37 protein-coding genes (1 of these 37 only partly in view) are annotated in these 45,341 nt (G+C 46.6%); 17 read left to right on the top strand and 20 right to left on the bottom strand.

What is annotated here, in order from left to right; all coding sequences use genetic code 11:
- The first annotated feature begins 129 nt into the window (after window positions 1-129).
- Entirely contained in the window at window positions 130-2,157 is a 2,028-nt protein-coding gene (locus L976_RS15110) for a S9 family peptidase (RefSeq protein WP_047538014.1), read from the top strand.
- A 109-nt stretch (window positions 2,158-2,266) separates the two neighbouring features.
- Here the strand turns inward: L976_RS15110 and L976_RS15105 are convergent, their stop codons facing one another.
- The 4 genes from L976_RS15105 to L976_RS23775 all read right to left on the bottom strand — a co-directional run bounded on the left by L976_RS15105 (window position 2,267) and on the right by L976_RS23775 (window position 11,732).
- Window positions 2,267-3,745 carry a M16 family metallopeptidase gene (locus tag L976_RS15105; RefSeq protein WP_047538011.1) on the bottom strand — a complete coding sequence of 493 codons (1,479 nt, stop codon included), beginning with the start codon at window positions 3,743-3,745 and terminating at the stop codon, window positions 2,267-2,269.
- Window positions 3,742-5,073 (bottom strand): M16 family metallopeptidase, encoded by a 1,332-nt coding sequence (locus tag L976_RS15100; protein WP_047538008.1) that lies wholly within the window; start codon window positions 5,071-5,073, stop codon window positions 3,742-3,744. Before L976_RS15100 ends, L976_RS15105 begins: the two co-directional genes overlap by 4 nt.
- Before the next feature lie 136 nt (window positions 5,074-5,209).
- Window positions 5,210-6,622: an amidohydrolase gene (locus L976_RS15095; protein ID WP_047538005.1), complete on the bottom strand. Its 1,413-nt coding sequence runs from the start codon at window positions 6,620-6,622 to the stop codon at window positions 5,210-5,212.
- Window positions 6,623-6,827: 205 nt separating this feature from the next.
- Window positions 6,828-11,732 (bottom strand): S8 family serine peptidase, encoded by a 4,905-nt coding sequence (locus L976_RS23775; RefSeq protein WP_047538002.1) that lies wholly within the window; start codon window positions 11,730-11,732, stop codon window positions 6,828-6,830.
- Between the two features lie 281 nt (window positions 11,733-12,013).
- Between L976_RS23775 and L976_RS15085 the strand changes: the two genes are divergently transcribed.
- Both L976_RS15085 and L976_RS15080 read left to right on the top strand, forming a co-directional pair.
- Window positions 12,014-12,904: a LysR family transcriptional regulator gene (locus L976_RS15085; RefSeq protein WP_050991407.1), complete on the top strand. Its 891-nt coding sequence runs from the start codon at window positions 12,014-12,016 to the stop codon at window positions 12,902-12,904.
- Between the two features lie 231 nt (window positions 12,905-13,135).
- Entirely contained in the window at window positions 13,136-14,062 is a 927-nt protein-coding gene (locus L976_RS15080; protein ID WP_156143190.1) for an alpha/beta hydrolase-fold protein, read from the top strand.
- 161 nt (window positions 14,063-14,223) lie between these two features.
- Here the strand turns inward: L976_RS15080 and L976_RS15075 are convergent, their stop codons facing one another.
- Window positions 14,224-14,790: an AbiU2 domain-containing protein gene (locus L976_RS15075; protein ID WP_047537999.1), complete on the bottom strand. Its 567-nt coding sequence runs from the start codon at window positions 14,788-14,790 to the stop codon at window positions 14,224-14,226.
- Between the two features lie 610 nt (window positions 14,791-15,400).
- On the opposite strand from L976_RS15075, the gene L976_RS15070 reads away from it, so the two are divergent.
- Together L976_RS15070 and ftsZ are read left to right on the top strand one after the other, a co-directional pair.
- Window positions 15,401-16,405, top strand: a complete 1,005-nt coding sequence (locus L976_RS15070) for a helix-turn-helix transcriptional regulator (protein WP_047537995.1) — start codon at window positions 15,401-15,403, stop codon at window positions 16,403-16,405.
- A gap of 109 nt (window positions 16,406-16,514) precedes the next feature.
- Complete coding sequence (ftsZ, locus tag L976_RS15065) at window positions 16,515-17,615, top strand: cell division protein FtsZ (protein ID WP_231570502.1); 1,101 nt, start codon at window positions 16,515-16,517, stop codon at window positions 17,613-17,615.
- Here the strand turns inward: ftsZ and L976_RS15060 are convergent.
- Together L976_RS15060 and L976_RS15055 are read right to left on the bottom strand one after the other, a co-directional pair.
- Entirely contained in the window at window positions 17,612-18,250 is a 639-nt protein-coding gene (locus L976_RS15060) for a class I SAM-dependent methyltransferase (RefSeq protein ID WP_047537990.1), read from the bottom strand. The two genes, ftsZ and L976_RS15060, sit on opposite strands and share 4 nt — an antisense overlap.
- A 66-nt stretch (window positions 18,251-18,316) precedes the next feature.
- Window positions 18,317-18,670, bottom strand: a complete 354-nt coding sequence (locus tag L976_RS15055; RefSeq protein ID WP_037426688.1) for a hypothetical protein — start codon at window positions 18,668-18,670, stop codon at window positions 18,317-18,319.
- Between the two features lie 282 nt (window positions 18,671-18,952).
- Between L976_RS15055 and pdgA the strand changes: the two genes are divergently transcribed.
- Window positions 18,953-21,070, top strand: a complete 2,118-nt coding sequence (gene pdgA / locus L976_RS15050; RefSeq protein WP_047537986.1) for a diguanylate cyclase PdgA — start codon at window positions 18,953-18,955, stop codon at window positions 21,068-21,070.
- A 299-nt stretch (window positions 21,071-21,369) separates the two neighbouring features.
- Here the strand turns inward: pdgA and L976_RS15045 are convergent, their stop codons facing one another.
- Window positions 21,370-21,963, bottom strand: coding sequence for a tRNA-uridine aminocarboxypropyltransferase (locus tag L976_RS15045; RefSeq protein WP_047537983.1), 594 nt, complete (start codon window positions 21,961-21,963; stop codon window positions 21,370-21,372).
- A gap of 125 nt (window positions 21,964-22,088) precedes the next feature.
- Window positions 22,089-23,297, bottom strand: coding sequence for a multidrug effflux MFS transporter (locus L976_RS15040; protein ID WP_037423563.1), 1,209 nt, complete (start codon window positions 23,295-23,297; stop codon window positions 22,089-22,091).
- Window positions 23,298-23,412: 115 nt separating this feature from the next.
- On the opposite strand from L976_RS15040, the gene L976_RS15035 reads away from it, so the two are divergent.
- The gene (locus L976_RS15035; protein ID WP_047537980.1) at window positions 23,413-24,378 is read left to right on the top strand and encodes a LysR family transcriptional regulator; all 966 of its coding nucleotides are present in this window, start codon (window positions 23,413-23,415) and stop codon (window positions 24,376-24,378) included.
- Between the two features lie 62 nt (window positions 24,379-24,440).
- Here the strand turns inward: L976_RS15035 and L976_RS15030 are convergent, their stop codons facing one another.
- On the bottom strand, window positions 24,441-26,312 hold the full coding sequence (locus tag L976_RS15030; protein WP_047537977.1) for a methyl-accepting chemotaxis protein: 1,872 nt from the start codon (window positions 26,310-26,312) through the stop codon (window positions 24,441-24,443).
- A gap of 443 nt (window positions 26,313-26,755) precedes the next feature.
- Between L976_RS15030 and L976_RS15025 the strand changes: the two genes are divergently transcribed.
- On the top strand, window positions 26,756-27,106 hold the full coding sequence (locus L976_RS15025) for a hypothetical protein (RefSeq protein WP_037426678.1): 351 nt from the start codon (window positions 26,756-26,758) through the stop codon (window positions 27,104-27,106).
- Window positions 27,107-27,108: 2 nt separating this feature from the next.
- On the opposite strand, the gene L976_RS15020 is transcribed toward L976_RS15025, so the two are convergent.
- Together L976_RS15020 and L976_RS15015 are read right to left on the bottom strand one after the other, a co-directional pair.
- The gene (locus L976_RS15020) at window positions 27,109-28,563 is read right to left on the bottom strand and encodes a DUF4145 domain-containing protein (protein WP_047537974.1); all 1,455 of its coding nucleotides are present in this window, start codon (window positions 28,561-28,563) and stop codon (window positions 27,109-27,111) included.
- Between the two features lie 36 nt (window positions 28,564-28,599).
- Complete coding sequence (locus tag L976_RS15015) at window positions 28,600-29,307, bottom strand: hypothetical protein (RefSeq protein WP_037423577.1); 708 nt, start codon at window positions 29,305-29,307, stop codon at window positions 28,600-28,602.
- A gap of 190 nt (window positions 29,308-29,497) precedes the next feature.
- On the opposite strand from L976_RS15015, the gene L976_RS15010 reads away from it, so the two are divergent.
- Together L976_RS15010 and L976_RS15005 are read left to right on the top strand one after the other, a co-directional pair.
- On the top strand, window positions 29,498-30,025 hold the full coding sequence (locus L976_RS15010; protein ID WP_047537971.1) for a DUF2780 domain-containing protein: 528 nt from the start codon (window positions 29,498-29,500) through the stop codon (window positions 30,023-30,025).
- Window positions 30,026-30,119: 94 nt separating this feature from the next.
- Complete coding sequence (locus L976_RS15005) at window positions 30,120-30,578, top strand: tellurite resistance TerB family protein (RefSeq protein WP_037423583.1); 459 nt, start codon at window positions 30,120-30,122, stop codon at window positions 30,576-30,578.
- Window positions 30,579-30,667: 89 nt separating this feature from the next.
- Here the strand turns inward: L976_RS15005 and L976_RS15000 are convergent, their stop codons facing one another.
- Window positions 30,668-31,492 (bottom strand): HDOD domain-containing protein, encoded by an 825-nt coding sequence (locus L976_RS15000; RefSeq protein ID WP_037423586.1) that lies wholly within the window; start codon window positions 31,490-31,492, stop codon window positions 30,668-30,670.
- A gap of 317 nt (window positions 31,493-31,809) precedes the next feature.
- Here L976_RS15000 and L976_RS14995 point away from each other — a divergent pair, with 317 nt between their 5' ends.
- Entirely contained in the window at window positions 31,810-32,421 is a 612-nt protein-coding gene (locus L976_RS14995) for an energy transducer TonB (RefSeq protein WP_047537969.1), read from the top strand.
- A gap of 65 nt (window positions 32,422-32,486) precedes the next feature.
- On the opposite strand, the gene yjeH is transcribed toward L976_RS14995, so the two are convergent.
- Window positions 32,487-33,755 carry an L-methionine/branched-chain amino acid transporter gene (gene yjeH, locus L976_RS14990; protein WP_047537966.1) on the bottom strand — a complete coding sequence of 423 codons (1,269 nt, stop codon included), beginning with the start codon at window positions 33,753-33,755 and terminating at the stop codon, window positions 32,487-32,489.
- A gap of 211 nt (window positions 33,756-33,966) precedes the next feature.
- Between yjeH and L976_RS14985 the strand changes: the two genes are divergently transcribed.
- Window positions 33,967-34,398 carry an Lrp/AsnC family transcriptional regulator gene (locus L976_RS14985; protein WP_037423593.1) on the top strand — a complete coding sequence of 144 codons (432 nt, stop codon included), beginning with the start codon at window positions 33,967-33,969 and terminating at the stop codon, window positions 34,396-34,398.
- Window positions 34,399-34,666: 268 nt separating this feature from the next.
- On the opposite strand, the gene nrfD is transcribed toward L976_RS14985, so the two are convergent.
- The 4 genes from nrfD to L976_RS14965 all read right to left on the bottom strand — a co-directional run bounded on the left by nrfD (window position 34,667) and on the right by L976_RS14965 (window position 37,314).
- Window positions 34,667-35,608: a cytochrome c nitrite reductase subunit NrfD gene (nrfD, locus tag L976_RS14980; RefSeq protein WP_047537963.1), complete on the bottom strand. Its 942-nt coding sequence runs from the start codon at window positions 35,606-35,608 to the stop codon at window positions 34,667-34,669.
- Window positions 35,605-36,291, bottom strand: a complete 687-nt coding sequence (locus tag L976_RS14975; protein WP_047537960.1) for a 4Fe-4S dicluster domain-containing protein — start codon at window positions 36,289-36,291, stop codon at window positions 35,605-35,607. The genes nrfD and L976_RS14975 overlap by 4 nt, the downstream gene beginning before the upstream one ends.
- A gap of 4 nt (window positions 36,292-36,295) precedes the next feature.
- Entirely contained in the window at window positions 36,296-36,760 is a 465-nt protein-coding gene (locus L976_RS14970; RefSeq protein WP_037423605.1) for a nitrite reductase, read from the bottom strand.
- A 77-nt stretch (window positions 36,761-36,837) separates the two neighbouring features.
- Window positions 36,838-37,314 carry a DUF2726 domain-containing protein gene (locus L976_RS14965; RefSeq protein WP_037423607.1) on the bottom strand — a complete coding sequence of 159 codons (477 nt, stop codon included), beginning with the start codon at window positions 37,312-37,314 and terminating at the stop codon, window positions 36,838-36,840.
- Between the two features lie 411 nt (window positions 37,315-37,725).
- On the opposite strand from L976_RS14965, the gene L976_RS14960 reads away from it, so the two are divergent.
- The 5 genes from L976_RS14960 (at window position 37,726) to menE (ending at window position 44,034) form a co-directional block, all read left to right on the top strand.
- Window positions 37,726-38,694, top strand: coding sequence for a LysR family transcriptional regulator (locus tag L976_RS14960; protein ID WP_037423608.1), 969 nt, complete (start codon window positions 37,726-37,728; stop codon window positions 38,692-38,694).
- A gap of 176 nt (window positions 38,695-38,870) precedes the next feature.
- On the top strand, window positions 38,871-40,592 hold the full coding sequence (menD, locus tag L976_RS14955) for a 2-succinyl-5-enolpyruvyl-6-hydroxy-3-cyclohexene-1-carboxylic-acid synthase (RefSeq protein ID WP_047537955.1): 1,722 nt from the start codon (window positions 38,871-38,873) through the stop codon (window positions 40,590-40,592).
- Entirely contained in the window at window positions 40,592-41,392 is an 801-nt protein-coding gene (gene menH, locus L976_RS14950; RefSeq protein ID WP_047537952.1) for a 2-succinyl-6-hydroxy-2,4-cyclohexadiene-1-carboxylate synthase, read from the top strand. The genes menD and menH overlap by 1 nt, the downstream gene beginning before the upstream one ends.
- A gap of 50 nt (window positions 41,393-41,442) precedes the next feature.
- Window positions 41,443-42,537 carry an o-succinylbenzoate synthase gene (gene menC / locus L976_RS14945; RefSeq protein WP_047537949.1) on the top strand — a complete coding sequence of 365 codons (1,095 nt, stop codon included), beginning with the start codon at window positions 41,443-41,445 and terminating at the stop codon, window positions 42,535-42,537.
- 6 nt (window positions 42,538-42,543) lie between these two features.
- Window positions 42,544-44,034, top strand: coding sequence for an o-succinylbenzoate--CoA ligase (gene menE, locus L976_RS14940; RefSeq protein WP_047537946.1), 1,491 nt, complete (start codon window positions 42,544-42,546; stop codon window positions 44,032-44,034).
- A gap of 68 nt (window positions 44,035-44,102) precedes the next feature.
- On the opposite strand, the gene rpoH is transcribed toward menE, so the two are convergent.
- Together rpoH and ftsX are read right to left on the bottom strand one after the other, a co-directional pair.
- Window positions 44,103-44,960 carry an RNA polymerase sigma factor RpoH gene (rpoH, locus tag L976_RS14935; protein WP_047537943.1) on the bottom strand — a complete coding sequence of 286 codons (858 nt, stop codon included), beginning with the start codon at window positions 44,958-44,960 and terminating at the stop codon, window positions 44,103-44,105.
- A 230-nt stretch (window positions 44,961-45,190) separates the two neighbouring features.
- Window positions 45,191-45,341 carry the 3' end of a permease-like cell division protein FtsX gene (gene ftsX, locus L976_RS14930; RefSeq protein WP_047537939.1) on the bottom strand. It continues 815 nt past the right edge of the window, so the window shows 151 of its 966 coding nt (coding positions 816-966); the start codon falls outside the window, past its right edge — the gene reads right to left on this strand; its stop codon occupies window positions 45,191-45,193.

Raw genomic sequence — 45,341 nt, 5'->3', positions numbered from 1 at the left:
GTTACAGTTACTTACATAAAAGTCACTCTTGCCACCGATAGACTCAGTTTGATTTCATGCTCAGTTTCTATACTGTGATGTTTTACGGGAAAAATAACGATAACACTCTGAATGATAAGGAGACATCTAGTGAAGAAGGCAGGCATTTTACTGCTTAGCTTACTCATGCCTTTCAGCACGGCATTTGCAGAAGCAAGCAAACCACTCTCAGTCGAATTACTTTGGCAACTCAAACGCATAGGTAGCCCAGTGGTGTCATCCACGGGCGAGCATATTATTGCGCCTGTGACTGAGTACGACCTTAAGGAAGACAAGGGTTCAACCCAACTGTGGCGCTTCGACAGTGAAGGTAAAAATAACCGTGCGATTACCGCCAAAGGCTTAAAAGTCAGCGAGCCGGTGTTTTCGCCAGATGGTAAAACCTTGGCTTTTATCAGCGAACGTAACGATGATGACGCGGGCCAAATTTACCTGTTACCTATGGATGGCCCCGGTGAAGCCAGCAAACTCACGGATATCCCCACCGGCGTCAATGGCATCAAGTGGGTTGGCAAGCATTTGTATTTTATTAGCAATATCTTTCCTGAACAGAATTGGGAGCAAATGAAAGCCCAGCTCAAGACAGATAAAGATAATAAAGTCTCCGCCCGCCAGTGGAATGCACTGCCCTATTCGCAGTTCGATCATTGGTTAGATGAGCGCCGTCAGGCCCATGTATTTAGGATCCCAGCCACAGGCGGCGCGGTTGAAGCCGTGACTCAGCCTTTAGGTCATGAATTGCCACGCTCAAGCCAAAGCAGTTCAAGCTATGATATATCTCCCGATGAGAGCTTAATCGCCTTTAGCGCCTATGGTTCTGATAATCGGGTTGATCCTAAGTTAGATTTGTTCCTCGCCACCATCGGTAGCAACAAGGCTGAAAACATCACTCCAGAAAACCCCGCGCCGGATCTCAATCCATCCTTTAGTCCTAACGGTAAAACCTTGGCCTTTACTCGCCAAAAAATTCCCGGATTTTATGCCGATACGGCAAGGCTAATGCTGCTGGATGTAAGCAGTCGCAAACTCACCACGCTCACCGCGGATTGGGATCGCTCAGTTTCTGACTTCAACTGGACACCCGACAGCAAGGGGTTCTATGCCAGCATTGATGATGCCGCTACTAACCGTATTTACCATATCGATGCCAAGAGCGGTAAGGCCAAGGCCATCACCCAAGCTACCGACTTTAGCCAACCTGCTATCGCTAAAGATGGCCAGTTGATTGCGACCAATCAAAGCTTTTTGTACCCCGCGCGTTTAGTCAGCATCAATCCTCGCAATGGTAAAACCGAGCGTTTAGAACAGTTTAACGACGATATTTTAAAGGATGTCGATTTAGGCACCTATGAGTCGGTCACCTACAAAGGTTACCAAGGCCAAGACATTCAAATGTGGGTGCACTATCCTCCCGGGTTCGACCGCAGCAAAAAGTATCCGCTGTTTATGTTAATCCACGGCGGCCCACACAATGCCATTAGCGATGGTTTCCATTACCGCTGGAATGCGCAAACCTTCGCCTCTTGGGGTTATGTAACCGCGTGGCCAAACTTCCACGGCTCTAGCGGCTTTGGACAAGAGTTTGCCGATGCTATTAACCCAGATTGGAAAAACAAATCCCTCGAAGACGTGCTCAAAGCCGCAGACTGGTTTAAGCAGCAAAGTTGGATCGATAGCGATCGTATGGTCGCCGGCGGCGCCAGCTATGGGGGCTACTTAACCTCGATTATTTTAGGCCAGCCGCATCCCTTCAAGGCGCTGCTGATCCATGCAGCGGTGTACGACATGTACGCACAAATGTCGGCCGACTTTGCCGTCCACAGCACTCGCTTTGGTAACTACTGGGATAATCCTGAGCTGTATAAAGCCATTTCGCCCCATTACTTTGCCGCCAACTTTAACACCCCAACCTTAGTCAGCCATGGTCAGCTCGATTACCGTGTGCCTGTCGGCCAAGGTTTTGAGCTATTCCGTACTCTACAAACCCGTAATGTTGAATCGCGGATGATTTATTTCCCCGATGAAAACCATTGGATTATGAAGCCTAACAACTCCATCTATTGGTATAACCAAGTGAAAGATTGGATGGCTCACTACGCTAAGCCAGGTGCGCAATAACGCCTAGAACCTAGAACCTAGAACCTAGAACCTAGAACCTAGAACAGAAAAACAAAAGGTCTGCACTATGCAGACCTTTTTATTGGGCGAAATAGACTAACGCCAGTGGTTATTGACCAAAACCCACCGCATTAATATCAACGGTTTGCACTTGGCCATACTTGGCCGCGATAGGCGCAATCTTGCTGGCGTTGCCGATCAGCACAAACTGTAAGTCCTTTTGCGGGAAGTAAGTTTTCACTAACCTTTGAGTCTCTTCTAAGGTTAAACCGTCCACTTTGGCTTGGAACTCGTTGATAAACTTATCATCGAAGCCGTACAGATACATGCCAGATAAGAGTCCTGCCAATTGGCCCGAGGTTTCGAACTTAGGCGGGAACTGACCTTTAACATAGGCCTTAGCCGAATCCAGAGTCGCTTGATCGACACCTTTCTCCCATAAACGAGCATAGGTTTTCAGGGCTAAATCAATCGCTTCTTGAGTGGTTTCTGTCTTAGTGAAGGTGCTAATGGTAAACACGCCAGAGTCGGTATAAGGACTAAAACCGGAGCGCGCGCCATAGGTTAGCCCCGCATTCACCCGCAGCTCATCGTTCAGCCAAGAGGTAAAGCGGCCACCTAAAATAGTATTCACTACCGTTAGCCCCACATAGTCTGGGTTATCACGGCTAATGCCTAAACCGCCGATAACAAAAGTGGTTTCCATTGCATCGGGCTTATCCACCAGCAGCACTTTGGCCTCAGTTAACTTAGGTAAACCTTGGTTTAAGTCGGGCTGAACGAGTTTTTCGCTGCCTTTCCACTGGCCAAAAGTCTGGGTTAGCTTGGCCTTCATCGCCGCCACATCAAAATCCCCCACCACTGTTAATGCGGTATTTGCGGGTTGATAGTAGCTTTTATGGAAGGCGCGCAACTGCGACACTGTGACTTGCTCAAGTGACTCACGATTACCCGATGAGGCATTACCGTAAGGATGAGCACCGAACACCAGTTTATCGAAGTAGCGACCAATCACGGCGCGCGGGCTTTCTTTATCCTGCTGCAAACCCGCAATGGCGCGCTGCTTAAGCTTGTCAAACTCGGCCGAATCAAAATCGGGGCTTAATAACGCGGCGCTGAATAGGCCAAGCATGACATCGGTATCTTTCGCCATAAAATCGGCGGCCAGATAACTGCCTTCTTTATCGGCTTCTGCCCCTAAGCTAGCGCCGAGAAAATCCACTTGCTGCTCAATCTCGGCCTTGGATTTACCCGCCGCACCAAGGAGTAAACCTTGGGCGGTCATTTGAGCGATACCCGCTGTGGTGTCGTTTACCGCCCCAGCACGCACGACCGCGTTTAGGGTGATCAACGGCACTTCGCGCTGTGGCATTAAATACACGGTAAGGCCGTTATCTAGCACTAACTTATCGTAACTTGGCATGGCAAAGCTGCCGGTATCGACGCGTTTGGATGCCGTGGTGGAGGCGCAGCCGGATAAGGCTAAGCTAGTGCCTAGGGCCAATGCGACCACTAACGTAGTCGGTTGCCAAGATGATTTGACAAAGGATGATTTTACCAAGGAGAGTTTCATTGCCATCGATTTCATTGAGAGTTCTCCTCGTTTGCCGCCAATACCGCGACCGTGCGATTCGATTTGCGTAAATAGGTTTGGGCAACACGTTGGATATCCGCAGGCGTTACCTTGTTATAGGCCTCTGGCGCATTAAATAACTTGTCGTAACTGCCAAAATACATTTCATAGGTGCCGATAGTGTTGGCCTTACCATTAATGGTTTCCATCGCGCGGTAAAAATCCATCAACTTGATATTTTTAACTTTATCTAGCTCTTGCTGGCTAACGCCATGGGTCGCAATGGCATCGATTTGTTCAATCAGCGCCCGCTCTAGCGTCGATGCTTTCACCTCTGGCGTAGCTACACCCATGACGTAAAAGAGATTGGGATCGACCGACATCGGCATATAGGTTTGCGCTTCTAAGGCCACTTGTTTATCTACCAGCGCTTGATATAAACGCGAGCTATTGCCTTGGCTTAAAATCGAACTTAATAAATCCAGCGCATAAAAATCTGCGTGAGTCGCTGCCGGAATATGGTAAGCCAGCATCACATTAGGCGTACTGACCGAGGCTTTTTGAACAAAGGTACGGCGCTCACCCTTTTGCTCAGGCTCCACGGTACGCACGGCCTTTGGCGGTGTTTGCGCAGGAATAGGCGCAAAGTACTTGTCGGCCAAGGCTTTTACTTGGGCAAGCTTCACATCACCCGCAATCACCACGACCGCATTGTTTGGCGCATAGTAGGTTTTATGGTATTGCACTAAATCTTCTAGGGTCCACGCGGCAATATCCGACTCATGGCCAATCACAGACCAAGAATAAGGGTGCGCTAAAAACGCTACGCCTTTAATTTCGCCTTCGAGGGTATTCCAGTTGGAGTTTTCAAGCCCAGTTGAACGCTCCGACTGCACTACGCCACGCTCGCTTTCCACCATTTCTGGATTGATATCCAAGTTGGCGATACGATCGGCCTCGAGGTCGAACATAGTTTCTAGCGCATTGGCTGGGAACCAGTCGGTGTAAACCGTCATATCCTCTGTGGTATAGGCATTGTTAGCCCCGCCCGCAGCTTCCATCGTACGGTCGAACATCTTAGGGCCATATTTTTTCGAGCCGTTAAACATCATATGCTCGAAAAAATGTGAGATACCAGTAATGCCCGGGACTTCGTTACGGGAACCGACTTTCCAAAATAGATACATGTTGGCATTGGGAATAGAAGAGTCCTCTAGCACCATGATTTTCATGCCGTTATCTAGCGTGAAACTCTTAATGTCTTCTGCCGTGGTGGCCTGAGCTTGGCTCAAGGGATTAAAGAGTCCCATCGCCAATACCAGCGCCGATAGCGTGCGCTTCATCTTGTTCGCTCCTTGCTGTAAAAATTCACATAAGAGGGCATATTGATTAACAAATCAAGGGCGAAAAGATCTTCCCGCCCAATTTTTTGTAAGCTCAAGTTATACCGAAAAGCTGACGGAATAAGGCTTAAGCGGTTTATTGCGCCTTAAGTGCCGTAAGCGCAACCTTAGTCATGGCCTCAACACCAACTTTTAACGCGCTTTCATCCACATAAAATGCTGGCGAATGGTTACTGGCCGCCGTTTCAGGATCGGTGCCCTTTGGCGTCACCCCGAGGAAGAAAAACATCCCAGGAGACTCCAAAGCATAGAAGGAAAAGTCCTCGGCACCTGTGATTAATCCCGGCTCAATCAGCATTTTATCGCCGACCACGCTGGCAAGCGCGGGGCGCATATTGGCGACTAACTCAGGATTGTTTACCACCACGGGATAACCTTGATGGATTTCGGTTGTCGCGGTGGCGCCTAAGGTTTTTGCCGATAACTCAGCGATTTCGGCCAAGCGCACCTTAATATCGGCACGCATAGGCTGATCAAAGGTGCGGATGGTGCCAATCAGCTCCACTTCATCGGGAATAATATTTGAGCGAATACCGCCATTGACTGCGCCAAAACTCACCACCGCGGGCGCTTTGGTTATATCCACTTGGCGACTGACAATGGTTTGCACATTGGTAATAATTTGCGCCGCGGCAACAATTGGGTCGACCCCATTCCAGGGGCGCGAGCCATGGGTTTGGCGACCTTTCACTTTGATCGTAAAGGAATCTTCACTCGCCATAGCTGGGCCGCTGCGCACCCCAATCATGCCGCTTGGCATACTCGAGGTCACATGCATGCCAAACACTTGGTCGGGTTTTCGCTTGGCAAATAGCCCTTGTTTTAGCATGAGTTCAGCGCCGCCCTCTTCACCATCGGGCGCACCTTCTTCAGCAGGCTGGAAGATAAACATCACATCGCCGGCAAGGCTATCCTTCACTTTCACTAAATTCTCGGCCACACCCATCAACATAGCCACATGGGTATCGTGACCGCAGGCATGCATCACCCCTACGGTTTGACCGCGATAGGTATCCGTCGCTTTGGAGGCAAAGGGCAGATCGACGACTTCGGTCACGGGCAAAGCATCCATATCCGCGCGGATCGCAATCAAGGGGCCGGGTTTACCGCCCTTTAACTTTCCGCCTTTCAAGATAGCAACAACGCCTGTATGGGCGATGCCCGTCTGTACTTCTAATCCGAGGGATTTCAGATGCTTTTCGATAATCTTGCTGGTGCGAAACTCACGATTAGATAACTCAGGATGCTGATGTAAATCGCGGCGCCAGTCGATCACCTTTTGCTCCACCCCCGCCGCCAACTTGGCCGCATCGGGCTGCGCCGCATAGGCAAAACTTACCCCTTCACCCATTAAACTCAAGGTGACGATGGAAGCCAGTAAGCTCTTGGTCAGTTTTGATGTACTCATACCGAATGAACTCGCATAAGGTGCAAAGGATGTGGCTACAGAGGATGTAGATAAAGCGTGCGATACCGAGGATACAGTCATAACGATAACCTATTGTTGTTTTTATAAGCTATCTAAACTACACCCACATCACAGAATTGTTAATAGATTTAATCGTCAGGCTTGTAACGAAGAATTATTGTGGAATAAACACATCATTTATGGCCGATGGCAATCCACACTTGGACGCATAAAAAAGGGCCTTCGTTAGAAGGCCCAAAGACAAGGTACTACTTAAAGGTGAAGTTTACTTATTAACATTCCATTTTTGACGTGATACAGCCATCAATCCAAGCATCAGGACAGCAAGCCAGCCCAAGCTACCGCCACTGCTATCTTTAGTCTCTTCCACCGGAGGCGTTGGAGGCGTAGGTGGGGTCGGCGGCGTTGGCTCAACACCATCAGAGTTCACGACTAAGTTGAAGCTCGTTTGCACCATGTCATTTTGATAAACCTTATCAAAGGCTTTCACTGTGACAGTGGTTGTACCGTGCCAATCTTTTTCGGGTGTGATGGTGACTTTGTTGCCATTAACGACTGACGTGATATGCGCGCCTGTCACTTGGATACCATTAGCGGTATTTTCTTTATCTTGCACTAGCACCTCAAAACTGATGCTGGTGTTTTCAGCAACGGACATATTGCCAAGGGCACCTATCGCCAGGTTTGAAGGTATTTTGAGGCTTCCGCTAGAGGTCACACTATTGCTGCCGGTGTAATCACTTTTAGCAATAATCTGCAGATCTTGACCTACAGCTTTAGCACCAACACGGGCTGAGAATGATACTTCAATTGCCGTCGCTTCAGGTCCAGTGTAGTTAGCACAGACCACTAAGCCTTCTGCAATTTTCTTATCCAGATCGTTAAAGGCAAAACCATCGCCAATATAACCATATGCAGGGCCAAAGGTGCCACGTGGTCCATGGTAACCATGTAAACCAATTGAACCTAAATGCGCTTTATTACCGGTTAATTTGTCATAGGCAAAAATAAACTCATGTTCACCTGGGGTAAAATTAAGCTGTGTTGAGGCTAATAGCTCAAAGCTGTAACGCGCATCGTAGTCAGGATCATGGTTAATACCAAAGGCAAACTCCTGACGCATATTGTCCCATTCAACAATCAGGTAGCGGCGGTCGTTTGTCACGGCAAGAGATACACCGTCAAAGCTTTCGCTATCCATATTATATTCTGGGATGGTCATACCATCTCCGCGCCATAATGGAGCAATCACTGTATCAGGGAAATATTGCTCTTCCATTGGGTAGTGAGCAGCCCAGAACAGTGGTAGTTGATCGAGCTGAATAAAGCCACCAGGAGAAATACTTAAGGTATCTTTGTGTGAGTATTCTTCTGGGTTGTTATACAGCGGGATACGATCAATACCAAATGCACTTAATGGCACAGTTACCGTCTCATTCACCCGACCAGCAATCGCTGTTTCAGACTGAATGCCAGCCTCGGTAAATAAATCCAAATAATAAGGATTTGAACCGATAGGAATTCGACAGCTCTCGTCGGTCTCGCTGGTGGTAAAGGTGTATTGACGTTTTTGCGCATTACTCGCTTGTTGCATCGCTTTCAGAGTAATTTGCTGCGCAGCAACAGTGAGGCCAGCTTTAAGATCTTGGTTATTGCTGTTCGCTTTTAGCGTGTCAGGCAATAATTGCAAACCTTCAGGCAGTGTTAAGGCAATATTCACATCGCGCTCTAATCCGAGTAGGTTTGGTGCCATCACCATCTTAACCTCAACAACATCGCCTTCTTTGGCCTGTTGTTGGCTGGTCGTGATGCTGACATCATCGCCCTCATGTACTAAATGCACGGCCATCTTGCCAATGCTACCTACGTTTTGCGCGCCGTTACCGACTTCAACCAAACCGTATAAGCGATCACCCGCTTTACTGCCTGTGGCAGACCAGTTCATTTGTAATTGGTAGGGATCGATACCATTGGTACTGGCAGGCCCAGTCACATTAAGTTGCTTAGTATCGGTGTCGGAGATAATCGCAAGACTCGCTTTAATGTTGTCTTTGGTATCAATTTCGTCTCCCCATGGGCGCTTAAAGTTGCCTAACATCACCCAATAACGACCAGGCGTTGGATCATTAATCGCGCAATAGTCGGTAACATCGGTATAAGAGTAACAAATCGCCTCGTCATACCATTCCACTTTGCCGTTATTATTGAGATCCATACCAATATCTAACGACGTCGATGCCGATTTATCAGCTGATACCTCTTCCCACACAATGCGGCGAGTCCCTTCTGGCACATCAAAGAACTGCAATGCAACCCCAGGGCTATTGGCCAAGGTTTCTGGATCGCGGAACTTCACATAGGCAGCGCTAAGCTTGTGCTCAGTGACTTTACCAGCCGTTAAGCCGCTCACTTTGACATTAAGCTCGCTGATTTCTTTGGTCATTAACTCAGGTGTCAGCATGGTGCCGGTATCGCGGTGGATTTTACCCGAGACAATTTCTGGCAAGCTAGAGCCGGTAAAACGTGCCATGACGGGTAAGTATTGAGCTGGCAAACTGGCATCCGTTGGTTTCAGGTCAATTTTACCAAACACTTCGTTTGAGGAAGAGTTAGCGTTGACTGAGGTCACATCGAGGATTTTCGCCGTCACCATAATACTTTGCTGCTCACCCGCTTTTAACTTAATCGTTTGCGGATAAACACTTAGCTCAAGGAAAGGCGCGCCTTCTGTGGTGATTTCGGTCGCACTCACGTTCCACTCACCGTCAGTCGTAGCAGTAAAGGTACGCATCCAAGTGCAGCTACTTTTACATTCCGCATTGACTAAATAAGGCACGTTTAACGCGGTCACATCGCCACCTTCCATCGGGTTGGCAGCGCGATAATTATCACCGTTTTCATCCATCACCAGACCCGCTTTTACGGCTCTGGCAACGTTAATCACCCCGCTACCCATATCGTAGAAAGTCGCATCCACTAATTTTGGCGGATTCTCGTAGGTTGGGGCTTTACCTAACACGGCGGTGGTCATCAGTGCTGACTGGATCATCGCAGGCGTCCACTGTGGGTGCGCTTGGGTTAATAACGCTAAAGCGCCCGCCACATGTGGACCTGCCATAGAAGTACCACTAATGGCTTCATAATCACTCGGTGAGGGATACAAGCTAAAAGGCATTTCGTCAGAATAAGCAGCAAACACGTCCACCCCGGGGGCTGACACGTTTGGCACCATTACATTGGGGTTAGTGCTACTTGGACCACGGGAGGAGAAGTCAGCTAACACATCGGCTTCGCGCTCAGTGGTGATAATCTTACCCGCAGTGATGGTGACTTTAGGCTCTGTGGTGTTGGCAATCCATTCAACAAGCTGATTGCCTGATGCCGCGTCGATGTGCATTCCAGGGATAGGGAAAGGGTTTAAATTTAGGCTATTCGCGCCAGTACCATCGTCCCAAGATACGGCGTTATATAAAATAATCCCACCTGCACCGCCCGCAGCAACGTTAACACCTTTCTGTACGCGAGCATTTTCACCGCGCTTACATAACACGATATCATCGCTATTGAATGTGCCAGCAGGGAAAGGAGCCAAGCACAGTGGATCACTATAGGTTGCGGCATCAACTAAACGGCCAGTGATATCTCCCGTTACGGCATAACCTGCCATTTTATTAGGTGCGTTTTCACCTGCAAAAGTGAGCGAGCCTTCAACAGGTTCAATTTGGCGACCATGGGTACTGGCGGCAACGGATGTTAACCAAGGTGAGACATGGTCGATATAGCCTGGGCCATAGCGCCCCCAGTTACCCGCCGAAGCGGCAACAGAGATCCCCGATTCACGCGCAGCTAAAAACGCCATTTCAACGGCATCGTACCAAGGCAGACTTTCAAGTCCACCGATAGAGAAGTTAATCACATCGACGCCGTCGATAATGGCATCTTCAATAGCAGCGACTAATGCATCGCCAGGACAACCACCGTAGTTTTCGCCATACGAACCACCACCGGGATAACACACTTGGTAGGCAATAATGTTGGCTCTTGGGGCAACGCCTGAAATTTCGGGAAAGACTAAAGAGGTATCAAAACCATCTGATTTTTCATCCGTTCCACTCAGTTTAAAGGGCACATTGTAGAGCACGTTACCCGCAACGGTACTGGCAGTATGTGAACCATGGCCGTTGTAATCTTCACCATTGGGTGGGCGTTTATAATCCACTTCCCACGGTGGCAGATCGGGTTGGAAAATCGGATCTTTATAGGTATCGGTAATCATATCGTAGGAACGAACACCGATAAGCTTACTGTTACACATCAAAGGATATTCTTGGCAGTCGCCCAGATAATTGCCTTCGCCTAATGGGTTGACGTGCTTATAACCGTCTGCCGAAACTGCGGCAAAAGACGGGTGATCTGAGTTAATCCCAGTGTCGATAATACCGGCAATAATGCCCTCACCACGCATCGCAACGCTGTCGGGAGTGCTCGTGCCCTGCCAAATCATATCAGCGCCAATATGCTTAGGGCCGACATCGGTGAATAATTGATATTCCTTCGCCCGAGTCACCGCTTTAACATTGGGCAGCTTAGCTACTTCAGCGGCTTGCTCCTGAGTTAACACCATGGTCATACCGTTTAGTGCCACATTAAAGCGACGCTTTATTTCAGCATCTGGTGCAACACGCTTGATTTGGCTAGCGGTTTCATTCTGAGAGCGCGTTAAAAAAGCTTGGTAGTTTTTAACGGTTTTGCTCTTTAAATCGATTGTCCCAAAACGCTCATTAGAACGTATTGCGGGCTGATTGCTACGAGGCGATGTGGCGGCAAACTCAGGTCTATCACCCTGATAAAGTGAAACAGGAGCATCCATTAATTGAATAATATAGGTATGCGTTCCATCAATGTCCTTTTCCCATGCAAATGGCGCCTTATTGCTACTCCCATTTACAGCGCGATGGACGTTCATACCAATTTGACCCGGTCTATTAGCGCGATTCAAAGCCGGATGGGTTGGTTTATTTTTATTGGCTAATATTTGTTCGGGTGCCAGCTTGATACCAATAAGTTTTTGCTCGGCTTGGTTCCTATCTAAAGGATTGGCAACTAACGTCCCTATTCCGGTCGCATATAGCGCCGCAAAGGTCATTATGCTGATCTTCTTCAATTTCATTACTCATTCCTTGTTAGATTTATGCTGCAAATTTGTTATTTGCAGAATGAATAGTTACCGTCAGCAATACTTTAAAGCCAATGCATTTTACGTATCAGTTGATGACAAAAAACTATACGAGAACAGCGCCAAATAATTAAAAAAATCAAAACAAACACTTACTCATAATTGTTAATTATTCATATGAAGATAAAGATACAAATTGTCACCAACGTCTACTTGTCGATACTGAGCCACAAGGGTATGTTGCACACATGTTGTAATTACTTGACAAATAACTTGTGATTGAGTTTAAGCATCTTAAAAATTTCCAGATTTTAGCCAAAGAACGTAATTTTCAAAAAGCTGCCCAAAAATTAAATCTTGCTCAACCTTCATTAAGCCGAAGCATTCAACGACTCGAACATATACTCGGTACAGAGCTGTTGCTGAGGGGAAATCAATCAACTTCTTTAACCCCTGCTGGGGAGCTCGTTCTCAGCCATAGTCAGCATATTTTGCAAAACGTCGAAGCCCTTCGAAAAGAATTACACTATATGCAGGGTAAGAGCAGTGGCTATTTATCAATAGGTGCAAGCCCTGTACCGGCAAATACCATTCTAGGGCCGATTCTCGGACGTTTTTTTGAGCAATACCCAGACATTCATATCGATCTCGAAGTTGGTACCTGGCAACAACAACTGGAAAAATTGCTACGCGGAGAACTCACACTATTAATTACTGATGTTGAAGGTGAGATTATTGGCCACGAAAGCTCGATACAATCCTTTAATTTACCTTCTTTTGAAGCGGTTTTTTGTACCAGAGCTGGACATCCGTTGACGTATTTAGATCGCTTAACCCTAGAAGATATTCGTAAATATCCACTCGCCATACCCAAAAACTTACCTTATGGCGTCAGTGAACAATTTGGCGATCTGTTTAATAAATATCGCAATGACTTTTCGGGATTATTACATTACGATTCTTTCCCACCGATAAAAGGCGCCCTATTACACTCTCAAATTGTCGCATTAACACCACAAATCACCTTATTTGATGATGATATTAAGCATGCGGTACGAGTAATAACCCCCATCGATATGCCTAAACTAAACGTATTTTTTAGTGTGGTAATGCTTAAAAACCAAATCAGTGCTCCCGCAAAACGCCTTTTAAGTTTGCTACTTTAAGTGATGTTTGGATTTACTACGGAAGATATAGCGCCACTGACATTAAAATGAGCATTAAAAACGAGATAACACTCGATTAAGCTATAGATAATTTTTAGCCATTCATTCTGTCAAATATAGATTATTCACCTTGGCCTTTCTCATGCTGCCTGATTGCAATCGTATTTAAACTTTTAAGCAAGATTAAATACGCTAAGCTGATCTCAATCACCATCACACTAAAAAACCAATATGATGAGATTACTCGGCATTTTATTTATACTGTTAAGCTCAAGTTTCAATGTATATGCGCAATTACCGCAAGTAAGCGCTGGCAGCATTGAGCGACTCACCAGTTACCCTTCGGCATTTGTCCCTCCTCGAAATATCGATATTTGGTTACCCGCGGATTACGATAAACAGCAACGTTATGCAGTGCTATATATGCATGATGGTCAAATGCTATTTGATGCGACAACAAGTTGGAACAAACAGGAGTGGCAAATTGATGAGGTGGCAGCGAGACTCATCAAAGCAGGAAAAACTCAACCTTTTATCGTGGTTGGAATCGATAACGCTGGCGTAAATCGCCACAGCGAGTACTTTCCACAGCAACCCTTTGAAAATCTGTCCCAAGCACAACAAACTGCACTCTATCAATTACAACGCACTAAAAACCAAGCGCTATTTAGCCAGCAGGTATATTCAGATCGCTATCTAAAATTTCTAGTGACAGAACTTAAGCCCTATATCGATAGCCATTACTCTGTTTATACAGATGCCGCCCATACCTTTGTTATGGGATCGAGTATGGGCGGATTAATTTCACTGTATGCGATCAGCGAATATCCTCATATTTTCGGTGGTGCGGCTTGCCTATCAACTCACTGGCCAGGTACGTTTGAGCAGCAAAACAACCCTATTCCGCCTGCATTTTTTAACTATATGCAGCAAAAACTCCCCGATCCTTCGACACATAAACTCTACTTTGACCATGGAACGGCCACTTTAGATGCCTGGTATCCACCATTACAAGCTCAAGCAGATAAGATCATTAAAGCGAAAGGCTATACAAGTCAGAATTGGCAAAGCTTAACATTCGAAGGTGCCGAACATAGTGAACACGCTTGGGCGGCGAGGCTAGATATCCCACTTATCTTTTTGCTCGCTTTAAAATAGCAATGCCCTCTTCAATTATTAAGAGGGCTAATCGCCAGACTTCAGGGTGGGCAAGCTTTGGGACAAAAGCGTGACAGTCCCTTTGCTCTAACTCGTCTGTTTAGGATTAAATTTCTAAGGCTTAACACCTAATTCAGGTGCGCCGTAGGCGTTACCTGGAGTTACTTGTTATATGCGTGTTTAAGTTTATGAATGAATGCTGCACCATTTTTATCGAATGGTAAAGTTACAAGAGGGTCTATTGCAGCATTGACATTGGAAACACCTGATTTGTACTTGATGAGATAAAATAAGTTACCAATATAACTTATCAAAGCTTCAACATCAGGAGCTTCAATTTTTATACTGATTGATTCCCCACGATACGCAAGCGATGCGTCATTGTGAGATAAAACCTTATTACGATATTTTTTAAGATTCGAGTTTTTATAAAATTCCTTGATGTACTCGAATTCTTCTTTTATTTCAGAGTCATCTTGTAAATGATATTTTTCAATAAAATAAGCTAAAGAAAGATTCTTATCCTTGCCAATTCTGGCAGGATCTAACAAACGAGCGATCTTTGAAAAAATGCTAGTAATTAATACTTTCTGATAATTTCCAAATATCAAGGGATTGAAGTCATTTAAGACTTCTACTGAATCGTCTTCAGTAAACAATTGAGTGTAAATGGTAAAGTCATTTGAAAGATCAAATAACAAGTCCTCGAACTTTCGAATTGCTTCCATGTTTACTCCAAAGCATATAACATTTTATTCGTGCACATGCGTGTTTACCTTGTTAGACCAGTGAAAACGCGCACGGTTAACTATCTGTATGCAAAGAACTTATCAGCTTTTTGCCAAATACACCATCTGGAAAAACGCGCATGCGCGTTTTCCAAACCTATTAACTAAAACTAAGCCTCTATAGTCAATTGATTTTATAGCATTTTATTTATTGTGCATGGAATTAGTGCGCACTGTTCCAAACTTTAAATCATACAAAAATACCTAAATTTAAATATGACTGTATACCCATACATTGTTAGTCGATTTCTGGTAAGGCCAAACATAGGCAAATAGATAAGAATTTGTATGGCAGCAGGAGTGGGAATTTTCGGTTGAGCTAACGAGCCGATACACGGAATGGGGCAAAACTGCGTTAGCTAACTGTCAATGCCAAATAGCAAAGTTTGGCGGGTAAACAAAGTTAAACGATTCAGCTTCACAGCTTTTAACTCTCCATCACTTTTAAACATCATTTATAGGCGAAAGCTCAATAGCTACGACAGCTTTTGTCGCTGCTATTGATTAATATACGGATATTCGAGCCTAAGCCTATAACTTATCAATTTACATGCAGCCTAATTTTCAGCGTCAAGTGACCTTACTCAGCTTAATCCCGCGTGCTCCGCGCAAAATTTCGGTGAATGAATTAGTCGAGAGACTAGCAAACCGCACGCAAGATATCAGTAAGCGTTCAGTGCAGCGAGACCTCAAGGCGATGTATGAAATGGGCACCTTTGGCTTGCGCCTCGATGACAGAAACAAGCCCTATGGTTGGTCAATTGAATCTTGCTGGCGTGGCCTTAATCTGGAGTTAATGGATCAACATATGGCGCTGGCATTAACCACCTTAAAGCGAAGTGCCAGCCAGTTGATGCCGCCACAAAGCTTGCAACAACTGCAACCCTATTTCGAGCGGGCCGACCAAGTGCTGGCTAGCGATCCTGAGAATCCTTGGCTTTATTGGGCTTGCCGAGTTGCACAGCTCCCAGAGCCTTATCCCTTTATCCTGCCGCAGCACGAACCTAAATCCCTAGAGGTAATACAACAGGCGATTTTGGATAAAAAGCAAATTAGCTGCGATATAAAAAAACGGATCAATGGCAAAATGCATTGGCTGCATTACAACCCAATCAATCCACAGGGAATTTTAATCCGTGACGGTGTAGCACTGCTCGCCTTTACGATTGGCAGTTTTGATAAACGCCGCCATCATAAACCAATAGGTTTACTGCGTGATGCACAGTTACTCTCAACTCCTGCGGTGGCGAGTACAGATTTCGATATTAATAAAACCGCCCAAGGTCTAAGTGGTGAAAAAATTCACCTCGAATTACTGTTCGCCGATCGGGCAAGTTTTATCATGCGTGAAGCTAAATTTAGTGAAAACCAAACCATGCAATTACGTGAGGATGGCCGCTTTTATGTAACGGCTGAGGTCAATGACACCCCAAAACTTCGCGCGGCGCTGTGGGAAATGGCCGACACCGTTGAGGTATTAGCCCCAGCAAAACTGCGGGAGCATTTTGCAGCCTTAAGCCAAAAAATGTATGCCAAATATCTTTCTGCGGTTTAAGTGTTTGATGCGACAAGTCTAGTCGCTACTCAAGGTTAGCCTTAAGACATAATAGCTAACCGTGAGAATCACCATGTTTGAACTTATCAGTGAAGGATCCGCGAGCACTATGCCCAGATTAACCGTGTTGGGTGTAGGAGGCTGCGGCTGCAATACCATTAATCAACTCAGCCACGCCAATCTGCCGCCAAGCGTCGAACTCGTCTCGGTCAATACCGACGCGCAAGCCATGGCGGCCACCAGCAGCCACGCCCGCATTCAAATTGGCCCGCAAACCACCAGAGGCTTAGGCGCTGGCGCTAAACCCGATGTCGGTTGTGCGGCTGCGATTGAATCGGCCCAAGAGTTAAGTCAGCAAATGCAGCACGCGGATATTGTATTTCTGACTGCGGGTTTAGGTGGCGGAACGGGCACTGGTGCACTTCCTCAGGTCGCAAGGCTTGCCCGAGAGCTATCGAAACCCGTCATCGCCGTCGTCACTACGCCCTTTACTTTTGAGGGTCAACATAGAGCGGCCAATGCCGAGGTGGGATTGCAAGAATTACTGGAGAGTGCCAATGCCGTTATCGTACTCCCCAATGACAAGCTGGCCGAGGTGCTCGGGGCCAAAGTCACCTTGCTCAATGCCTTTAAGGAGAGCAATAAAATTTTGCAAGATGTACTGCTTGGCCTTGCCAATACCATCAGCCAAGCAGGGCTCATCAATATTGATTTAAATGATTTTATTTCCGTCATTAGTCGCCAAGGCCGCGCCGCTATGGGGGTGAGCGGCCTTGAGGCGGATGACGATCTGGTCTCGGCCGTTAAACGCGCTATGCAACATCCCCTGCTCGATAATATCCAGCTAAATCAAGCGCAAGCTGCGATTGTCAGTGTGGTAGCCAAAGACACCATCGAACTCAGTCAATACAACCAAATCGGCGCGACAGTGCATGAGCAATTACCCAAAGATGCCTTAGTGATTATTGGGTTAACCATCAATCCTGAACTCGAGTCAGAGCTCGAAATCATGGTGATTGCAACGGGAATTGGATTAGAGCAGACAGCAAAACCAGACCCGGCACAGATTGTTGATGATAGCTACATCAATGTGCATGATTTTATTAAACGTCCAGCCCTACCCATACCCGAACCAGCACAATCGAAGTTTGATTTAGATAAGTTGCAAATCCCAACTTATCTGCGGCAGCAAAAGCCTCCGACGCATTAGTGGGCTTGATGCAAAAACACCACGTCTTTATCTATCACTTCGAGCCGCCAACCATAATGCTCGGCAAGCCACTGAAAAGTGACTTCGGAGTAAAAGTTAATATGAGTGGGATCATTTTTATAATGCCAAGTGCTAAATGCCGTGGGATTAAGCACTCGCTTGGTCATCACGGCTAAAATGCCCTTGGGTTTGAGCATCCCCTTTAACTGAGTCAGCAAAGCATCGGCATCACTCACATGCTCAATAACTTCGGTCAGGATAATAAAATCGTATTGCCGAGTCAGTAACTCGGGGTGGTTAGCGTAATAAAGATCGTAGTTCTCGACCCGATAACCCCGCGCTTTGGCCATCAGACTTAAGACTTTGCCTTCACCACAACCAAAATCGAGCCCTAACGCCGATGGAGTAAAGCGGGTCAACAAAGGGGCGAGGGTTCTATCTAAAAACTGCTGATAACCGAGATCCTGTGGGTGATTTTCGTGCTTGTCATATTCGGCTTTTTCGGCTTCAGAGCTTAGATAAAACTCGGCGGGGACACTCACCAAAGCACAGCGCTGGCATTGTTGGTAACAACGACGTTTATCTTGATGATAAGCCACTAAATCGGTGCTATGGCACAGCGGACAGGTATTCAACAGCAGTTCCTAAAAAGTCGTAAGGCAAACGGCAGAGATTGCCTTTAAATAGATCGCGATTAACAGCTAAGGTTTAGGGATTTTACGCTCTTTGGCCGCCGCTTCCTTGGCTTCTTGCAGATATTTTTGCTCACGGCTTTCCCTTTCATCAAATTGCTTTTGCGCCTTGAGCTTTTGTTGCACTTCCCAATCCTGCGGATTGGTTTGCTGTTTTATTGTTTCTTCCCGTGCAGAGGTTGTTTTGGCTGCTTGGCGCGCCTTTTCAAGTTGCAGTTGTTCAATCCGCTCAGAGTCGATACGCGCCTTATCAGCCCTTTGCTCCAAGGTTAACCGAGGTTTGGGTTGTTCAGCAGCATGCGCCGCGGGCAACACTGCGGCGAGACACATACCTAAAACGATAGTTTTGACTAGTCTTTGCATCCTACACCTTCTCTAGAATCCTTAATTAACAAATGGCCAGGCTAAACTGAGCCTGCATGGCAAAACATAGCATAAAACATTATTTTGCCGTGATGAGTTAGCATGATTTTCGCTGAAGTAAATCAAATGAACCTATCTTAAACTGTTATTTTTTAATTTATATTTGAGCAAAACATCGATTCGGTTTATTTTTAACCCCATATGAATGATGTACGATTTGATATAAACAAAAACTAAGGGAAAGGATGTGACCTTAATCTGTGTCACCGAGGGAGTATCCTAATGATTCGATGGCAGCACTTGCTAAATAAACTCACAACAGATGATCCGCTGTTGCAAGAGAAAATCTCTATTTGGCGAGCCCATCCCCATAAAACACCCCTCGCGCTGATCCAAGGCTTTAGTTTTATTAGCGCAAACAGTGCCACCTTAGACTACTTTGGTACTGAATATGACACCTTTGTCAATGCCACACCTTATGATTTTTCCCCTAGAATTCAATCATCTGGGCGTAACAGTGTTGAATTTGCGCGGGAGATGATCCTTGAAGCCGTCTCGGGGGTTAATGTCGAATTCAGTTGGCTCCACCTTAATCATCAAGGGAATGAACTGCCCACCCGAGTAAACCTCTATCGTTGTTATTTACAGCAACAACCTGTTGTACTGGTCGAGTTACAAGCATTAAACCGTAGAACTCAAGTCAGGCCAGCGATTGCCGATGGTTTTGCCCATATCCCGAAAGAAATCCTCTCGACGACCTTGGAAGAAAGTGCCGAGGCCGTTTATATCACCGACACCGACAATAAGGTATTGGCGGTCAATAAGGCGATGTGTCGTATTTGTGGCTATAGCGCGGAACAATTAATCAATAAAACGCCCGATTTTTTAGAAGCCAACCCGCTTAATCTCAGTGAACAAAGCGAGTGTTTGCAAGCCTTAAAACAGCGCGGGTTTTGGCAGGGTGAAGCCTTAAAACAACGCTCAGATGGCAGCACGTTTCCCGCATGGCAGAGTAGTCGGCGCATCGCTGCGGATGGCATTCAATATCATGTGAATATCTTTAGTGATATCAGCACCAAAAAGCTGCTCGAAACGCAACTTACCACCCGCGCCATGTATGATACGTTAACGGGGTTACCAAATCGTTTTCATCTTAAACAGATACTTAATGGCGCACTTGAGAAATTAAAAGACGATCCTCTCGCCCTCGGCGCACTGATGTTTTTAGACCTCAACGGCTTTAAAAATATCAATGACAGCTTTGGCCATTCAATGGGCGATAGAGTATTACAACTCGTTGCCGCCCGTTTAGAAGCGGGTTGTATCGAAAAAGCGGATATTGCCCGTATGGGTGGGGATGAATTTACCTTAGTGCTACAAGATTGTAGTTGTAAGGAAGAAATCCAAGAGTTCGCAGAGCAAATTTTAAGTTTATTCGACAGTCCGTTCGAAATCGAAGGGCAAAAGTTTTTCCTCGGTACCAGTATTGGTATCGCGCTGTTTCCTACACACGGTGATCAGGCTGGCCAACTGATTAGTTTGGCCGACACCGCCATGTATTGCGCAAAGAAGAACCAGCCTCATTTAGTGTTTTATGATAAAGCGATGAGCCAAGCCGCTGAGCTTAAGTTAAAACTCATCAATAATCTCAGGCATGCCCACAGTTTAAAGCAGTTTAAACTCGCCTATCAGGCCATTGTGGATTTGCACACCAACACCCCTATTGGAGCTGAGGCACTACTGCGCTGGCAAAAGTCTCCCAGCGAGCATTATGAGGCAGCTGAGTTTGTGCCTTTATTGGAGGAAACGGGGCTCATTGTCAGCATAGGACAATGGGTACTCGAACAAGCCTGCAAGCAAGCATCACTATGGCGCGCACAATATCAGCCCGATTTTAAGATTTCGGTTAACGTCTCTCCGTTGCAATTAGAGCATGTAGACTTTGTCGGCCAAGTCGTCAGTGCGCTGGAAATGGTCGCCCTACCCGCTGAAGCCTTAATTTTAGAAATCACCGAATCTGCACTGCTACGCCAACCAGAACAGGCTCGCTATACGCTAGAACGTATTAAAGCCTTAGGTGTAGGCATTGCCATTGATGACTTTGGTACTGGCCTTTCTTCTTTAAGCCGCTTAGGTACCTTGCCCATTGATAGTGTCAAGATTGATGCTGAGTTTGTTCTACGTTTGAATGATGTATCAGGCCAAAAACTCTGCCATGCCATTGTGCAATTAGCACAGGCGCTCAACATTCACTTTGTGGCGGAAGGCATTGAGACACAACAACAAAAAGACATTATTACCCATATGGGACAAGGCTTTGCCCAAGGCTTTTTATTTGGTTATCCAAGTTATGTTGAGCAGTTTACTCAGTCCTATTTAGCCGAGAAATACATTGCTTAAATAGAGACGATTAAAGGCGCTTAAACACAGTGACTGATTGTTTATTAAGATAATATAGATTGGCTATCGATAGGCTCGATAGCCCTGCCAGCACACCATAAAATATGGAATCACTCCCCTGCAAAGCAATTGGCTGGCAAAGCTATCTCATCATTTGCTGTGCAAATGAATCGTCACTATTAAACCTTGTTTTACGTTACGTTAGCGTGATCTGAATAAGATTTTAACTATTTTAATTCGTACAGAGTCTCAAAAATGCAAAAAATGAAAATCACTTGCCGCAATTCTAAAAAGTGAAATTAATCATAGCGCAACCTCACCTCTGCGGGCATCGCCTGCAATCGCATCGCAACCATAGCATCAAAGGCGACCAATAAGGGGTTCACATCTAAACCCTCATCAAGCGCTTTTAACATGTAACAACACGCCTCCAAGGTTGAAAGACTATCGCTGCGGCTTGATTTGCGGATCTTGTATCTTGACGTATAGCCTTCGGCCAAATGCACTGCTGGAAATTGTGTTAACCATGGATTTAATTGTAAGATTTTAAAGGCTTTTCGCCAGGTACCATCGATTAATAGCAACACACAATCAGCGCATATAGACTGACTTTCAACACTCGCGCTCTGCTCTGAGGGATATACAAGATAAACAGGGCGCTGACATCGGCTTAATTGCTCCCGCAGCGAGGCAAAATCCGCTTCAGACTCACCCACATATACTTGAGTATTGGGTATCACTAGGCTTAACACCCTAACACTATTCTTTTTATGTTCGACTTCAGAGGGGTGCTGTAATACCAACAGCTGCGTCTGCGGTTTTATCTGCTGTACATGGGAGCATAAGCACGCATTGATTGGATAACAGCAAGTAGGGCAATAATGGCGGCTCAAAGCGCGTTCTCGATAAACAATTTCTAGCAGTATAGCAGCTTGAATTATCCCTAAAAAATGCCCGTAGCGATGGTCAAATAAGCTACGGGCAAAGGGTGTTTCTTTAATTAGCCGATTAGGGCGTATTAATGCTCGGCGGCTAACTGCTCTTGGTGCCAGTGGTCGAATCGGCTTAACGCCATCATTGACAGTAAGCCGATAGAGAAAAATCCCATCACTAACGCCACCGCATAGGGTGCAGTCAGGCTTGTTTGCTGCACTAGGCCTGCAATCACTGATGCGCCACTCATTTGGATAAAACCTAACATTGCCGTTGCCGTTCCCGCTCGCTCGCCAAAGGCAGAAAGCGCCATACTGGTTGCTGGGCCTAACAAGAATGCAAAACCAATACACAACAACATCATAGGCAACATAAAGGCAAAAGCAGCAGCCATTCCTACACTCGGGCCAAAGGCTTGCGCTGTGACAATTAATATCGCCGAGAGCACCAGCAGTGCTAATGCGAAGATCGCGGTGGGACGATTACCTAATTTACGGATCACTACTGGCGCAACGAAACACGCGGCAATATTAACCAATGCATTCAATCCAAATAACCCACTAAAGGCCAGCTCGGATACCCCTAAATGGCCAATAAGCCACACGGGTGAGTAGGACACATAACTTAAAATCGCCGCCATAGCTGACATACAAGCAAAAGCATAAAACAAGAAATGCGTATTACTTAACACAGGTTTATAGCGACTCCAACGATAAAGAGGGCCAGTACTAACGGTATTGGCTGGACGAGTTTCGGGTAGACGATAGCCAACCAAGAGCATCATCAAAATCGCGTATAGGGTCATAAACACAAAGGTTGAGCGCCAGCCAAATTGCATAGCCAATAGACCCCCTAAGGTTGGCGCCAGTGCAGGGATCACGCAGATAGCCCCATTTAAGTAACTGTAAATTTTGGCGCCTTCTTTTGGTGAGTAACAATCGCGCACTGCACTAAAGACCACAATAGAGGTCGAGCAGGCAGCCAAACCTTGTAATACCCGGGCAATTTGTAACCAATGGAATTCAATCGCAGCGGCCGCAAGCAAACTGCTGGCACCATAGAGCAGCACGCCAAAGAGTGCCACAGGTCGACGTCCGTAACGGTCGGCCAAGGGGCCAATCAAAATTTGGCCCACACCCATAGCAAATAAAAACAGTACTAATGTGGACTGTACTTCGCTGGCAGACACGGCGAACTCTGCCGCCATGGTGGGCATAGAAGGTAAGTAAATATCAATTGCCAATGGGCTGAGTAGCACCAAAGACATCAAAATAGGTAACAGATTGCGCCGCATAACATGTATCTCGGTTTAACAGTAAAAGGTATTTCAGTGGGCGGTAGTTTAAATAACTCAAGGTATGAACAGAAATGGTATAATTTCCAAAGTGAATTTCCTTTGAGGAATATCTATGAATCTCGACAACTTAGCCAGAATCGACCTCAACCTACTGGTGATATTGAAGGTTTTGCTCGAAGAGCAAAGTGTCACCCGCGCAGCGAGCCGATTACACATTAGCCAGTCGGCATTGAGCAAGAGCTTGAATCGCCTGCGAGAAACGTTAGATGATCCCCTATTCCAACGTACTGCCCATGGCCTAAAACCCACAGCGCATGCGCTCAATATTGGACAAAAGCTGCCGAATATTCTGCAGGACTTATATCAACTGACTCAGCCACCGACGTTTACTCCAGCCAGCAGTAATAGGCAGTTTTCCTTTGCCATGGTCGAAAGTGCCTACGAAACCTTGATCCCCTATTTTATAGGTCCACTATTAAATAGTGCGCCCAATATCAAGCTCGATTCCTATGTCTGGACCGAAAAATCTATGCATGACTTGCAGCAAGGGCAAATTGACTTTGGGATTTCAGGACGGGATCTACACCCACTCTCAGATTCACACACTGACCGACTACCAGAAGGCATTGCCTGCCAAACCCTGTTTACCGATAGACAGGTATGTTTGGTGCGCCAAGCTCATCCCTTGATGGCCGCTCTCACCTCGCCCCAATGGGATTTATCCTTGTACTTAGAGATGGCGCATGTGCAAGTGCGCTGTGAAGGGAGTGATTGGTGGGCGCTGGATTATTTTCTGGCAGAGCTAGGGCACAGGCGCAAAATTAGCACCACTGTGCCAGATTTTTATGGCGCGGCGAGTGTTTGCGCCCACAGTGATTTGATTTTTACCTTACCTTCTAGCTTTGCCCTACATGCCTGTAAACTCTATCCATTAAAGCTGTTGCCTTTACCCTTTGAGTTTATGCCAATGGCCTATGTGTTACTGTGGCATCAACGTAATGATGAAGATCAAGGCCATAAATGGATGCGCGACACTATCTGCCAGAGTGTCGAAAAGCTGATGCTGCCGCAGGGTTAATTGAGTGAGTAATAAACAGCCCAGAACACTGACGTATTCTGGGCTGTTTTATTCAAGCAAACTTACAGAATAAACGTCGCGACCTGCGCATTGAGATCATTAGCACGCGCCTTTAATGCCTGAGCTTGGGTCAGATCCGACTTCGCTGCTTCGGTAATTTCGTCGGTCACATCCTTAATGGCCACCGTATTTTGAGTGATTTCACCCGTTACTTGGGTTTGCTCTTCAGCCGCGGTCGCAATTTGGCCTGCCATGTCCGAAATCACATGTACGGCTTGAGTAATCTCCTCCAGTGCCTTCGCTGCGGCATTAGCGTCTTCAACACTATGACCCGCTAACACTTGGCTGCTTTCCATCAAACTCACCGCCTTCGTCGTTGTACGTTGCAGAGTTTCAATGGTCGCATGTACTTCTTGGGTCGAATCTTGTGTTCGGCGTGATAACACCCGCACTTCATCGGCCACCACAGCAAAGCCACGGCCCTGCTCACCCGCACGGGCAGCCTCAATCGCCGCATTGAGGGCTAACAGGTTAGTCTGCTCAGCAATCCCTTGAATTGTCGCTAAAATGCTAGAAATCGACTGAGCGTGACGACTTAAATCTTCAATGACCTCAGTTGCTTGAGTGACTTCATCCGCTAAAGAATTAATCGAACTGCGGGTCTTATTAACTAACTCTTTCCCTTGGAAGCTGCTCGCTGCTGATTGCTGCGCAGCTGTAGCGGTATTTTCCGCATTCGCGGCAATTTCATTAGTAGCACTTGCCATTTCGGTTACTGCGGTCGCGACCATGGCAACTTCTTGTTGCTGGCGCTGTAATTCGGCCACGGCAATATGGTTAGTTTTGAGGCTACGCTCTGCGTCCGCATCCAGTTCACTGGCCAACTGACGAATATGGCTGATGAGCTGATGCTGACTGCCGACAAATCGATTAAAGCTGTCGGCCAGTACGCCCACTTCATCTTGCGTATCAACCTCAATACGTTGGGTTAAATCGCCATTACCATCGGCAATACGCGCGAGCGCCTGCGATACACGCCCAAGCGGACCTAGCAATAGATTCACCAACCAAGAAATGGCCAATACGCTCAGTAATAGCATCACGGCCGACAGCCCCAATTGGGTCAGCAGTAAATTAGTTAATGGCGCCTCAAGCGTCTCTTTGTCCAGTACTATCACTAATTCCCAATCGGTATTGGGAATATCGACACCCCAAACTAACTTATCGCGGCCTTCGTTTTCGAAATACATTGGCAGCCATGTGCTGGCCTGACGGCTCTGCTGGGGTAAATTATGATTAAGGTCGTTGTCGATATCGCTAACGGGTTTCATCGCCTTAGAGGCATCTTTGTAAGCGATGACAGTACCATCTTTGTGCAGCATGATTGCATGACCATTGGCTGGTAAGGTCATGCGATTGACACTTTCAACCAAACTCGCAATCGACAGGTCGCCCCCAACCACACCTTGTGAAACCGCCTGTGCCATAGTGACCACTAACACATTGTAAGCTACGTCAACATAAGGTTTGGTGAGAATAAGACCGCGCTCATTTATCGCTTGTTTATACCAAGGGCGCGCTCTCGGATCGTAACCCGTACGGTCTATGCTTGGATCGGAGTCCAGCATCTGCCCCGCTTGCGTACCGTAGTAAGTGAGTTGGAATCGCCCAGAAGCTTGCGCCTGCTGCAATGCGTTTAAACTGTCACCTTCAACTTTAACGGCTAACGCCCCTACGATATCCTGACGCCCAGCTAACCACTCTTGAATGCGCTCAGCCTGTTGATCACCCAGTCGCTGCACCTGCTCCAAACTATTTTGCAACAACAATGACTTTTGACTGGAATAACTTTGCCACGACAGCAAGCCAATCACGAGGGAAAGCGCAATCACGACCGAAATCAGGATCTTTTGTTTAAGCGAGTATGAGTTCATGTTGGTATCTACGGTTTTACAGCTTTGAAGGAAGAAGTGGTAAGACTGGCTGGCACTTACTGTAATAAATTTACAGTGTTAGCCAAAACCAATCAAAAATTCGGCTAAATTTTCGCACATGTTACAGCGCAAACAAAGAATCACTCGTCACCAAATTAATAAATAATTAAGCAAAAACATAAAGATAACCAATTAAAACCTGAGAAACACCAAATAACAACCCAAAGTTCACATCAACCACAAGCCACCAACAAACTAAAGTCATGGACGTAAAAGAACGTAAATTAACCCAAATTAACGTGACCCAATCCGTTTATTTATTGCACACTGAACGTCCATAACATTGGGGAAAGAGGCTTCTCTAACATAGCAATTTGGCCAAGCCCGTTATCAAATACTGGGCGACTCACCTTCAGCCTCACCCATTTTGATTAGGAGTTCTTATGATTTATCAACAATTTCAACAGAGCCCATTTCAGCCACGCATTTCAGGAGCACGGGCTTGGTTAGCGATGGCAATCAGTGTCAGTCTAATCTGTTTATCTCTGTTTTTATTACCTTTTGTGCTTTTATTTGGCGCAATTGCTCTAGGCTGCTTAGTGCTATTTAGTCGTATTTATGTAGCGCGCCAATTGAGTAAGTTTAATCGTGAGCAAGCGCGCCGAGCGCAGGCACAAGCGAGCGAGGCGACTAGCCAAACGTCAACGTTTAATCAAACCGCGAATGTTGTGCGTGAACCCCATGCAACTCAGTACCGAGGTCGTATCTTTGAACATCAAAAAGAGGAAGAGTAGCCCTAAGCGCTTAGCAGATCCTTGGCGCGATTAAGGGTATGAATTTCACCGGGATCTTGAGTGATCTTCAGTACAGTATCGATTTGTAAAACAAGCGATTGCCAAAGAGGCTCGATGATCTCAGCCTCTTTGCTATTGGCATGACGGCGCGCTAGATTTAGCAGCGCCGCAGAACCCACCACATCAATGCGCCCCAAAATGCCGTCGGCCAATGCCATACTCAGCTCAATCATGGCAGGCACACTGTGACCATATTTAATGACCTCACGCAGATAGCGCTCAGCTTGGCTCACATCGCCACCCAAGCCACTTTCATCATTTAGCATATGTTGCGCACGGGTAAGCATGGCATCGAGCTGACCTTGCTCTGCCGCTTCGGCCATCCAATACTCACTCGCGATAGGATCTCGCTGACAACCATCGCCATTGGCGAGCATTAAGGCCAAATGATATTGGGCATGAGGATAACCCGCCTGCGCCGCTTTACTTATAAAATGATAGGCTTGCAGTAAATCCTTGGTTTGATAGTAAAGCACGCCTAAATTCGCCATGGCTTCGGTTTGCTCGCCTTCGGCCGCCAGCTGTAAAAAGTGTTTCGCTTGGGCTAAATCCGGCTTAAATGACTCACTGCCCACTAGGTAGAAATAGCCAAGCAGCGCCATCGCATTGACCACGCCAGCCTCAGCCGCAGTAGCTATCGCAGCCTCGCCTTTAATGGCATCGGCCTCTCCCTGATAGCCATGGATTAAACTCACTCCATGCTCATAGAGGGCTTGCATATGGGTTGGGGCTGCAAGGGCAAACCAGTAGGCAGCCTTAGCAAAAGTATCACTGGCTTTTTGTGCGACAGCTTTTACTACTGGGCTATCGTCTTCAGTACCATAGTACTGATCGACGAGGGCAAGCTCCTGCTCCTTAAGCATTAATGCTTTGGTTTTAAAAGAGATCCCCACAAGATACTGCGCATTGGGATCATCCTCCATCACCGCGCGGTAACAGAGATCTTTAACCGTTATCGCATCGCTGGCTTGAAAGCGGTATGCAGGCGCCTCGCAGCCAACCACCTTCGGATACAGATGCTCGACTAAAGCGAGTACATCTTTAATGGCTTTTTGGGCTAAGGCGAGTAACTGCTCTTGGGTAAGATGATATTTTTCAGGGTGAGCGCCACGGTTACCATCAGCGCGCAGGCGATGCAACGCTCTGGTGGTCTTCACATCGATCAGCCGTTTTTGATTTAACAGCTCAATACGATCATAGAGATTGGGGCTAGCAAAGGACACCGCTTTACTCTGCCCTAGCAAGTCAGTCAGCCTATGGGTAAAACTGCGAATATGCAGTAATGACTGAGTAGGCACATCCTGCACATAGTTTTTAGCATTGAGGTAATCATCAAGAAGCGAGGCCGAAAACCCTTGGATAAATTCACTATCCAGTAACTCAGCCTCAGTCCCCATAAATCCTTACCTCAAATTGAATGTGCTCAGTTGATATTATTCCGCAGTTGGCTTTTTAGACACCATATACAAACGGAACAATGCCAAGTTTACGAATAACCCAATAAACGCCATAAAGGTATCCGCGAGCAATTGCACAGGCAAGCCACCAAAAGATGCCGCTGCAGAAAGCTGGCTACCAACCACAGAAAGCGGTAAGTAAAGCATCAATAACGCAATGGTTTTTAACACAATCGGCCCACTAAAGCTAAAGCTTGCCTTAATCGCTTCCAGCGGTGTTAAACGCTCAACTACCACCATAAAGTTCACATAGGCTAGGCGAGCAAACAGATAAAAGCTAATAACGAGTCCCACTAACCACATAGGGCCAAACGCTGCAAATAGCATCACTGGCGCTAAAATGGCCAGTCCAGAGAATACGCCAGCCAAGAGTAAAGGTGGCACAAAGGGTAAGCTGGCTTTCAGTACCATACCAGCCGATGGATTATGCCCTTGGGATCTCAGTTCTAAAAACAGCGTTAACGCCGCAATCAATACCGAGAAGAGCAGCAGAAGGAGCATCATAGCGATCATGTGTGATGCGCCAAACTGCGGGTTTTCCAGATCAACTTTGCTCATCTCTGTGCCAAGCCATAGCTGAATACCAACCTGCACTAATAACAGTGGCACCGTCAGCATGGCAAGCTGAGTGAGATGATTACGGAAAAAGTTATAAGCTTCGGTCAAAATTGCGGATAGTGACATGCGCCTTTCCAAAATAATTGAAGTAAATTAACACCGTGAATTGTCGCTAAGGATACCCAAAATCCCGCCCCAATGCACAACACAAATCACCTGAGTGAACCGTAAATCACAGAAAAGGGCTGCAACAAAAGTCTCAAAGCCGTTACACTGTCCACTTTATTGCGCGCAAACAGTCAAAGGATGCCACTCTATGAAACACACTTTCACACTCTCTATTCTGATTAGCGCCACACTTTTAGCCACACCCACCAGTGCTGGCTGGTTAGATAACCTTGCAGGAACACCAGCAAAAACAGAGAAAGTGGCCACTGGTAGCGTCACCCAATCCAACGCATTAGTTGGCAGCGTGATGTCGCAACTCGGACTGAACCAAACCCAAGCCGAAGGCGGTTTAGGTAGTCTGTTAGGTCTAGCACAATCGAGTCTAGGTTCGAATGATTACACCAAACTAGCTGCCAGTATCCCTAATGCCGACAGCCTATTAGCCGCAGCACCTAAACTTGATGCGAACTCAGGCGTTTCTGGCCTGTTGTCTAAGGCTGGCAATATTGGCTCTTCTCTGCAAGGTAGCGCAATGGTGTTAGATGCCTTTGAAAAACTGGGTATTTCTAAAGAATTAGCCATGCCAATGATCAATATTGCCAAGTCTTATCTTGAGACAAATGGCGCCGAAGGCAGCTCAGATCTGCTGATGAAGGGTTTAAATACTCTGCTATAAATGTCGCCCCACCCTAAGCCTATGCTTAGGGTGAACTTTAACGTGAAAAATCACTCTATCTAGTTATTCCTTCTTGCCAGAGCAGTGCCACTTTATGATTGCGAAGCTGAAACGATTCCTTCAATCCCATACCCACGCCATCTCTCCAGAGGAGAAAGCCCACCAGCTAAAATTAGCGGCGGCGAGCATGTTGCTCGAAGTGGTATATGCCGATGAAACCCTCGCCGCAGAAGAAAGAGCACTATTGCCTAAGCTTCTGACAGAGACCCTATCGATGTCGGCGCAGGATGCTAATGATTTAATTGAAGAAGCCAAAAAAGCCCAAGGTAATGCCACCTCATTATTTGAGTTTACCAATACCATTAATGCCGAATTTAGCTTGGAGCAAAAACAGCAATTATTACTAGCCATGTGGCAATTAGCCTATGCCGATGGACAACTCTCCCAGTACGAAGATCAAATCATTCGCCGTACTGCTGATTTGCTGTATCTCAAACACAGCGAGCTTATTCAGATGCGTAATCAGGCCATCGAAGCCCAAGTGGCACGCTAAAAGCAAGCCATAAAAAAGCATGAATCGCAGTACTGCCATTCATGCTTTTGAATCAAGGTTGTAGATTGCCGTTTCCTGTTCCAGCTGGCTTAGGCAAGCGCCTTACCAATTTCAAAACCGACACCTCTTAGCTCCGTTAACTTAGACCGAAGCCCACCCATTTCCATTTTTAAGCCTTTTTTAGTCGCAAGCTGCGATAGCCAACTGGTTTTATCGTCATCCTCAATAGTGTCCCAGTCCGCTAATACTTTGTGGGATAAACACAACAAAGCTGCCAATTTAGAAAATGGATTCGAATCCTTAGGATGATCTTGGTAAAGAATGCCTTGCACCAATGCAGGGGTAAATTTCCAATTTTGAGCCAACAAAGCACCAATATCGGGGGAATCATAACCGAGGAGTTCTCGCTCAAAAGCATGCTTATCTTTACCCTGTGCGACAGCTTCGTTAATTTTTTCAGCATCTTCAGGGGAAATTGCCGCAATCAATAAATCACCAATACGGTGAAGGATGCCGCAGGTAAAAGCCTCGTCGGGCTGAACGCCGCACCGTTTGGCCATCTCTTGATTGTAGAGTGCAATTTCGAAGGTTTGTCCCCAAAACTGGGCTAAATCAACACCATTGCATTTAGGCACCGCCCCCATCACGGCAGATGCTAATACTAAGGTACGCAAGGTTTGCATTCCAAGGCGCACTACGGCTTCATCAATACTGCCCACCTCGCGACTGTGGCCGTAATAGGCGCAGTTAGCTAATCTGAGTACCTTGGCACTGATCAGGGGATCATGAGACACCTTAGTCGCAATATTTTTTACTGTAGCGTTGTCGTCGTTAACGACATCAAGCAGTTCACTGATTGCTTTAGGTAAACGGGGCAACTCATCAACTCGACTCAGTAGCGCAGCAGAATCCATATTTATTCTCCTTCTAGATGAATGATCAAAATATAGAACACAAAATCTCGCCTCGCTCTTAAGCTTATGAACACTTATGAGTCGAATGTGCAGCTTTTCAGTCAGTATTCAGCAATCGCAATCTTAGTGAAAATTCAGCCCGCCAATCATAAGAATGCCTCTGCAACACAGCAAAAATCACAGCAATTCTCGCTTTGCGTTATAGGTAAATATATTAGACCTGCTCAATAATTAACCTTATTTGTAAATAAATATTTCAAATAATAAGCAATGGATGTTATAGATTAAATATTGTTCATCAATTGTAAGGAAGCACTATGGGCCAAAATGCACTTGTTAATCGCACCGGGATTATTATCGTTAGCGCACTGATCACCTTAGGTTTGTTCGTGTTTATGGCACAACTTATCCATAATCCACAGCCATTGAGCGGACAAACGTCAGATGCGCCGCAAATCAATATTTTGATGAGCGAGCGAACACCCATTCCTCCGAAGGAAAGTCGCCAACCCGAACCGCCAAAACCCATCCCAACAAGGGAGCGAGTCACAACGCCGGGCGAAAGTGCTGAAGTGGTCGAATTTAGCCCCCAGACTTTTACCCCAGAAATGCCAACCCAAACGACATTCTTTAACCAATCGACTATCACCGCTGAGGCCTTACCCGTGGTGCAAGTGTCTCCTCGTTATCCGATTGAAGCCGCACAAAATGGCAAGGAAGGTTATGTGGTCGTAGGCTTTGATATTACTGCGGATGGTACGGTCAGCAATGTGCGCGTGCTCGATGCTAACCCGAAGCGAGTGTTTGATAAGGCAGCGCTTTCAGCAGTGCAAAACTGGAAATACAAACCTAAGTTTGATGCGGGCAAAGCCGTACCCCAATTAAATCAACAAGTACAACTCGATTTTAAACTGGATCAACAGATTTAAGACTCGCAGATCAGCACGCTTAAAACCTTGCGTGCTGATCTGTAGTTATTTGAATGACATCGGGATTAAGTAACCTTGTTAACCGCCAAGGCCCGCTTACGACTAATATGGCTCTTTTGCCACCACAAGAATGGGGCAACAAATAGGATTAACGCAAATACATAGGCCATGCTTGCCCCAAGCGCGATACCTAACGCTAAGCAGAAGCCACAACCTAATACCACTAAAGGTAAGTTGCGACGGGGCAATAATTTAGCAGCAGCTAACATCGCCATTAAGTAGATCACGACGAACACCCCGTTACTCCAGGCAATAAGATGTTCGAGTTCCTGACCCGTGATGTGAGTCAGCACTATCACACTCGCCATCACGCCAAGTAAGGCCGCCAAGGCACGGATCGGCACACCATGACGATTCTTAACCGCAAAGCAGCGCGGTAAAATACCTTCGCAACTAAAACTCCATACAAGACGCGCGGCGCTGGCGGCATAGACGTTTACTGTGGCAAGGCCACTGGCAATTCCCAACACACCAATCACTTGCGCACCGTATCCCCCTAAGAGCGTATCGAACACACCGATCATGGCCACGCTTTTATCGGTCGGCACTAACAGTAAAATCAAGGTACAGGCCACATAAATAATGCCCACCAGCACAGTGCCCATCATCATCGCTGGGATCATATCCTGTTGTGGACGGCGGAAATCATCGGCGAGGTGAGTCATGGCCTCAATCCCCAAGAAGCTCCAAAAGGCGATACCTGCGGCAATCATAATGGTGGGGATTTCTGGCGTGCCATAGCTTGCTAATGAGGTTAAGTGCCCAGGTTGCACACTGCTCGCCCCGAATAACAGCACCACAATCGCCACAATACAAAGGGTTAAGCCAAATTGCAGTTTGGCCGAGACTTGAATGCCACGCAGATTGAGCAGGAATAAGCCGAAAATCACTAATACCTCAGCGCCCACCTTGTACCAGCCATCCAAGGGGATGAGTGCATTAACAAATTGGAAGGTCATCAAAATCGCAGCCGGCGCCCCCATGGGCACCACCAGCAAAAAAATCAGCCCAATAGTACGGCCAGCGGTTCGACCAAAGGCCTTTTCGACAAAATATGCGGGACCCGCAGCATGGGGAAAGACGCTCGCCAGTCGACCAAAAATCAATGCCACTGGAATAATGGCTAAGGTCAGGAGTGACCACGCGATAAGTGCGCCAGCATGGGCTTTGTCGATTGTCATTTGTGGGAGAATAAACACCCCAGTGCCCAGCAAAGTGGTGGCCATCAAGCCTGCGCCTTGCCAACGTCCTATAGTTCCGCTATGTGAGTTCATCTGTTAACATTCAATGGTTTTGAAGCCGTCAGTATAGTGAGATTTTACGCCGCAATCTGCCGTCAATTTCGGTGTTCTTAGTGGTAAACGCCAGCACAATGACGGTAAAAAGCACTATTTCAGGCAAAATGACGGTGTAACTCAAGGCCTTATACTGAGTTGTACTTTTAGGCCGCCTCACTTGTTATACCCATTTTTATCGGAGTCTACGTTGGATAAGTTTGATACCGCCATCATCAATTGTTTGCGCCAAAATGCTCGCCAAAGTGTTTCCAGTATTGCAGAGCAGGTCAACCTTTCCCGAAGCGCGGTTGCCGAGCGGATAAAAAAACTAGAGCTAGGTGGCGTGATCCGTGGCTATCAAGTATTGCTGAGCGAATCGCAAAAAGAGGGAGTGTCGGCCTACTTCGAAATCCAACATAAATGTCCCCGCTGCGCCGATGTGGTACACGTGTTCCATGCAATCCCCGAAGTAATTACCTGCCGTGGTATTTCCGGTGATATGGATTTGCTGGTGTATGTCCATGCCCCATCAATGCGTCGTCTGCATGAAATCCGCGAATATATCGATACTCACACCGATATCATCAAGATTAAAACCCATGTGGTGATGAGCGAGTGGATTAATAATACTGGCGAGTAATCTTGCTTGCCCCAAACAAGAAACGCCACCCCTAAGGAATAAAGGTGGCGAGGCCCTTGTGGAGGCAGGGCAAACAATACCTAAATATCAAATATGGCTTCCCTTCCCAATAACCTCCCTGTGACAGCAAATCGCGACAAGACAACGCACCTTTAATCACTTCAGCCAGCGTTATTAAAGGGAGTTAGCTCACGGTGCTTCCTTAGACACCGCTTCGCCATTCACCGTAATTCCTTCTTATCTATAACATTGAGCCAACCATGCTCAATCAAACGACCGTCATTTGCCCCGTGTAGAGAATAAAGTTACGCAGCAGTAGCACACCAATCAGACTTAAGCATGCGGTGCCTGCTACATAGGCCCACTTACGCTTTGACGTGGCTGTCATAAACAGGTTCATTGCCAAGGGGCCAGATAATCCGATCCCAACAATGCCAATCCAGAAAACCCATCCCCAGAAGCCATAACCTATCGCATTGAAAGCCGCAAATTTGCTTTGACCGCCTGACAACACTAAGCCCATAAAGAAGGTAAAAATCAGCACTATCTCCACCAAAATCAATGGGATTTCAACCTTATGGATAAAGTGAACTTCCTTGGCGTTAGGATTAGCATTAAGCAACACCCCACCCAGCAGAGAAAATGCCGCGCCGGATGAGAGTCCCGAAGCCAAAAACAGCAGTGGCAATACGGGGTTTTTCAACATCGGATAGCCGGGTAAAGCCGAGAGTAAAAAGCCAGTATAAGCCCCCAGCGCGAGGGAAAAGATCACCAATAAACCGGTAATCGTGGCTTCGAAGCGGCTAAGCCAAGCTGTCAACTTCAGCACTATGGGAAAGCGACTCTCACACCATGCATCAATGGGTTTACGGAATAACAAACCAATCCACATAAACATAAAGACTTGGTAGATGAGCAGGATCAACACACCCATCGACATCACAGACTTAGGATTGTAGAAGACTAATATCTTCCAAAAATCGAAAGGCTTAGTTAAGTCCAATACCAAGATGCCTAGACCCGCCATCACTGCCACGGGCGCCACAATACAGGCTGCCTGCACAAAGCCAGACTGGTACGCATTATGTTTCAACACAAAATGCTTGAGTAACACCGCAAAGAACATGGCGCCAGCAGATGCCCCCGCTAAAAACAGGTAAATTGCAATTGGCCAATGCCACACTAGCGTATCAAAATGTAGGGCGCTCATATTGCCACCTCCCCTGATTTAGCCACAATGCGGAACAGTTTTGGCCGAGTGCCGAGGTCGACCTTAGCCCTTTGGGTTGGGTTAGCCTTTAGCACTTGTACCACCTGAGAAGTGGGATCTTTTAAGTTGCCAAAGACCAATGCCTTAGTCGGGCAGGCCGCTACACAGGCAGGTTGTTTACCTTGGGCGAGGTTTGTCTCACGGCAAAAATCGCATTTGTCCGCAGCGTGGGTAACAGGATTAATAAAACGAATTTTGTATGGGCAGGCTGCAATGCAATATTGGCAACCCACACACTTCCAAGCATCTACCGCCACAATGCCAGTCTCTTTATCGATAAAGGCGGCACCCGTTGGGCAAACATTGACGCAGGGCGCGTCTTCACAATGCTGGCAAGACTTACGACTGAAGTGATAAAACTGGTTCGGATATTCCCCATAGGGTCCAGTTTGCTCTATTTTTAATCGGGCAACACCCTCGGGCACTTGGTTGGTTTCACGGCAGGCAACTTCGCAAGCTCGACAGCCAATACACTTAGTTTCATCGTGGATCAGTGCGTATTTCACACTAGGTTCGGCTTTAGCCTCATTGGAGGCATTCACAGTAGCCAGTAATGTGCTACCCGATGCCCCTGCCAATAAGGCGCATGCTCCTTTGAGAAATCTTCTTTTTGAATTTTCCATAACCTTACTCCTGCTGGCCTGTATGGCAAGTACGGCACAGCTCACTGCGAACCTTAGGCGTCATCTCTGCCATAGGATCGGTTGGGCTATGTAATTTATGGCAAGCGGCACAGGCCACTTTTTGGGCATGCACATTATGCGTCCACTCTTGGGAGCTGAGTTTGGCTGGCATATGGCATTTTTGGCACACCTTTAATTGCACAGCAGCTTCGGATGCCTCATTTAATCCAAAAACCACTAAATCATTTGGTTTTTTGGGATGATCACCTTTTTCACCATGACAGCTTGAACAGGTCATTTTCATGGCATCCTGGCCGTGATGCCCTAACATTTGACCATTACGCTTATGACACTTCATGCAAGCATCACTATTAATTTGCTTCGCGGGTTCAGCACTTGTTGCGGAAAAACTGAGCAGCAATGCCATTGCACCCAAGCGTAATGACCACAGCCATTGTCGTGTAGACATAGCGAGCCCTCATATCAATTCATTGGGAAACAAAGAGGAAGTCAGGGTTCGGAGAACTCCGAACCCGACGAGCGTGGTCAAACGGCTAGCGCTTGCTTGAGACTTGTTGCATCCCACTGTTTATGCTGATTCATTTCAATAAAACCAATATTGAATTTGCTGAATAGCTTTTTCATGGGTGAATTGATTTGCTTACCGGCGTCGCTGATCACCATTTTGACTTCTGAAGAATCATGGTCAATCAACACATAGTCGAGACGGCATTCATGGTTTAAATCAGCATCGTGCTGGTCCATGTCAAATACAGTGTCGAGTGGAACATTGCAGCAGACATCGTATTTGCCTTCAACGACAGTTTTTAGTGATTTAAAAAAGTTGAAACTATCTTCATCAAATAACACTGGTTTGAGTTTCATTTCATGATGTGCAGCCTCCTCGGGATCCGCCCTAAAAAACTTAATGCAAGTCATGACAAACATTACAAACACAAATGGCACCGCTACGAATAGTACGAAGTACATAAACGCATAGCTGAGAATGACTGAAGTATTCATATACGCCTCCAATAACACAATTATATTTTTGTTTTCTCCTTTAAAGCACCTTCAGTATTATTGCAGACGGGATTTATTTTTTTGATCTGGATCACATGTTTAAATTCAAAATTAAACATAAACAACAAGTTAGGATACAGGACACATTACTGTATAGCGTAAATCTAAAATGCACATATTGATAATAGTTAATTAAAAAATGAAATTGGCGTAACTGAATATCAAAAATTAAAATTTCAAATTAGTTTAATAATATTTTTTGAAATATAAAAAATCAAATTCTAAACCTATTGTTACATATAGATAAATTTAAGGTGCAAAACTTGGGATGGATTTCACATTAAATTAAATTAATAACACCATAATTAGGTGTTCTTTAAAGTATTTACTCAATATTAAGGAATATAAAAAATGCATATTAGTAACATGGATGGCCTCGATATTCTGAGTTTAAAAATACTTGTTTCATTATATGAGAACAAGTCTGCAACCTATGTATCAAAGGCATTAGATATCCCAGCCCCCAAAATAAGTCGTAGCCTTAAAAACCTCCGAGAAGTATTTGGTGATGAGCTTTTTATCCGTAAGAAATATGGCTTATTCCCCAATGAATTTGTCACGCACTTATACCCGATAGCGAAACAAACCATTGAATGTACAGAGAAGTTTCAAAAGGTACGAGCAGCCAATGTCAATCATGTTAAAACACATGTTGAGATTGCCGCCCCAGGCCTTATTGCCTATGCCTTCCCTAAAGCCTTAATGCAAGCTATCAAAGAAGAGCAAAAATCTATCCATATCAATATTACCCCTTGGTCACTGCATACCACGCAGGACATCATCAATGGTGATACCACCCTCGGTATTTGTTGCAATAAGAGTACCGCAGATGTCGCAGCCTATGGAGACAAGTTACAAACCACAACACTGCAACGTATGGGTAAGGTGTATCTTATTGCTAGCCGAAATCATCCCATTTTTAAGCGAGAAATTACCTTAGAGACGATTGCAGAGTATCCCTATGTCAATACTGATCTCGGTAATCCCAGTACTCGCCTTAGCCCATATCAAGAATTCTGTATAAAAAATGGTATAAAACTCAATACTGAAATTACCATTACCAGTATTTCTAGTTTGTTTGAATATTTAGGAGAGAGCCAAACTATTTCTTTATTACCCTACCGAGTGGTTTATGAAATGGTGGCAGAAATACCCGAACTGCATACCTGTCAATTATCACAACTTGAGGCAGAACGTTTATACGCCGACACCGAAGCTCCGACGATCTTCTTGGTGCAAAAGAATCAGCCCAATCGCGCTAGCGAAGAGCTGGCGTGGCTCAGTGAACAAATAAAGAAAATTGTTGATAGCATTATTTAGCGATAAATACTTAACACGTTTTCATCTTATTATTCGAGGTGATAGGCATATTGTGCCTTAGCTTAGGCTCCACCTCACCGCTCCTCCGTGTCGTCCCAAGTTTTGTTAAGACGGGCATACATCTTAATCGTCAAACACGTTACACTAAGCCTATCTTTATCCTGATCGATCTTGCTATGCGAACCGAAAACACAGCCACACTTAATCTCATGTGGGGCGCACTGATTCTGGAAGAATTAGCACGTCTTGGTGTGCAGCATGTCTGCATGGCACCAGGCTCACGCTCAACCCCGTTAACTCTTGCAGCAGCCCAGCAAACCAAGCTGAAACGTCATTTGCATTTCGATGAGCGCGGCTTAGGGTTTATGGCGCTTGGATTAGCCAAAGCCAGCTCTGCGCCAGTGGCGATTATTACCACCTCTGGCACGGCCGTCGCTAATCTTTATCCTGCAATAGTCGAAGCTTGGCTCACCCATGTGCCTTTAATTGTCCTCAGTGGTGACAGACCGCCAGAATTACTCGGTTGTGGCGCCAACCAAGCCATAGTGCAACCAGCCATTTTTGCCCATTATGCCCAGCAGGTGAATCTCCCCACACCGGATGCGCACATTGCACCGCAGATGTTGCTCACCACGCTTGATGAGGCCGTGGCCAATCAAACACGCCCTGTGCATATCAACTGTATGTACCGTGAGCCGCTATATCCGAATGAATTAACTGCCACAATTCTCGATAGCGAATCGCCATACCTCAAGCCGCTGCAAACATGGCTGCAACAAGCACGTCCTTACACTCTTTATGGTAAGCGTGAACAATTAAGCAGCCCGAGCGAAGATGCCATTATGCGTTTCGTCCATGGTAAGGGCGTCATCATCGCGGGTACGCTCACGCCAGAGCAAGATCCACAGCAACTCATTGCGCTATCTCAAAAAATTGGCTGGCCGTTACTAACCGATGCTCAGTCCCAACTGCGACAACATCCGGCGGCGATTGGTAATATTGACCAACTACTGCAACATCCCAAGGCGCGCAATCTGTTACAAGAGGCAGACCGCGTACTGGTGTTTGGTGGACGCTTATTGTCTAAGCGTTTGATTGCTTACCTTGCCGAACAAAACTGGCACAGTTACTGGCAAGTACTGCCGCAGCAGGACAGGCTCGACCCAAGCCATAACGCTAAACACATTTGGCACGCCAACGCAGCCCAATTTGCATCGCTTAACTGGTATCGCTCTTCATCGGCGAATTGGGCTAATACCTTAGTTAGCTACAACGATGAATTGCATAGTTTATTCGTGCGCAATATTGATCAAGGTGAGTTTGGTGAAGCTCAGGTTATCCGCGCGATTGCCAATACGCGACCGCTGGAGCAGCAATTGTTTATCGGCAATAGCCTGCCGGTACGTTTGTACGATATGTACGCGCCAGTGAGCTGCTGTACTGCCACCACTTACACTAATCGCGGCGCCTCGGGGATCGATGGCTTACTGGCCACCGCCTGCGGTATTGCAGCGCACCAAGGTAAACCGACCAGCTTGATTATTGGGGATTTATCCCAGTTGCATGATCTCAACTCCTTTGCCATCGCCCGCAATTTAACCAGTCCTCTGGTGATCATTATCCTCAACAACGATGGCGGTAATATCTTTAATCTCTTGCCCGTACCCAATGAGGAACTGCGCAGTGATTACTATCGGTTAAGCCATGGTCTGGAATTTGGTTATGCCGCCGCTATGTTTAATCTTCCTTATAACCAAGTGGAGAACTTAGCCGACTTCCAAAATAGCTATAATGAAGCGCTGGATTATCAGGGTGCTTCTGTCATCGAAGTCACCGTTAGCCAACACCAAGCCAGCGAGCAGATCGCCGCGCTGAATTTATGGGTGAAACAAAGCTAATGCCGACCGTGGCCCGTTATGGAGAGACAGCACAGCCAAACTTGGTCCTGATCCATGGTTTTTTAGGATCGAAGGCCGATTGGCTACCGCTGATCCCTAAACTCAGCCAACATTTTCACTGCATCTGCCTCGATTTACCCGGCCACGGCGACAATCAACCAGAAATCGCATCGACGCTCACTGATGGCTTCGACTTTTGTGTCCAAGACATTATCAGCCGCCTCGATCGCCTCGGCATTGAAGCGTTTTACCTCTATGGGTATTCCCTCGGTGGCCGGATTGCCTTACATCTTGCCCAGGCTTATCCGCAGCGTGTGTTGAGTTTGTGGCTAGAATCCTGTCATCCTGGGCTGACAAATACCGAAGAACAAGCCGCGCGCAGCAAGAGCGACAACCTGTGGGCCAAACGGCTGCAAAGCTTGAGTAGCGTGGATTTTTTACAGCTTTGGTATCAACAGGCCGTGTTTGCCGATATGCCAGACAATGCGCGCAATGCCTTGATAGTAAAGCGCGTGGCGCAGCTCGACCAACATCCCAAACACATACTCAAGCAAATCTTTTTGGCGACCTCACTTGCCCGCCAAGCTTCACTTTGGGATCTACCTGCAAGCCTTGCTTGCGAATGCCATTTTTTTGCCGGCAGCCAGGATGCTAAATTCACCGCAATAGTAAAGGACTGGCAAGCACAACAACCTATCGTCTTGCATCAAATTGACGATGCCGGACATAACATACATCAAGCCAATCCTGCGGGATTACTGGCCTGTATAAAAAGCTTAATCGGCGAGCGCTTGCCTTAAAGAACCACGCAAAAAGACCGCCTTTAAATCGATAAAGCGTTAAGGAAAATATGATCTTAACTTCACTTAGCTTGTATTTATATCGCCTACCCTTAGACCGCTTTTTGCCCGTGGGTAAACAACGCATTGACCACAGAGATGGCTTGGTGTTGCAAGCCAAGGCCACTGCTGAAGGTGAAGCTAGCGACATCTACGCAACAAACGGCGCCGCGGCAAAAAGCAAGCAGAGGGAATCCCATGTTGAAATCGCGCCACTCTCAGGGTTCGATATCGACCAACAGCCATTATTAGGCTTTAGCCGTGAAAGCCTCGATGAGGTTCAACAGGCCTTAGTGGCGCTATTACCCAAGCTGCAAAACCAATCTATTGATTGCTTGCTCGAGCAAGCCGAAGCGAGTCCCTATCCATCCATTGCCTTTGGCTTAAGTCTGCTACATGCCAAAATCAGCGGAAAACTCGATACGGTGCGCCCAGTGACCACCACTGTGCCGTTGATTTATCAGCCAACAGATGCGCCCAAAGCCGAGTTGATAGCTAAAATCGCCAAGCTCGATAGCAGTGTGCACTCAGTTAAAGTGAAGGTTGCACAAACCTCCATGGAAGATGAGTTAAGTTTGATTTATGGCATCTTAAGCCAAAGACCGGAACTCAAGCTGCGCTTAGATGCTAATCGTGGATTTAGTTTGGAACAGGCCCTCGACTTTGCCGCTTGCTTGCCACTAGATAGCATTGAATATATTGAAGAACCTTGCCAAAAGCCGCAGGATAATCACACTCTGTATCGCGCCATTCCCCTGCCCTATGCCCTAGATGAATCCCTCAATGACCCAGATTATCAATTTGTGATGCATGAGGGATTAACGGCATTAGTCATCAAACCCATGCTACTGGGCAGTATTGAAAAACTTCAGCGCCTTATCGACGAGGCGAACAGCCATGGCGTGCGCTGTATCTTAAGTTCCAGCCTTGAGGCCAGCTTAGGTATCAATGATTTGGCCCATTTAGCCGCCATACTGACGCCCGATGAAATTCCTGGGCTCGATACGTTAGCCGCCTTTAGCCAAGACTTAATCGTACCAAGCGGCAAGCCCCAAACTCTTACGCTTAAATGCCTTAAACTTGTCGCCAGTACGCAGCAGGATTAATTGCTAATGTCCGAATCTAAAACATTGGCTTCATCCCAATCTATTTCACAGCAACGTATTTCGCCATTACATAGCGCCACACTCATATCACCCACACAAACGGCGGTTAAGTGCAATGGACAAGACATCAGCTACGCGAGCTTAAGCCAAATGGTGCTGGGCTTGGGTGAGCAGCTCACGCGCATCGGCGTTGGCCAAGGGCAATCACTGGCGTGTATCAGTCGTAATAATCTAGAGATGATTTGCCTGTATTGGGCCTGTGTGGATATTGGTGCCATCTTCTTTCCTATCTCGCCGCGTTTTCCGCTGGCGCAAGTTCAAGGGCTTATCGATAGCCACCAAATCCCTTTCTATTGGAGCGAAGCGGCGCTGGACTTGTCAGGCAGTCATCAACTCACGCTGGATTTTAGCCTCGATGCGGCTCCTAGCGCCGACCTAGCCGCGACAGCCTTTGATATTTATCGCCCGAGCAATGTGATTTTAACCTCTGGCTCCAGCGGTTTTCCCAAGGCGGCCGTGCACAATCTTGCGAATCACATTGCCAATGCCGAGGGCGCCCGCAGCCTGATCCCGCTGGTAGCTGGTGATGCTTGGTTATTATCATTACCGCTGTTTCATATTGGCGGCCTTGCAATACTCAACCGCTGCGCCCTAGTCGCGGCGACTGTGGTGCTGCCAGATCTCGCGCTCCCGCTACAGGTACAAATCGAGCGCGATGCGTTAACCCATATGTCCCTCGTACCGACCCAGTTAGTCAATTTGCTCACTGACAAACAGGCCTCGCTCCACAGTATTAAAGCCCTGCTACTCGGTGGCGGTGCAGTTTCTATCGATTTACTTAAGCAACTCGAACAGCGCCATATTGCCAGCTTTACTAGCTACGGTATGACGGAAATGGGCTCGCAAATCACCACTGGCCCCGCGCTGAGCGATGGTAGCAGCGGTAAATTACTCCCAAGGCGTGAGCTTAAGATTGTTGATGGGGTGATTTGGGTTAGGGGCGAATGCTTATTTATGGGCTATCTCACTGATAAGGGAATAGAAAAGCCACTTGATGCCGACGGTTGGTTTTATACCAAGGACAGAGGCGAATGGGATGCTAACGGCAATCTTAAGATCCTTGGCCGCGTCGATAATATGTTTATTAGCGGCGGCGAAAACATTCAACCAGAAGAGATTGAAGCGGCACTCAAACTTCATCCGCTAATAGATGAGGCAATCGTCTTCCCTCAGCCCGATCCCCTCTTCGGCCAGCTCCCCGCGGCTATTATTCGCGGTGACATTTTCCACGCTAAGACTATCAGCAGCGATATAAGCCGCAGCCACACCAGCCAAGAGATGAGTGCGATAGAGGCCGAGCTTGAAGTCTTTCTCGCCGACAAAATCGCCCGCTTTAAAAGACCACGCCGCTATTACCCTTGGCCAGAAAATGCCGCGCAAACAGGCTTAAAAGTGAATCGGCAACCGTTGATTGCCAGCATCCAATCCAAGTCTTGATGATTTCGGCCACAAAAAAACCTGCCGAAGCAGGTTTTTTTGTTGTCTAGAAAGAAAACGTAGCTTAATTAGGCTTCCATACAAGCCTTAAGCTTATTCATGGCGTTTTTCTCTAACTGGCGAATACGCTCAGCTGACACTTGATAGGTTTCTGCCAATTCCTGAAGGGTAGTTTTATCATCGTCTAACCAACGGGCACGCAGAATATGCTGGCTACGCTCGTCTAAGGTTTTGATGGCCGACAATAAACGACCTTGGGCATTAGATTCCCAGTTATCGTTTTCGATGTTTTCGGCTAAATCCGATGAATGATCTTCAAGATATTGCACTGGGGCAAAATCCTGCTCATCATCGTTATCACTGCTCAGATCAAACGCAGGATCCTGCGCCGCCATACGTGATTCCATCTCTGTCACATCGGCCTTAGAGACACCTAAGTTTTCTGCGACCATTGCGACTTCATCATCGCTAAACCAACCGAGGCGAGTTTTCGCTTTACGGATATTAAAGAACAACTTGCGTTGCGCTTTGGTGGTAGCGACTTTAACAATGCGCCAGTTTTTCAGCACATATTCGTGAATTTCAGCTTTAATCCAGTGCACAGCAAAAGACACTAGACGGACGCCTACATCGGGATCGAAACGCTTAACCGCTTTCATCAGACCGATGTTGCCTTCTTGGATCAAATCCGCCTGCGGCAGACCGTAACCTGAGTAGCCCTTAGCAACATGCACCACAAAACGTAAGTGCGACATAATCAGTTGCTTCGCTGCTTGCAGATCACCCGTTTCCTGCAAACGCTTGGCTAACTCATACTCAGTCTCAGCGTCTAACATTGTCATGCTAGTCACTGAATGGATATAAGCTTCTAAACTACTGCTGCCCTGAGGGACTGTTAGTGCCATTGATTGCGTTTGAAAGGTCATTCGCGCTCCTACTTTCTTGCTACTTATCAAATATAAGTCGATTTCATCCTGTGGTTTCACTCAAAACACCCTAAGGATGAGCTGACGAACTATCGGCTAATTGACAGAGTATGTCAACCTTCGCTCGTCTGGGGTGTTACTTTTAACCCCGTTGAATAGACATTGCAAGTGAACAAAAGTTCATCGCCAGCCATATTTATCAAGGTATTTAAACTATAAGCGATTGATCATTAAGAAGGTTCAATCGTTCTTAAATGTTGCCTTACCGAAAGATAAGAACCTAGCCAACCTAAAAAAGAAGCCAAGCCCACTAATTGTAGCAGTTCGGTAAAGGTCAGAGACTTCATCTCTAGCTGACTACCATACAAACCGAGCAATTCG

The organism is Shewanella sp. ZOR0012 (genome assembly GCF_000798835.1).
Classification (GTDB): Bacteria; Pseudomonadota; Gammaproteobacteria; order Enterobacterales; family Shewanellaceae; genus Shewanella; species Shewanella xiamenensis.
The sequence above is the reverse complement of the archived record's forward strand: the minus strand, read 5'-3'. Positions and strand labels throughout refer to the sequence as shown.

Coding starts and splice junctions, on each gene's coding strand:
- L976_RS14965 (WP_037423607.1), bottom strand. CDS start 37,314: ATGAATACTTCAGTCATTCTCAGCTATGCGTTTATGTACTTCGTACTA.
- L976_RS15040 (WP_037423563.1), bottom strand. CDS start 23,297: ATGCGGCGCAATCTGTTACCTATTTTGATGTCTTTGGTGCTACTCAGC.
- menH (WP_047537952.1), top strand. CDS start 40,592: ATGCCGACCGTGGCCCGTTATGGAGAGACAGCACAGCCAAACTTGGTC.
- L976_RS15030 (WP_047537977.1), bottom strand. CDS start 26,312: ATGAACTCATACTCGCTTAAACAAAAGATCCTGATTTCGGTCGTGATT.
- L976_RS14995 (WP_047537969.1), top strand. CDS start 31,810: ATGGGCCAAAATGCACTTGTTAATCGCACCGGGATTATTATCGTTAGC.
- nrfD (WP_047537963.1), bottom strand. CDS start 35,608: ATGAGCGCCCTACATTTTGATACGCTAGTGTGGCATTGGCCAATTGCA.
- L976_RS15035 (WP_047537980.1), top strand. CDS start 23,413: ATGAATCTCGACAACTTAGCCAGAATCGACCTCAACCTACTGGTGATA.
- L976_RS15100 (WP_047538008.1), bottom strand. CDS start 5,073: ATGAAGCGCACGCTATCGGCGCTGGTATTGGCGATGGGACTCTTTAAT.
- yjeH (WP_047537966.1), bottom strand. CDS start 33,755: ATGAACTCACATAGCGGAACTATAGGACGTTGGCAAGGCGCAGGCTTG.
- L976_RS15070 (WP_047537995.1), top strand. CDS start 15,401: ATGCAGCCTAATTTTCAGCGTCAAGTGACCTTACTCAGCTTAATCCCG.
- ftsZ (WP_231570502.1), top strand. CDS start 16,515: ATGCCCAGATTAACCGTGTTGGGTGTAGGAGGCTGCGGCTGCAATACC.
- L976_RS14975 (WP_047537960.1), bottom strand. CDS start 36,291: ATGGAAAATTCAAAAAGAAGATTTCTCAAAGGAGCATGCGCCTTATTG.
- L976_RS15075 (WP_047537999.1), bottom strand. CDS start 14,790: ATGGAAGCAATTCGAAAGTTCGAGGACTTGTTATTTGATCTTTCAAAT.
- L976_RS23775 (WP_047538002.1), bottom strand. CDS start 11,732: ATGAAATTGAAGAAGATCAGCATAATGACCTTTGCGGCGCTATATGCG.
- L976_RS15095 (WP_047538005.1), bottom strand. CDS start 6,622: ATGACTGTATCCTCGGTATCGCACGCTTTATCTACATCCTCTGTAGCC.
- L976_RS15080 (WP_156143190.1), top strand. CDS start 13,136: ATGATGAGATTACTCGGCATTTTATTTATACTGTTAAGCTCAAGTTTC.
- L976_RS15000 (WP_037423586.1), bottom strand. CDS start 31,492: ATGGATTCTGCTGCGCTACTGAGTCGAGTTGATGAGTTGCCCCGTTTA.
- menD (WP_047537955.1), top strand. CDS start 38,871: ATGCGAACCGAAAACACAGCCACACTTAATCTCATGTGGGGCGCACTG.
- L976_RS15020 (WP_047537974.1), bottom strand. CDS start 28,563: ATGGGGACTGAGGCTGAGTTACTGGATAGTGAATTTATCCAAGGGTTT.
- pdgA (WP_047537986.1), top strand. CDS start 18,953: ATGATTCGATGGCAGCACTTGCTAAATAAACTCACAACAGATGATCCG.
- menE (WP_047537946.1), top strand. CDS start 42,544: ATGTCCGAATCTAAAACATTGGCTTCATCCCAATCTATTTCACAGCAA.
- L976_RS15055 (WP_037426688.1), bottom strand. CDS start 18,670: ATGCAAAGACTAGTCAAAACTATCGTTTTAGGTATGTGTCTCGCCGCA.
- L976_RS14960 (WP_037423608.1), top strand. CDS start 37,726: ATGCATATTAGTAACATGGATGGCCTCGATATTCTGAGTTTAAAAATA.
- L976_RS15005 (WP_037423583.1), top strand. CDS start 30,120: ATGATTGCGAAGCTGAAACGATTCCTTCAATCCCATACCCACGCCATC.
- L976_RS15105 (WP_047538011.1), bottom strand. CDS start 3,745: ATGAAATCGATGGCAATGAAACTCTCCTTGGTAAAATCATCCTTTGTC.
- rpoH (WP_047537943.1), bottom strand. CDS start 44,960: ATGACCTTTCAAACGCAATCAATGGCACTAACAGTCCCTCAGGGCAGC.
- L976_RS15025 (WP_037426678.1), top strand. CDS start 26,756: ATGATTTATCAACAATTTCAACAGAGCCCATTTCAGCCACGCATTTCA.
- menC (WP_047537949.1), top strand. CDS start 41,443: ATGATCTTAACTTCACTTAGCTTGTATTTATATCGCCTACCCTTAGAC.
- L976_RS14970 (WP_037423605.1), bottom strand. CDS start 36,760: ATGTCTACACGACAATGGCTGTGGTCATTACGCTTGGGTGCAATGGCA.
- L976_RS15015 (WP_037423577.1), bottom strand. CDS start 29,307: ATGTCACTATCCGCAATTTTGACCGAAGCTTATAACTTTTTCCGTAAT.
- L976_RS15010 (WP_047537971.1), top strand. CDS start 29,498: ATGAAACACACTTTCACACTCTCTATTCTGATTAGCGCCACACTTTTA.